Source organism: Citrobacter amalonaticus (genome assembly GCF_001559075.2).
Classification (GTDB): domain Bacteria; phylum Pseudomonadota; class Gammaproteobacteria; order Enterobacterales; family Enterobacteriaceae; genus Citrobacter_A; species Citrobacter_A amalonaticus_F.
The window spans coordinates 2529897-2587567 of sequence record NZ_CP014015.2 but is presented as its reverse complement, the minus strand read 5'-3'; the positions used below and the strand labels follow the sequence as shown (position 1 = coordinate 2587567).

56 protein-coding genes, 1 tRNA gene and 1 riboswitch (2 of these 58 cut by a window edge) are annotated in these 57671 nt (G+C 55.1%); of the genes, 28 read left to right on the top strand and 29 right to left on the bottom strand.

All coding sequences use genetic code 11. The annotated features are described in order from the left end of the window. From AL479_RS12570 to AL479_RS12550, 5 genes are all read right to left on the bottom strand, one after another. On the bottom strand, positions 1-1346 hold the 5' portion of the coding sequence (locus tag AL479_RS12570) for a YgiQ family radical SAM protein (RefSeq protein ID WP_061076287.1). Its footprint begins 826 nt before the window's first position; only the first 1346 of its 2172 coding nucleotides appear in the window; it begins with the start codon at positions 1344-1346; the stop codon falls past the left edge of the window. Positions 1347-1455: 109 nt separating this feature from the next. Continuing rightward, positions 1456-2868, bottom strand: a complete 1413-nt coding sequence (gene ftsP / locus AL479_RS12565) for a cell division protein FtsP (protein ID WP_061076286.1) — start codon at positions 2866-2868, stop codon at positions 1456-1458. A 123-nt stretch (positions 2869-2991) separates the two neighbouring features. Beyond that, positions 2992-3729: a 1-acylglycerol-3-phosphate O-acyltransferase gene (gene plsC, locus AL479_RS12560; protein WP_042998159.1), complete on the bottom strand. Its 738-nt coding sequence runs from the start codon at positions 3727-3729 to the stop codon at positions 2992-2994. A gap of 276 nt (positions 3730-4005) precedes the next feature. Further along, positions 4006-6264 (bottom strand): DNA topoisomerase IV subunit A, encoded by a 2259-nt coding sequence (gene parC / locus AL479_RS12555; protein ID WP_061076285.1) that lies wholly within the window; start codon positions 6262-6264, stop codon positions 4006-4008. A gap of 130 nt (positions 6265-6394) precedes the next feature. Beyond that, positions 6395-6787, bottom strand: a complete 393-nt coding sequence (locus AL479_RS12550) for a YgiW/YdeI family stress tolerance OB fold protein (RefSeq protein WP_061077973.1) — start codon at positions 6785-6787, stop codon at positions 6395-6397. 152 nt (positions 6788-6939) lie between these two features. On the opposite strand from AL479_RS12550, the gene qseB reads away from it, so the two are divergent. From qseB to AL479_RS12530, 4 genes are all read left to right on the top strand, one after another. Continuing rightward, positions 6940-7605 (top strand): quorum sensing response regulator transcription factor QseB, encoded by a 666-nt coding sequence (gene qseB, locus AL479_RS12545; protein WP_061076284.1) that lies wholly within the window; start codon positions 6940-6942, stop codon positions 7603-7605. Next, positions 7596-8945, top strand: a complete 1350-nt coding sequence (gene qseC, locus AL479_RS12540) for a quorum sensing histidine kinase QseC (protein WP_061076283.1) — start codon at positions 7596-7598, stop codon at positions 8943-8945. Before qseB ends, qseC begins: the two co-directional genes overlap by 10 nt. 108 nt (positions 8946-9053) lie before the next feature. Further along, positions 9054-9635 (top strand): NAD(P)H-dependent oxidoreductase, encoded by a 582-nt coding sequence (locus AL479_RS12535; RefSeq protein ID WP_061076282.1) that lies wholly within the window; start codon positions 9054-9056, stop codon positions 9633-9635. 30 nt (positions 9636-9665) lie between these two features. Continuing rightward, positions 9666-9980 (top strand): putative quinol monooxygenase, encoded by a 315-nt coding sequence (locus tag AL479_RS12530; protein ID WP_042998164.1) that lies wholly within the window; start codon positions 9666-9668, stop codon positions 9978-9980. Positions 9981-10034: 54 nt separating this feature from the next. Here AL479_RS12530 and AL479_RS12525 read toward each other — a convergent pair whose 3' ends face one another. From AL479_RS12525 to AL479_RS12510, 4 genes are all read right to left on the bottom strand, one after another. Then, entirely contained in the window at positions 10035-11219 is a 1185-nt protein-coding gene (locus AL479_RS12525; protein ID WP_061076281.1) for a PLP-dependent aminotransferase family protein, read from the bottom strand. Positions 11220-11395: 176 nt separating this feature from the next. Beyond that, positions 11396-12586, bottom strand: a complete 1191-nt coding sequence (locus AL479_RS12520) for a glycoside hydrolase family 88 protein (protein WP_061076280.1) — start codon at positions 12584-12586, stop codon at positions 11396-11398. A gap of 23 nt (positions 12587-12609) precedes the next feature. Further along, positions 12610-13878 (bottom strand): oligosaccharide MFS transporter, encoded by a 1269-nt coding sequence (locus AL479_RS12515; RefSeq protein ID WP_061076279.1) that lies wholly within the window; start codon positions 13876-13878, stop codon positions 12610-12612. Between the two features lie 10 nt (positions 13879-13888). After that, entirely contained in the window at positions 13889-15709 is a 1821-nt protein-coding gene (locus tag AL479_RS12510) for a DUF2264 domain-containing protein (RefSeq protein ID WP_105291751.1), read from the bottom strand. A gap of 165 nt (positions 15710-15874) precedes the next feature. On the opposite strand from AL479_RS12510, the gene AL479_RS12505 reads away from it, so the two are divergent. After that, a complete protein-coding gene (locus AL479_RS12505; RefSeq protein ID WP_061076278.1) occupies positions 15875-16723 on the top strand; it encodes a helix-turn-helix transcriptional regulator in 849 nt (282 codons plus the stop codon). A 47-nt stretch (positions 16724-16770) separates the two neighbouring features. On the opposite strand, the gene parE is transcribed toward AL479_RS12505, so the two are convergent. The 5 genes from parE to nudF are packed head-to-tail and all read right to left on the bottom strand — an operon-like array spanning position 16771 to position 21175. Continuing rightward, entirely contained in the window at positions 16771-18663 is a 1893-nt protein-coding gene (gene parE, locus AL479_RS12500) for a DNA topoisomerase IV subunit B (RefSeq protein ID WP_042324253.1), read from the bottom strand. A gap of 27 nt (positions 18664-18690) precedes the next feature. Further along, positions 18691-19272, bottom strand: a complete 582-nt coding sequence (yqiA, locus tag AL479_RS12495; RefSeq protein WP_061076277.1) for an esterase YqiA — start codon at positions 19270-19272, stop codon at positions 18691-18693. Further along, a complete protein-coding gene (gene cpdA / locus AL479_RS12490) occupies positions 19272-20099 on the bottom strand; it encodes a 3',5'-cyclic-AMP phosphodiesterase (protein WP_061076276.1) in 828 nt (275 codons plus the stop codon). Before cpdA ends, yqiA begins: the two co-directional genes overlap by 1 nt. Positions 20100-20123: 24 nt before the next feature. Beyond that, a complete protein-coding gene (locus AL479_RS12485) occupies positions 20124-20546 on the bottom strand; it encodes a DUF1249 family protein (RefSeq protein ID WP_042998169.1) in 423 nt (140 codons plus the stop codon). After that, the gene (gene nudF, locus AL479_RS12480; RefSeq protein WP_061076275.1) at positions 20543-21175 is read right to left on the bottom strand and encodes an ADP-ribose diphosphatase; all 633 of its coding nucleotides are present in this window, start codon (positions 21173-21175) and stop codon (positions 20543-20545) included. Before nudF ends, AL479_RS12485 begins: the two co-directional genes overlap by 4 nt. Before the next feature lie 204 nt (positions 21176-21379). Between nudF and tolC the strand changes: the two genes are divergently transcribed. The 3 genes from tolC (at position 21380) to AL479_RS12460 (ending at position 24842) form a co-directional block, all read left to right on the top strand. Continuing rightward, on the top strand, positions 21380-22861 hold the full coding sequence (tolC, locus tag AL479_RS12475; protein WP_061076274.1) for an outer membrane channel protein TolC: 1482 nt from the start codon (positions 21380-21382) through the stop codon (positions 22859-22861). A 149-nt stretch (positions 22862-23010) separates the two neighbouring features. After that, positions 23011-23676 (top strand): DUF1190 family protein, encoded by a 666-nt coding sequence (locus AL479_RS12465; protein ID WP_061076273.1) that lies wholly within the window; start codon positions 23011-23013, stop codon positions 23674-23676. A gap of 5 nt (positions 23677-23681) precedes the next feature. Further along, positions 23682-24842 (top strand): glutathionylspermidine synthase family protein, encoded by a 1161-nt coding sequence (locus tag AL479_RS12460; protein ID WP_061076272.1) that lies wholly within the window; start codon positions 23682-23684, stop codon positions 24840-24842. An 88-nt stretch (positions 24843-24930) separates the two neighbouring features. On the opposite strand, the gene ygiD is transcribed toward AL479_RS12460, so the two are convergent. Continuing rightward, positions 24931-25719 carry a 4,5-DOPA dioxygenase extradiol gene (gene ygiD, locus AL479_RS12455; protein ID WP_061076271.1) on the bottom strand — a complete coding sequence of 263 codons (789 nt, stop codon included), beginning with the start codon at positions 25717-25719 and terminating at the stop codon, positions 24931-24933. 132 nt (positions 25720-25851) lie between these two features. Between ygiD and zupT the strand changes: the two genes are divergently transcribed. Continuing rightward, the gene (gene zupT / locus AL479_RS12450) at positions 25852-26625 is read left to right on the top strand and encodes a zinc transporter ZupT (protein ID WP_061076270.1); all 774 of its coding nucleotides are present in this window, start codon (positions 25852-25854) and stop codon (positions 26623-26625) included. Positions 26626-26644: 19 nt separating this feature from the next. On the opposite strand, the gene AL479_RS23955 is transcribed toward zupT, so the two are convergent. After that, positions 26645-26821, bottom strand: coding sequence for a hypothetical protein (locus tag AL479_RS23955; RefSeq protein WP_061076269.1), 177 nt, complete (start codon positions 26819-26821; stop codon positions 26645-26647). 212 nt (positions 26822-27033) lie between these two features. Further along, complete coding sequence (ribB, locus tag AL479_RS12440; RefSeq protein ID WP_061076268.1) at positions 27034-27687, bottom strand: 3,4-dihydroxy-2-butanone-4-phosphate synthase; 654 nt, start codon at positions 27685-27687, stop codon at positions 27034-27036. A 105-nt stretch (positions 27688-27792) separates the two neighbouring features. Continuing rightward, positions 27793-27942, bottom strand: a riboswitch (FMN riboswitch). Between the two features lie 132 nt (positions 27943-28074). On the opposite strand from ribB, the gene ubiK reads away from it, so the two are divergent. Then, complete coding sequence (gene ubiK, locus AL479_RS12435) at positions 28075-28371, top strand: ubiquinone biosynthesis accessory factor UbiK (RefSeq protein WP_042324283.1); 297 nt, start codon at positions 28075-28077, stop codon at positions 28369-28371. Between the two features lie 33 nt (positions 28372-28404). Here ubiK and glgS read toward each other — a convergent pair whose 3' ends face one another. The 4 genes from glgS to AL479_RS12415 form a co-directional block, all read right to left on the bottom strand. Continuing rightward, entirely contained in the window at positions 28405-28611 is a 207-nt protein-coding gene (glgS, locus tag AL479_RS12430) for a cell surface composition regulator GlgS (RefSeq protein WP_081093726.1), read from the bottom strand. Positions 28612-28775: 164 nt separating this feature from the next. Further along, complete coding sequence (gene hldE, locus AL479_RS12425) at positions 28776-30209, bottom strand: bifunctional D-glycero-beta-D-manno-heptose-7-phosphate kinase/D-glycero-beta-D-manno-heptose 1-phosphate adenylyltransferase HldE (RefSeq protein ID WP_061076266.1); 1434 nt, start codon at positions 30207-30209, stop codon at positions 28776-28778. Between the two features lie 50 nt (positions 30210-30259). Continuing rightward, on the bottom strand, positions 30260-33085 hold the full coding sequence (gene glnE, locus AL479_RS12420) for a bifunctional [glutamate--ammonia ligase]-adenylyl-L-tyrosine phosphorylase/[glutamate--ammonia-ligase] adenylyltransferase (RefSeq protein WP_061076265.1): 2826 nt from the start codon (positions 33083-33085) through the stop codon (positions 30260-30262). 108 nt (positions 33086-33193) lie between these two features. Continuing rightward, positions 33194-34483, bottom strand: coding sequence for an inorganic triphosphatase (locus AL479_RS12415; RefSeq protein WP_061076264.1), 1290 nt, complete (start codon positions 34481-34483; stop codon positions 33194-33196). A gap of 241 nt (positions 34484-34724) precedes the next feature. On the opposite strand from AL479_RS12415, the gene AL479_RS12405 reads away from it, so the two are divergent. Next, positions 34725-35345 (top strand): TIGR04211 family SH3 domain-containing protein, encoded by a 621-nt coding sequence (locus AL479_RS12405; RefSeq protein ID WP_042998183.1) that lies wholly within the window; start codon positions 34725-34727, stop codon positions 35343-35345. 65 nt (positions 35346-35410) lie between these two features. Next, complete coding sequence (locus AL479_RS12400; protein WP_061076263.1) at positions 35411-36652, top strand: multifunctional CCA addition/repair protein; 1242 nt, start codon at positions 35411-35413, stop codon at positions 36650-36652. A 104-nt stretch (positions 36653-36756) separates the two neighbouring features. On the opposite strand, the gene bacA is transcribed toward AL479_RS12400, so the two are convergent. Together bacA and folB are read right to left on the bottom strand one after the other, a co-directional pair. Then, a complete protein-coding gene (gene bacA, locus AL479_RS12395) occupies positions 36757-37578 on the bottom strand; it encodes an undecaprenyl-diphosphate phosphatase (RefSeq protein ID WP_061076262.1) in 822 nt (273 codons plus the stop codon). 316 nt (positions 37579-37894) lie between these two features. Next, positions 37895-38260, bottom strand: a complete 366-nt coding sequence (gene folB / locus AL479_RS12390; RefSeq protein ID WP_042998186.1) for a bifunctional dihydroneopterin aldolase/7,8-dihydroneopterin epimerase — start codon at positions 38258-38260, stop codon at positions 37895-37897. Between the two features lie 106 nt (positions 38261-38366). Here folB and plsY point away from each other — a divergent pair, with 106 nt between their 5' ends. Continuing rightward, positions 38367-38984, top strand: a complete 618-nt coding sequence (gene plsY, locus AL479_RS12385; RefSeq protein WP_042998187.1) for a glycerol-3-phosphate 1-O-acyltransferase PlsY — start codon at positions 38367-38369, stop codon at positions 38982-38984. 32 nt (positions 38985-39016) lie between these two features. Here the strand turns inward: plsY and ttdR are convergent, their stop codons facing one another. Continuing rightward, complete coding sequence (gene ttdR, locus AL479_RS12380; protein ID WP_061076261.1) at positions 39017-39949, bottom strand: L-tartrate utilization transcriptional activator TtdR; 933 nt, start codon at positions 39947-39949, stop codon at positions 39017-39019. A gap of 211 nt (positions 39950-40160) precedes the next feature. Between ttdR and ttdA the strand changes: the two genes are divergently transcribed. From ttdA to ureG, 10 genes are all read left to right on the top strand, one after another. Then, positions 40161-41072 carry a L(+)-tartrate dehydratase subunit alpha gene (gene ttdA, locus AL479_RS12375; protein WP_105291750.1) on the top strand — a complete coding sequence of 304 codons (912 nt, stop codon included), beginning with the start codon at positions 40161-40163 and terminating at the stop codon, positions 41070-41072. After that, entirely contained in the window at positions 41069-41674 is a 606-nt protein-coding gene (gene ttdB, locus AL479_RS12370; RefSeq protein ID WP_042324302.1) for a L(+)-tartrate dehydratase subunit beta, read from the top strand. Before ttdA ends, ttdB begins: the two co-directional genes overlap by 4 nt. A gap of 48 nt (positions 41675-41722) precedes the next feature. Next, positions 41723-43186 (top strand): anion permease, encoded by a 1464-nt coding sequence (locus tag AL479_RS12365; protein ID WP_042998189.1) that lies wholly within the window; start codon positions 41723-41725, stop codon positions 43184-43186. Positions 43187-43309: 123 nt separating this feature from the next. Beyond that, positions 43310-44134 carry an urease accessory protein UreD gene (locus AL479_RS12360; protein ID WP_200081918.1) on the top strand — a complete coding sequence of 275 codons (825 nt, stop codon included), beginning with the start codon at positions 43310-43312 and terminating at the stop codon, positions 44132-44134. 9 nt (positions 44135-44143) lie between these two features. Then, complete coding sequence (locus AL479_RS12355) at positions 44144-44446, top strand: urease subunit gamma (RefSeq protein ID WP_061076260.1); 303 nt, start codon at positions 44144-44146, stop codon at positions 44444-44446. 9 nt (positions 44447-44455) lie between these two features. After that, complete coding sequence (locus tag AL479_RS12350; RefSeq protein WP_061076259.1) at positions 44456-44776, top strand: urease subunit beta; 321 nt, start codon at positions 44456-44458, stop codon at positions 44774-44776. Continuing rightward, complete coding sequence (ureC, locus tag AL479_RS12345; protein WP_061076258.1) at positions 44769-46472, top strand: urease subunit alpha; 1704 nt, start codon at positions 44769-44771, stop codon at positions 46470-46472. Before AL479_RS12350 ends, ureC begins: the two co-directional genes overlap by 8 nt. A gap of 9 nt (positions 46473-46481) precedes the next feature. Further along, a complete protein-coding gene (gene ureE / locus AL479_RS12340; protein WP_061076257.1) occupies positions 46482-46940 on the top strand; it encodes an urease accessory protein UreE in 459 nt (152 codons plus the stop codon). Next, positions 46940-47614, top strand: coding sequence for an urease accessory protein UreF (locus tag AL479_RS12335; RefSeq protein WP_061076256.1), 675 nt, complete (start codon positions 46940-46942; stop codon positions 47612-47614). Before ureE ends, AL479_RS12335 begins: the two co-directional genes overlap by 1 nt. Before the next feature lie 9 nt (positions 47615-47623). After that, on the top strand, positions 47624-48241 hold the full coding sequence (ureG, locus tag AL479_RS12330; protein WP_061076255.1) for an urease accessory protein UreG: 618 nt from the start codon (positions 47624-47626) through the stop codon (positions 48239-48241). Positions 48242-48375: 134 nt separating this feature from the next. On the opposite strand, the gene tsaD is transcribed toward ureG, so the two are convergent. Continuing rightward, positions 48376-49389, bottom strand: coding sequence for a tRNA (adenosine(37)-N6)-threonylcarbamoyltransferase complex transferase subunit TsaD (gene tsaD / locus AL479_RS12325; protein WP_061076254.1), 1014 nt, complete (start codon positions 49387-49389; stop codon positions 48376-48378). Between the two features lie 227 nt (positions 49390-49616). On the opposite strand from tsaD, the gene rpsU reads away from it, so the two are divergent. The 3 genes from rpsU to rpoD all read left to right on the top strand — a co-directional run bounded on the left by rpsU (position 49617) and on the right by rpoD (position 53897). Next, a complete protein-coding gene (gene rpsU, locus AL479_RS12320; protein WP_001144069.1) occupies positions 49617-49832 on the top strand; it encodes a 30S ribosomal protein S21 in 216 nt (71 codons plus the stop codon). Between the two features lie 241 nt (positions 49833-50073). Then, the gene (gene dnaG / locus AL479_RS12315; RefSeq protein ID WP_061076253.1) at positions 50074-51819 is read left to right on the top strand and encodes a DNA primase; all 1746 of its coding nucleotides are present in this window, start codon (positions 50074-50076) and stop codon (positions 51817-51819) included. 233 nt (positions 51820-52052) lie between these two features. Next, positions 52053-53897 carry an RNA polymerase sigma factor RpoD gene (gene rpoD, locus AL479_RS12310; RefSeq protein ID WP_061076252.1) on the top strand — a complete coding sequence of 615 codons (1845 nt, stop codon included), beginning with the start codon at positions 52053-52055 and terminating at the stop codon, positions 53895-53897. 47 nt (positions 53898-53944) lie between these two features. On the opposite strand, the gene mug is transcribed toward rpoD, so the two are convergent. Continuing rightward, positions 53945-54451 carry a G/U mismatch-specific DNA glycosylase gene (gene mug / locus AL479_RS12305; protein ID WP_061076251.1) on the bottom strand — a complete coding sequence of 169 codons (507 nt, stop codon included), beginning with the start codon at positions 54449-54451 and terminating at the stop codon, positions 53945-53947. Positions 54452-54577: 126 nt separating this feature from the next. On the opposite strand from mug, the gene AL479_RS12300 reads away from it, so the two are divergent. Beyond that, positions 54578-54653: transfer RNA gene (locus tag AL479_RS12300), tRNA-Ile, on the top strand. 86 nt (positions 54654-54739) lie between these two features. Here the strand turns inward: AL479_RS12300 and AL479_RS12295 are convergent. Further along, positions 54740-55078: a DUF1889 family protein gene (locus AL479_RS12295; protein WP_071887714.1), complete on the bottom strand. Its 339-nt coding sequence runs from the start codon at positions 55076-55078 to the stop codon at positions 54740-54742. Positions 55079-55163: 85 nt separating this feature from the next. After that, positions 55164-55928 (bottom strand): siderophore-interacting protein, encoded by a 765-nt coding sequence (locus tag AL479_RS12290; protein ID WP_105291816.1) that lies wholly within the window; start codon positions 55926-55928, stop codon positions 55164-55166. Positions 55929-56153: 225 nt separating this feature from the next. Here AL479_RS12290 and AL479_RS12285 point away from each other — a divergent pair, with 225 nt between their 5' ends. Then, complete coding sequence (locus AL479_RS12285; protein ID WP_192575260.1) at positions 56154-56714, top strand: PadR family transcriptional regulator; 561 nt, start codon at positions 56154-56156, stop codon at positions 56712-56714. Here the strand turns inward: AL479_RS12285 and AL479_RS12280 are convergent. Next, on the bottom strand, positions 56711-57671 hold the 3' portion of the coding sequence (locus AL479_RS12280; RefSeq protein ID WP_061076247.1) for a methyl-accepting chemotaxis protein. It continues 605 nt past the right edge of the window; the window shows 961 of its 1566 coding nt (coding positions 606-1566); its start codon lies beyond the right edge, outside the window — the gene reads right to left on this strand; it ends in the stop codon at positions 56711-56713. The two genes, AL479_RS12285 and AL479_RS12280, sit on opposite strands and share 4 nt — an antisense overlap.

The window sequence follows — 57671 nt, the reverse complement described above, 5'->3', positions numbered from 1 at the left end:
GCGCGCGGCGATTTGCAGCGCAGCATATACATGTTGGCCGTCGGACCGCCGAGATCGGAAATCACGCCGGTAAAGCCCGGTACGGTATCGCGGATCGCTTCGATCTCATTGATGATTGAATCTTCTGAACGGCTCTGAATAATGCGCCCTTCGTGTTCGGTGATCGAACAGAACGAGCAGCCACCGAAGCAGCCGCGCATGATGTTGATCGAGAAGCGGATCATCTCATAGGCGGGGATACGGCTGTTGCCGTACGCCGGATGCGGCACACGCTTATACGGCAGGGCAAAAACGCTGTCCATCTCTTCCGTTGACAGCGGGATCGCCGGCGGGTTGATCCAGATGTAGCGATCGCCATGTTTTTGCATCAGCGCGCGTGCGCAGCCTGGGTTAGTTTCATGGTGCAGGATCCGCGAAGCGTGCGCATACAGCACTTTATCGCCCTTCACTTTTTCAAAGGACGGCAGCAGAACGTAGGTTTTTTCCCACGGTTTCGGACGCGCGGGCTGCACGGTAATGGCTTTTGCTTCCTGCTTTTTCGGCGCGACCGGTTTGTTGTCGGCACACGGCAAATCTTCGCCATACGGATGCGGGATCGGGTCGATTTTCCCCGGTGTATCCAGACGCGTAGAATCAACGCCGCTCCAGCCAGGCAGCGCTTCTTTCACCATAATCGCCGTGTTACGCACATCGCGGATCTGGTCGATGGTTTCTCCCATCGCCAGACGGTGTGCCACTTCCACCAGCGGACGCTCACCGTTGCCAAACATCAGCATGTCGGCTTTGGAATCCACCAGCACGGAACGGCGCACGGTATCAGACCAGTAATCGTAATGTGCGGTACGACGCAGGCTTGCTTCAATACCGCCGAGGATCACCGGCACATCTTTCCACGCCTCTTTACAGCGCTGGGTATAGACCAGCGTGGCGCGGTCCGGACGCTTGCCCGCCACGTTATCCGGGGTATAGGCATCATCATGGCGCAGGCGGCGATCGGCGGTGTAGCGGTTGATCATCGAGTCCATGTTGCCGGCAGTGACGCCGAAGAACAGGTTCGGTTTGCCCAGACGCATAAAGTCGTCTTTGCTGTTCCAGTCCGGCTGCGCAATGATGCCGACACGGAAGCCCTGTGCCTCCAGCATACGGCCACAAATCGCCATACCGAAACTCGGGTGATCGACATAAGCGTCGCCGGTTACCAGAATAATGTCGCAGCTATCCCAGCCAAGTTGATCCATTTCGTCGCGTGACATCGGCAAAAAAGGAGCAGGGCCAAAACAGGCCGCCCAGTACTGAGGCCAGGAGAAGAGATCTCTGTCTGGCTGGATCAGGGATATTGCGCTCATAATGCTTCCAAAAATGGTAAAAAAATAATCAAAGGCCGGCGATTATATGCCGGAACGAAAGAGAAATCGAAGGATAATCTCTCTCGCCTGTCAGCGAGAGAGAGGAGGATTATGCCGCCGGATTCACCAGAATCTGCCCAATAGAACCACGGTCCGCCATTTCCAGCGTCTGGCTGTGGAAGTAGAACGGGAAATGCGCCCAGGACGGCTGTCCGTAGTAAACCAGCAGCTCTACCTGCCCATCCACCCAGACGGTATCTTTCCAGCCACGATCTTCCGGGAACGGCATCGCACCGTTGACGTTACGCACAAGGAACGACACCCCTTCGATATGGAACGACTGCGGCATATCGGCCCGCACCGTCCAGCGCTCCCAGGAGCCCTGCTGCGCGGTGATATCAATGCGGTTGACGTCCCATAACTGGCCGTTGATACCCGGATCGTCGCCCAGACTGATATCACGACTGCGAATTGGCGTCCCGCTCATGATCTCGGTCGGCAGCAGACGCATCGGCAAGCTGTCGGTCACCAGCGGCAAAAGACCGGTTGGGCGCAACGTTAACACCAGCGTGGACACCAGAATGCTCGACGGTTCGAAGAACCCCCGGATTCGGTCGACAATGCTCGCCGCCTCGCCGCAGGTAATCGACACTTCATCGCCATTGGTCATATCAACCAGAATTTCGCGGCGCTCACCGGGCGCCAGCGACAACTGTTTTACCGACACCGGCGCAGGCAAAAAGCCCTGGTCGCCGGAGATAACATGCAGCGCGCGACCGTCACTCATCTGCAACTGATAACGACGGGAGTTAGAGGCGTTCAGCAGGCGCAGGCGCACCCAACCGCGGGACACTTCCACGTAAGGACTTTGCACCCCGTTGACCAACAGCGTATCGCCGACAAAGCCTCCGCTGCCGGGCTCGCTGTACTCCGGCGTGCCGAAGTTATCCAGCCGCTTGTCCTGAATAATAATCGGGAAGTCATCGACGCCGTAATGGTTGGGGATCGGCAGCGATTTACTGACTTCATCTTCAACCAACCACATCCCGGCCAGGCCGTTATAAACCTGCTGCGCGGTACGGTTCGGCGTATTAGCGTGATACCACAGCGTGGCGGCGTTCTGGCGGATGGGCAACACCGGCGCCCAGTCCGCGTTTGGCGACATCATGCGCGCCGGACCGCCCATCAGCGGACCCGGAACCTGTAAACCGGCGATAGTCATCGAGACGTTTTCCGCCAGACGGTTACTGTAGATCAGCTTAACATCATCCCCTTTCCAGACGCGGATCGTCGGCCCGAGGTAACGCCCGTTAACCCCCCAGACCGGCGCACGCGTGCCCTGGGTAAAGGACCAGTGCGAACGCTGCAGCGTCATAAACAACGGCTGGCCCCGGCGGGACTCCAGTAGCGGCGGAACGGGCAGCGGCTGTTGCTGACCGGCAGCATTGGCCCTCAGCGGAACAGCACCGGCACACAGTGCGATCCCCGATGCCTGAATGAACTGACGCCGACTGAATGACATATAAGCTCCATGTAAAACTGGCTAAATTACGGGCAGGAATTCGTTTCCTGCAAAAAACTCGTCATACTCCAGGCTGCGTAACGTTATGCTCGCAGCGTGAATGAGTAAGCGTTTATCGCTGAATCACACTTTCCCGGCGGCTTCGCGCTCGGCGACTTCTTTATCGAGTTCAGCAATCTTTTGTTCCATCAACGAGCGGCAGTGCGCGGCCAGTTCACGAACCTGATCTTTACCATACTGACTGATATCCACCGGCGGCAGCATTTCCACGATCACCAGACCATTTTTCAGGCGATTCAGGTTAATTTTATTCGAGGTATTGGAAACGCACACCGGAATAATCGGGACACCAGCCGCAATCGCGGCATGAAACGCTCCGGTTTTAAACGGCAGCAGGCCACGACCCCGGCTGCGGGTGCCTTCCGGGAACATCCAGATGGAGATACGACGCTTTTTAAAATGATTCACCACTTCGGCAATCGTGCCGTGCGCTTTTGCGCGGTTATTACGGTCGATCAGCAGGTTTCCTGTCAGCCAGTAAAGCTGACCAAAAAACGGGATCCACAGCAGGCTTTTCTTCCCGACGGTCACGGTGGGCGGCTGCACGATATTCGCAGCGGTCACCATATCGTAGTTATTCTGATGGTTAGCGATATAGATAGCGTTGCCATAGCTTTCCGCATCTGCGGGTTTACGGCACTCTACCTTCAGGCCGAACAGCGGCGCCAGGCGACCAAACATGTGCCCGAAGGTCGCGACGTGTTTTGGGTTACGCGGGCTGAGCAGGCAGTAAAGAGAACCGAAAACACAAACCAGAATGGAATAGATAACGGTAATAATAAGTCGAAAAATAAATAGCATAACAACCTCTGAAGGCCTAAGAGCCCGGGATTCTACGTCACCTGCTATCAGGTTAGGGTATTGTTAATGTGGCTCTCTGGAAACTGTATTGTTAATCGCGACTCACGAATAAACAACGGTTTTACGGGAAATTTTACTGTCATCCGGCCTGGCGGTATCGTTAAAACCGCAGGCCGGATAGGGTATTAACGCCGCCATCCGGCACGATAGTGTTGCCTGATGGCGCCGCGTTGCCTCTTATCAGGCTACTCATGCCTTCAGGCGTTTAACCACGTTTTACTCTTCGCTGTCGCCACTGCTGGCACGACGCGGCGAATCAATGTCGATGCGATCGATGCGTTGCAAACCACGCATCAACGTCCCGCGACGGCCGCGCTCGCCGGTCACTTTCTGCAATTCCTCAGGACGCAGCTTAATTTTGCGTTTCCCGACATGAATAGTCAGCGTACTTTGCGGCGGCAGAACGTAAAGCAGCGCCAGCGCATCGTCACCACGCGCGGCTTCGGCGGACGGAATGTTGATGATCTTATTCCCTTTGCCTTTCGACAACTGCGGCAGATCGCTGACCGGGAACATCAGCATACGTCCGGCCGTTGTTATCGCCAGCAGCATGTCCGTTTCATCTTCAATCACCACCGGCGGCATCACGCGGGCGTTTTCCGGCAGCGTAATGAGCGTCTTACCGGCACGGTTGCGCGCCACCAGATCGTTGAACGTACAGACGAAACCGTAACCCGCATCGGATGCCATCAGCAGTTTCTGCTCATCGCCTTCCATCAGCATATGCTCAACGGTCGCGCCTGGCGGCAGCGTCAGTTTGCCGGTCAACGGTTCGCCCTGACCGCGCGCCGACGGCAGCGTGATCGGATCAATGGCGTAACTGCGTCCGGTGGTATCGATAAACACCACCGGCTGGTTACTCTTCCCTTTCACGGCGGATTTAAAGCTGTCACCCGCTTTGTAGTTCAGTCCCTGTGCGTCGATGTCATGACCTTTGGCGCTACGCACCCAGCCCATCTGCGACAACACGATCGTCACCGGCTCAGACGGCAGCATGTCGTGTTCGCTCATCGCTTTCGCTTCTTCGCGCTCGCGCAGCGGCGAACGACGATCGTCGCCATAGGCGTCGGCGTCGGCCTGCAGCTCTTTCTTCAGCAGGGTATTCATTTTGCGTTCAGACGCGAGGATCGCCTGCAACTGATCGCGCTCTTTCGCCAGTTCATCCTGTTCACCGCGAATCTTCATCTCTTCCAGTTTGGCGAGATGACGCAATTTCAGTTCGAGGATCGCTTCGGCCTGCGTTTCAGTAATACCAAAACGCGACATCAGGGCGGGTTTAGGCTCATCTTCCGTACGGATGATCTCAATGACTTCGTCAATATTGAGAAACGCCACCAGCAAACCTTCCAGGATGTGCAGGCGTTTGAGGACTTTCTCCAGGCGATAGTTCAGGCGGCGGCGCACGGTATCCCGACGGAACGCCAGCCATTCGGTGAGGATCTCCAGCAGGTTTTTCACCGCCGGACGCCCGTCAAGACCGATCATATTGAGGTTAATGCGATAGCTCTTTTCCAGATCGGTGGTCGCAAACAGGTGGTTCATCACCTGTTCCATGTCCACGCGATTGGAACGAGGCACCACCACCAGACGGGTCGGGTTTTCGTGGTCTGACTCATCGCGTAAATCGTCTACCATCGGCAGCTTTTTATTGCGCATCTGGGCCGCGATTTGCTCCAGCACGCGCGCGCCGGAAACCTGGTGCGGCAGCGCGGTAATCACCACCGCGCCGTCTTCTTTCTTCCACACCGCGCGCATGCGCACGGAGCCGCGCCCGTTTTCATAAATTTTACGGATTTCGGCGCGCGGGGTAATGATTTCCGCTTCGGTCGGGTAGTCCGGGCCGTGGACAATATCCAGCAGCTCGTCCAGCGTCGTTTTCGGTTGCTCAATCAGGGTGATCGCGGCTTTTGCCACTTCACGCAGGTTGTGCGGCGGAATATCGGTCGCCATGCCGACCGCGATGCCGGTCGTGCCGTTAAGCAGGATGTTCGGCAGACGCGCAGGCAGCATTTTCGGCTCCTGCATCGTTCCGTCGAAGTTTGGCACCCAGTCAGCGGTTCCCTGACCGAGCTCGCTCAGCAGCAGTTCGGCGTATTTTGACAGGCGGGATTCGGTATAACGCATCGCCGCGAAGGATTTCGGATCGTCCGGTGCCCCCCAGTTCCCCTGGCCATCAACCAGCGGATAACGGTAAGAGAACGGCTGCGCCATCAGCACCATGGCCTCATAGCAGGCGCTGTCGCCGTGCGGGTGATATTTACCCAGCACGTCGCCGACGGTACGGGCGGATTTTTTAAATTTGGCGCTGGCATTCAGCCCCAGCTCTGACATCGCATAGACGATGCGGCGCTGAACGGGTTTCAGACCATCACCAATAAACGGCAACGCCCTGTCCATGATGACGTACATGGAGTAATTCAGATAGGCGTTTTCCGTGAATTCATGCAGCGCAAGGCGCTCTGCCATATCGCTCATTAATCGTGATTCCTCAACTGTAAGCCCGCCAGATACCCGGTATCTTTTCAGGCAATATTGCCGCAGATACTACCTTATCTGACGCGTTGAGTCACAAAGAAAAGGGCCGCGAACGCGGCCCTGACGGGGATTATTTGCTGACTTTACTGATTTGCTTCACGTCAATTTCAACGGAATTCCAGTCTTTGTCCACTTCACCCTGAATTTCAACGGTATCTTGCGGGGTAACCGTCACGCCGTTCCAGCGTTTGTGGTCGATATCGACATTGATAGTGCCAGTCGCATCTTTAAACAGATAGAGGTCATCGGAAATACGTTCAACGATGTTGCCGCGTAGCGTCACCCAGGTGTCATCACGCAGGGATTTCGCACTTTCTACCGTCGTGCTACTGCCGTTTGGTCCCTGGAAGCCGCCGCTCTGCGTTTGCGTCGCGGACGGGCCAGAAAAACCACCCTGCTGCGCCGCCAGAACCGGTGCGGAGCAGAGCGCCATAATGGCAACCATTGCAGCCAGTTTTTTCATGATCATGTCTCCCTTTGATGTCATTTCACATCCATTAAATACGGTAATCCTTAACGAGTTCTTAAGGCAAAAAAAAGTCTCATTTTTGCTGTACATCGCGTGCGACATCGCGGTTTACTTGCCTTTATTACGGCGAGCGCAGGGATGAAACGATGCGAATTTTACTGATTGAAGATGATGCGTTGATTGGCGACGGCATTAAAACCGGGTTGAGTAAAATGGGCTTTAGCGTCGACTGGTTTACCGAAGGTCGTCAGGGAAAAGAAGCGCTCTACAGCGCGCCTTATGATGCGGTGATCCTCGACCTCACGCTGCCGGGAATGGACGGGCGCGATATTTTGCGCGACTGGCGCGAACAGGGAAAGCGCGAGCCGGTACTGATCCTCACCGCGCGCGATGCGCTGGCCGAGCGCGTCGAAGGACTTCGTCTCGGGGCGGATGATTATCTGTGCAAGCCCTTTGCGCTGATAGAAGTCGCCGCCAGACTGGAGGCGTTGATGCGTCGCGCCAGCGGCCAGGCCAGCAGTGAATTGCGCCACGGGCGGGTGACGTTAAGTCCCGGCGATCGGGTCGCGACGCTGGCGGGCGAGCCGTTGATACTCAAGCCAAAAGAGTTCGCACTTCTGGAGTTGCTGATGCGCAATGCCGGGCGCGTGCTGCCGCGCAAGCTCATTGAAGAGAAGCTGTATAACTGGGACGAAGAGGTCACCAGCAATGCCGTTGAAGTGCACGTACACCATCTGCGGCGCAAACTGGGCAGCGATTTCATTCGCACCGTTCACGGCATCGGCTATACGCTTGGCGAGGCATCATCGTGACCCGGCGACTCAGCCTGCGCGTCAGGCTTACCCTCATCTTTCTGATTCTGGCAGCCATTACCTGGGCGGCATCGAGTTTTGTCGCGTGGAAGCAGACCACCGATAACGTTGATGAACTGTTTGACACCCAGTTGATGCTCTTCGCCAAACGACTGATTACGCTCGATATCAATGAACTGCATGCCACTGAACGGATGGCGCATACGCCGAAGAAATTCAAGCACGGTCATGTTGATGATGATGTGCTGACCTTTGCCGTCTACACCACGGACGGCAAGATGGTGCTGCACGACGGCGATAATGGTCAAAACATCCCCTACAGCTACCGCCGGGAAGGCTTTGATGACGGCAAGTTAAATGGCGATGACGATAAATGGCGTTTTATCTGGCTGACTTCCGCCGATGGTAAGTACCGCATCGTGGTCGGCCAGGAATGGGAATACCGTGAAGATATGGCGCTGGCGATTGTCACGGCGCAACTGGTCCCCTGGCTTATCGCCCTGCCGCTGATGCTGCTGCTGTTGATTATGCTGCTGCATCGGGAACTCATGCCGCTGAAAAAGCTGGCACAGGCGTTGCGCCTGCGCGATCCGGAATCCAGCGAGCCACTCAGTTCACACGGCGTCCCGAGTGAAGTGCGCCCGCTGGTCGAATCGCTCAATCAGCTTTTTACCCGTACCCATAAGATGATGGTGCGCGAACGCCGCTTTACCTCAGACGCCGCCCACGAACTGCGTAGTCCGTTAACCGCGCTGAAAGTTCAGACAGAGGTGGCGCAGCTTTCTGATGATGATCCGCAGGCTCGCGAGAAAGCGCTGATGCAACTCCACACGGGCATCGATCGCGCCACCCGTCTGGTTGACCAGTTGCTGACGCTTTCCCGTCTCGACTCGCTGGATAACCTGCAGGACGTCGACACGCTCTCTCTTGAGGACGTGCTTCAGTCCGCAGTAATGGACATCTGGCAACCCGCGCAGCAGGCGCAGATTGATGTACGTTTGCAGATCAACGCCCACAATGTGACGCGCACCGGGCAACCGCTACTGCTCAGTTTGCTGGTACGCAATTTGCTGGATAACGCCATCCGCTACAGCCCAAAAGGCAGCGTGGTTGATGTCACGCTTGACGCCAGGCAGTTTACGGTCAGAGACAACGGCCCCGGCGTCACGGCAGAAGACCTGTCCCACATTGGCGAACGCTTTTATCGCCCGCCCGGGCAGCACGTTACCGGCAGCGGGTTGGGCCTGTCGATTGTCCGCCGCATTGCCGCCCTGCACACAATGACAGTGTCGTTTGGCAATGCGCCAGACGGTGGTTTTATCGCGACAGTGAAGTGGTAATCGTCGATTATTGCGCCAGATGCAAAAGACTTTGCACATTTTGCTAATTTCACCCTGGTGCCTGTTGACGTAAAATTAGCCTCAAACGCATTTCTGAGAGGATTAACAATGAGCAACATCCTGATTATCAACGGCGCGAAAAAATTCGCACACTCCAACGGCCAATTGAACGACACCCTGACGGAAGTCGCTGACGGCACTCTGCGCGACCTCGGGCATAGCGTCAAAATCGTCCGCGCTGACAGCGATTACGACGTAAAAGAAGAAGTGCAGAACTTCGTCTGGGCTGACGTGGTTGTCTGGCAAATGCCAGGCTGGTGGATGGGTGCGCCGTGGACCGTGAAAAAATACATTGATGACGTGTTCACCGAAGGACACGGCACACTGTATGCCAGCGATGGTCGTACTCGCTCAGATGCCTCGAAAAAATACGGTTCCGGCGGCCTGATTCAGGGGAAAAAATACATGCTTTCTCTGACCTGGAACGCACCGATGGAAGCCTTCACCGATAAAGATCAGTTCTTCCATGGCGTGGGCGTTGATGGCGTTTATCTGCCATTCCATAAGGCGAATCAATTCCTTGGAATGGAAGCGCTGCCGACCTTTATTACCAATGACGTCATTAAAATGCCGGATGTACCACGTTCTGTTGCAGAATATCGCGAGCATCTGCAGGCGATTTTTGGTTAACTAGTAACCTGGAATTAGAAGGAGTTAACCATGCTTACAGTTATTGCTGAAATCCGCACTCGTCCGGGACAACACCACCGTCAGGCCGTCCTCGATCAGTTTGCGAAAATTGTTCCAACCGTATTGAAAGAAGAAGGCTGCCACGGCTACGCGCCGATGGTAGATCATGCGGCAAACGTGAGTTTCCAGACCATGGCGCCTGATTCAATCGTGATGATTGAGCAGTGGGAAAGCATCGCGCACCTTGAAGCGCACCTGCAGACCCCGCATATGAAAGCCTACAGCGAAGCCGTTAAAGGCGATGTGCTGGAGATGAATATTCGTATTCTGGAATCCGGTATCTAAACATATCGTGTTGCGCCGGGTCAGCCATCAGTGTCAGACCCGGCAAAAGCGAGCTCAGGGCAACGCTTTTTTCAATCTTCGTACCGCTTCTTCAAGCTCATCCGCAGTCGGCGTCGCAAAAGACATCCGTAGCGTCCGTTTGTCCGGATTATCACAGAAGAAGAACTCTCCCGGCACGAATACCACTTTTTCCTGCAGTGTGCGGGAAAGCCAGGCCGTGGTATCGAAGTCGTAACGGAACGTCCCCCACAGGAACATCCCACCCTGCGGCATATGGAATGAAATATGCTCGCCCAGTTCGCTGCGAATCGCATCCGCCAGCAAATAGCACTTCTCACGGTACGCCTGGCGAATGAGCTGGATTTGATCTTCAAGGCGACCTAACGTCAAATAGCTGGCCGCCATTGCCTGCGAATGCGCGCTGGTATGCAGATCGGTTGCCTGTTTAACGATGGTCGCTTTTTGTCTGATCCATTCCGGCAGTACCACCCAACCCACGCGCAGGCCTGGGGCCAGAATCTTGGAAAAGGTCGAAGTATAAATCACCTGCTCAGGACATCCGCTCTCCCGGGCATGCTGGGACAGCGTTTTATAGGTCTCGTCGGTGAAATTGATTTCACCGTAGGGATCGTCTTCGATGATGGCAAAGTCATGCTGCTTCGCCAGTTGCACCAACTTCTGACGACGAGAATCACTGAGGACCACACCACCGGGGTTACCGAACGTTGGCACGATATAGACAAACTTGATCGTGTTGTTCTGCAGCAATACTTCCAGATCGTCCACAATCATGCCGTCTTTATCGGTGCCAACAGACAGAATATCCGCCTGAGACAGTTGCAGCACCTGCAAAGCGGCAAGATAGGTCGGGCGTTCGACCACCACTTTGTCGCCCGGATTGATCAGCGTTCTCGCCAGAATATCCAGTGACTGCTGTGACCCATTGGTCACCAGGATGGCGTCAGACGCGGCCTGAATGCCTCGCTTCTGGCACAACTGAGCGATCGCTTCCCGCAGAGGCGGAAAACCTTCACTCAGACCGTACTGGAATGCATCCAGAAACTGGTTTTCCATCATGTTGCGCGTGGCCATTTCCAGCCCTGTTTTATCAAACAGTTCCGGGCTGGGAATGCCGCCGCCCAGCGATATCACGCCAGGCATTTTGCTATGTTTGAGTAATTCCCTGATAGCGGAGGGTTTAAGGGCGTCGACGCTCTTAGACAGATGTGTGTTGTTCATCCTGTTTCCTTATTATGTATTCCTGGCGTCCATCCCCGGTCATTGCCATAGCGTAAATCCGCGTTCTCGCCTCGATTGAGCCTAATAGACCTCTCTGGCAAGATCAATCAGATATCATAATGGCAAAAGGGTAAGCTCCCGTGGCTTACCCTTTTGATCAACAGTAAAACTGTCGCTTACCAGTACAGCTTCCAGCACTGGGTAAAACGCATCAGCGCCTCCACGTAGAAGTAATCTCCCCAACTGGCACACTCATCCACCCCTTTGTTGCCTGAAAGGTGATACACCGAGTGTTTCAACAGGCCATTACTCTTTTCCTCTTTCGCCACCAGATAGTGTCTGGTCAGCGACGACATGATCGCCATCGCCCATTGCTGGTAACGTTCGCGATCCGGGTCGGTGACCGGCAGATGTTTAATCAATTCCAGCAGGCCACAAACCGCAATGGCCGCCGAGGAGGAGTCCCGCAACGCATCGGTGCCAACCAGCGCCAGATCCCAATGGCAGACGGCATCTTCCGGCAGACGATTCAGGAAGTAGTTGGCCAGCTTTTTCGACAGCGCCACCATCTCCGGGTCGCCGGTGTAGATATAGCTCAACAGGAAACCATAAATACCCCACGCCTGACCGCGCGACCAGCACGAATCATCCGCATAGCCTTGCTGCGTATTCCCGTAGCGTGGCGCGCCGCTGTGCACATCCATGTAATAGGTATGGAAGGTGGACGCGTCTTCACGAATTAAATACTTTGCCGCCTGCGCAACGTGCGCTTTCGCCGCGTCCGCAAAGCGCAGATCGCCGGTCTGCTCGCTCGCCCAGTACAACAGGGGCAAATTCATGTTGCAGTCGATGATCATCCGTCCGGCCTGTTCCGGGTCAGTCAAATCGCCCCATGCCTGAATGATCTGCGCTTTCTCATGAAAGCGCTCCAGCAGCGCGTCTGCCGCCAGCAGTGAAAACCCGCGCGCCTCGCGATTTCCCGTCAGTCGCCAGGCTGCCACGCAGGAAAGGGTGTACAGGAAGCCCAGGTCATGGGTATTGGTGTCGTGACGTCCGGCAATCCGTAAGCCAAAAGAGCGGACGTGCTTTTCTGCCATGTCGCGGAATGCCGCTTCGCCGCTCATTTCCCACGCCAGCCACAGTTGCCCGGTCCAGAAACTGGTCGTCCACTCGACATTCTCCGTTAACGGGTAATACCCCTTTACACAGGTTTCGGCGGGAAAGTGTTCACCGAATTCCGTTAAATGACGACGAATCAGTTCGAGGACATGCTCACGGGCGCTGCGCATTTCGTCCTGAAATGCTCCTGCATCGATCGGGCGACCAGGAAAAGCGCGTAAGCGTTCCTCAACGATATGATTTAACATATTTCGGTTCCTTATGACGTAAATTATCTTGCTGCGTTATTTTCAGCGATATCAGGGACAGTATTATTTTTCCGTTTACTCTGGCATGCCGATAAGGTAAATGCCGAAATAAACGTAAAGACCAGCGCAATAATCCCCATGATGATGTAGGTTTTCTCAAAACCAATACGGTCATACATTAATCCGGCTGGTGAAGAGACCACCACATTGCCGACATACAGCATTGCCTGATATCCCAGTAAATACATGGTTGCATTGACGCGTTTATCAAAATGTTCCGCGATATATTTAAAGACCGAGACCAACAGTAAACAAATCTCCAGGCCATATAACGGCTTGAGCACAGAAATTAACAGGTGAGAATCACAGAGACCGGAAATCACCAGTCGCGCGCCTACCAACGCACCGACAATCAGCAGTCCACGTTTGGCGCCGATCGCATTAACAAATAAGGGGATCACCATGTACATAACAAATTCCATGCCGGACTGCACGGTGCCCAGATAACCAAAGACCGCATTGCCTTCATGAATGTCAGAGAAAAAGGTCACAAAATAGCGAGAGAACTGTTGCTCGGCGATAAACATCATCCACGCGACGCCCGCCACATACAGGCAGAACGCCCAGAACTTACGGTTTCTCAGCAGCGCGTAAACATCCGCGGGGACGATTTTCTCTTTGGTCAGCACCTCAGCGGCATTGGCGGCATTGACGTTTACCTTCAGGCTCAGCAGAACCACCAGCATCACCACCGACGCCACGCTGCCCATGATGAAGTTATAGGCCGGAGAAAGGTTAAACAGCAGCCCCGAGAACGATGACGCAACCGCCCACCCGAGCGAACCCCACATCCGAATCTGACCAAACTCCATGCCGTTCAGGCGGCTGTAGCGATCGGAATAGGATTCACAGGCCGCTACGCCGGCGTACCAGGCAAAACTCAGGTAAATCGCACCAACGATAATTCCCAATAGGGTATGAGAAAGTAATAATGGCTGGTAAACATAAATAAAGAAGGGGGCCATTAATGCCGACATCCCCACGACAAAATAGAGCAGATATTTACTCATGCCGATTTTATCGAGAATATAACCGTAAATGGGTTTCAGGATAACCGAGAAAATACCATTCACAGCAAAGACCGTTCCTATTACCGTACCGCTAAGCTGTGCTTTCTGTCCCAGCCAGATCGCTAATAAACCAATGCTGGCCGACCAGGTAAAGAAATAGAGAAAGATAAAACTACTGATTTTATAGTATTCCGTTCGGTGACTCGGTGAACGTATATTCATACCACCCTCGCTATAAAAAGAACGACAACTGGCGTGCAGATTCAGGTTCGCGGATAACGACCTGGTGAGTCTTGATTTGTAACTGGGGAATGGCGGTGTAGTCCTTGTGTTGCCCGCAAGCGCGGACCGCGCAACAAAGCCAGCTTTCCCCAGGCGCAATCTCTGTTGAAAGCACGGGGATCGCGGCACATTCGGCAAACATAATGCTGCTGTTTGGCGGAGTGATAATGCTGTCCGGACTGCGTGACATCACCGGAGACAGATCCACAATCGTGCTACTGCCGTTGCTGGCGGCAATCACGCACCCGCGCCCGTGCAACTGATGCTCTGCCTTCATCACCGCAAAGCCCCCTTCCACCGTTTGCAGTACCCGCGCGCTGTTGATGCGGTGTAAACGGATATGCCATTCACCGAACGGCACCAGCCAGGTCTCAATGGTGACGTCATGCCACGGCAGCCAGCGGGAGAAAATCGCATTCTCATCCACGCGAACCTGTTCGCAGTCGCGCCGTCCGCGAAAATAGTTATCGCCGTCCGCTAACAGCAGCATGGAATCACACGCCGCATGCTTGAGGCCATAACGCCCGCGTTCAATGGTGAAACCAAAGCGGCTGGAATAGGCAAACTTCGTGTATTTTGCCTCGGTGTTAACGTAGTTATTCAGCTCCAACTGACCGGAGGTCAGCATCGTGACATGAGCAGAATGCTCGCTGTGCTGAAGAATTTGTCCGGCATGCGGGATTGCACGCGTCTGTGCCAGGGAGGGCAGCGGTTGCTCTTCAGCCAGCCAGAACGGGTGAGTTTCCGGCAGCGCGAGGATCAGAAAGACCTTCAGCGCCCAGTAAGGAGAACCCGGGGAATTGTAGTCCTCGCACATCGCCAGATTCGGGTAAGCGAAGCCTAACGTCAGGATCCCATCACGATCGAAAATGGGTTGCTGTTGCCACCAGCGCAAATGTCGCAGGATCACCCCTTTAATGATGCCCGGCGAGAACACATCCAGCTCAGCAAACGCCGCCGCACTCCAGAACGCGACCATCGCAAATCGATAGGTCAGGCTGCGACCGAACGGCACCGAGGCCCCATCGGCAGCCGACATGTAGATAAAATCTTCCGCAAATTGTCGGGCGCGTTCGCGCAACGTTGCGGCGCGAGCGGTATCTTCCGGATTGAGTGTGGCATACAGCAGGCCATAAAAATGAAAGGCCATTGAGATGTAGTAATCCTGAGGTCGCCCGGGGCCGTCGGAATACCAGCCGTCCCCCAGATAATAGGCTTCCATCAGCGCAAACCGACGATCGATAGCCGACTGGTCGTATGGCAGTCCGGCGCGTTTAAAACCGAGCTGAACGATGATGGCGAAGTAGTTCCAGTTGCTGTCCGGCATCTGCGCGTCGGTTATCTGATTCAGCCAGCGATGCAGATTTTCTTGTTCCGACGGGCTGAACGCCGCCGTTAACCGCGTCGGCAGAAGCGCCAGACCCAGACCATACGCCGCCATCTCCACCAGACGCTGATCGTATGGCCCGGTATCGCCCCAGTAATGCGGACTCTGCGGATCGGTACCCAACTTGATCGCCTGAATGTACTTGTCAGCAAACGGGACCTCAGCGCCTCCCGCCATTAGCGGAAACAGCCCCCACAGCGCTCTCGAAAGCCCTTCCATACAGGCAATGTCCACACTGTAATGCGCACAGGTATCGCCCAGCGAAAACTGGGCCTGCCCTGCGGGAAACTGCTTATCCAGCGCCTCCAGTATCGAATTAACAGCCCGCGTTACGTCTTCGCGGGATGACAATGGATTTGATTTTTCTTCAGTTGCCGACCACATACTCTGCCCCTCTGAATAAAGTGGCTAAAGCATAGTGAATCGCTCATCAGCAGAAATGTTACCTCAATCACACCCGACACATTCTTTTAAAACAGGGATTGAGAAAATTTAAAAATAGAGTTTATAAACGTAATCCGGCGGGTAAAAATTTAAATCTGTTGCACTATGAACACAGCCCTTAATGCAGAACGTCTCGAACTGATTACCTTAAACGATGCTATTGCGTCGTTTAGTCGACTGTTCGCCAATACGGTGCGTTACCACCACTGGCATCAATGTCTGGAAGTACTGTATGTGGAAGAAGGTTTCGGTGTCGTCACGGTCGATCATAAGCAATACACCATGCGGCCGGGGCGGATGTTCTTTTTCCCGCCCTTCACCCTGCACAAAATCATGGTCGATGAGCAGGCGCAGAATCGCTATCGTCGTACCATTATTCATCTCGATCAACATGCGGTGCTGAAGGTGCTGCGTGATTTCCCGCTCAATCAGCAACGCCTGCAAAACCTGACAATTCGCGGTGGTGAAGCCTGGGTGATCGACGCCCATGAGATCCATACACATATCGATTTCCTCTTTAGCCGTTACGAGAAAATGGCGACGCAAAAGCCGCTCAACGCCGAGCACGTTGCCTGCCTGTTATTAAATTTATTCAGCCTGTTACCCGAAGATAAGAGCGGTATGCAGGAAATTGCCACCGGTATCGCCAGCCAGGTGATGTTCTGGCTCGACGAAAATTACACGCGAAAATTCAGCCTGAGCGCGCTGGCAGATGAACTTGGGAAATCAAAAAGTTACGTGTCGCGCCGCTTTCATATTGAGACAGGAGAAAGCATTCTCGACTATCTCAATACATTACGTCTGAGAAAAGCGTGCGAAGCGCTACTTCACAGCGAAGCAAGCGTGCGGGAGATTGCGAACAAGGTAGGATTTTCAGAGGTGACGTACTTTATCAGCGCGTTTGGCAAGGGAATCGGCGAAACGCCATTGCAGTACCGTAAGCGGCATAAATGATCGTGCCGGAAGGCGCGTTAATGACGCCGCCCGGCACAACAACACGATTACCCGTCGATATCCGCAAGGTCGCCTTTTTCCTGCAACCAGTTGCGGCGATCTTCAGAGCGCTTCTTCGCCAGCAGCATATCCATCATGGCGTTAGTGCGCTGATCGTCCTCATCATCAATGATGAGCTGGACCAGACGGCGAGTGTTGGGATCCAGCGTGGTTTCGCGCAACTGCATCGGGTTCATTTCACCCAGCCCTTTAAAGCGCTGTACGTTTGGCTTGCCTTTCTTGCGCTTCAACTGTTCCAGTACGCCCGCCTTCTCTTCTTCCGTCAACGCGTAATAGACCTCTTTGCCGAGATCGATACGGTACAACGGCGGCAGCGCGACATAGACATGCCCGTGTTTCACCAGCGTGCGGAAATGTCGCACAAACAGCGCGCAGAGCAGCGTGGCGATGTGCAGACCATCGGAGTCCGCATCCGCCAGGATACAGATCTTGCCGTAACGTAACTGGCTCAGATCGTCGCTGTCCGGATCGATACCGATCGCGACAGAAATATCGTGGACTTCCTGCGAGGCCAGTACTTCATCAGAAGAGACTTCCCAGGTGTTCAGGATCTTACCCTTAAGCGGCATGATCGCCTGATATTCACGATCGCGCGCCTGCTTGGCGGAGCCGCCCGCCGAGTCCCCTTCCACCAGGAACAGTTCGGTACGATTCAGATCCTGCGCGGTGCAATCCGCCAGTTTCCCCGGCAGCGCCGGACCGCTGGTCAGTTTTTTACGCACTACTTTTTTCGCCGCGCGCAGTCGACGCTGGGCGCTGGAGATCACCATCTCCGCCAGCAGTTCGGCTGACTGAACGTTTTGGTTCAGCCACAGGCTGAAGGCATCTTTCACCACGCCGGAGACAAATGCCGCGCACTGACGTGACGACAGACGTTCTTTGGTCTGTCCGGCAAACTGCGGATCCTGCATTTTCACCGACAGCACGTAGGCGCAGCGATCCCAGATATCTTCCGCCGAGAGCTTCACGCCACGTGGCAGAATGTTGCGGTATTCGCAGAACTCACGCATCGCGTCGAGCAGCCCCTGACGCAGACCGTTCACGTGTGTCCCGCCCTGCATGGTCGGGATCAGGTTCACGTAGCTTTCGGTCAGCAGTTCGCCGCCTTCCGGGAGCCACAGCAGTGCCCAGTCGACCGTTTCCGTATCCCCGGAAAAGTTGCCGATGAACGGTTTTTCCGGCAGCGTCGGCAGGCCGTTTACCGCTTCGCCCAGATAGTCATTAAGACCATCCTGATAGCACCAGCGCTGTTCGCTGTTATTGACTTCATCTTTAAAGGTGATTTCAACGCCAGGGCACAGCACGGCTTTGGCTTTCAGCACGTGCGTTAAGCGCGAGACAGAAAAACGCGGGCTGTCGAAAAAGGTTTCGTCAGGCCAGAAATGGACGCTGGTGCCGGTATTGCGCTTGCCGCAGGTGCCAACAACCTGCAAATCCTGAACCTTGTCGCCGTTCTCAAACGCAATGTTATACACCTGACCATCACGACGCACGTTCACTTCCACACGCTTCGACAGGGCGTTCACCACGGAGATCCCTACGCCGTGCAGGCCGCCGGAGAACTGATAGTTCTTGTTCGAGAACTTGCCGCCCGCGTGCAGCCGACAGAGGATCAGTTCAACCGCCGGAACGCCCTCTTCCGGGTGAATGTCCACGGGCATGCCGCGACCGTCGTCGATAACTTCCAGAGATTGATCGGCATGTAAAATCACATCCACGCGTTTCGCGTGGCCCGCCAGTGCTTCATCGACACTGTTATCAATCACTTCCTGCCCAAGATGGTTGGGTCGGGTCGTGTCGGTATACATCCCTGGGCGACGGCGTACCGGCTCAAGCCCAGTGAGTACCTCAATGGCATCAGCGTTATAAGTTTGCGTCATGGTTTTAATAGCAATTCGAAATGATTGTCAGCAACTGTGCAGTCCAAGGAAATCGACAATCGGGTTGAAATAATCTTCGAAGCCCGTGAATGCATGGTTTCCACCTTCAATAACAGTCTGGCGGCATGAGGCGTAATACGCCACTGCCTGGCGGTAGTCCAGCACTTCATCTCCCGTCTGTTGCAGCAGCCAGATTAAATCCGACGCTTCCAGCGGGTCGATCTGCATGACTTTAAGATCGTAAATATGGCGTGACTCTAGCACATATTGCTGCCCCGTGTAGGGGTTCTCGTTCTGACCGAGGTAGTCGATCAACAGTTCATATGGCCGGACAGCCGGGTTGACAACAACAGCGGGCAGCATAAAGCACTGTGACAGCCAGGTGGCGTAATAACCGCCTAATGATGATCCCACCACGCCCAGCGCCTCGCCGCCGTGCTCAAGGACGATAGACTCCAGCATCTCTGCGGCATCGGCCGGATACGGCGGCAGCTGCGGCACAATCATTTCGACATGAGGATACTGTTCGCGCAGCCAGTTTTTTAGCAGGCAGGCCTTCGCCGAACGCGGTGAGCTATTGAAGCCGTGCAGGTAAAGAAGCGTAGACATCAGTAGCCTTCAGAAGCGGTATCAGGTCGGAACTCCGTCCCTTGCAAACGACAGACGTCCGTTTTCAACGTACCGTCGGCAAACAGCTCCAGCGTACGCCAGCCTGGACCGATGCTATCAAGGGTAAAGTTCGCGCAATGGGGTTTGAACTGAACGCAGGTGGAGGGCGTAGCCAACAGACGGCGGCCATTCCAGTCGAGATCCAGTTCCTGATGAATATGCCCGCAAAGCAGATATTTCACGCGCGGATAATTTACCAGCACGTTGTCCAGTTCCGCCGCGTTACGCAGGCTGTGTTGATCCAGCCAACTGCATCCCGCAGGCATGGGGTGATGATGCAGAAGCAGTAGAGTGTGGCGTTCAGGGACCGCAGCAAGTTTACGCTCCAGCCACTCGAGCTGAAATTCACTCAGTTCACCGTGAGGTACACCGAAGACCTGACTGTCCAGCAGCAGAATTTGCCACTGCTCGCCAACCATGACGCATTTTGCTGGGGAGATCCCCGCCTCTTGTAACGCGCTGTACATCGCAGGCTGGAAATCATGGTTGCCGGGCAACCAAACGCAAGGCGCACGAAAGCTTGCGATACCTTCAGCAAAATGCTGATAGGCCGCAGCGGTTTGATCCTGAGCTAAATCACCTGTCGCCACGATCAGATCGTATTCCTGCCCCTCGGCATGAATGGCATCCAACACGGCCTGGTAGCTTTCCCAGGTGTTTACGCCCAATAGCGTTTCGTGCTTTTCGGCAAACAGGTGAGTATCAGTAATTTGTAAGATCCTGACCCTGGCCTCACCAGCCAGAGAAAGGTTTAACAGGCTTTCCAAATGGTGTCCTTAGGTTTCACGACGCTAGTAAACCGGAATCGCCATCGCTCCATGTGCTAAGCAGTATCGTAGCCAATCGGCCAGAAACTGATTAATTTGATGCTTTTCGTCGCGTTGATGCAACTTTTTATTTGGATAATCATACCGTGCTTTGAAGCGAAAGATCTGCTGACTTGAACACACTTCGGCGACCATCGCGTCATGGTAGAGCCGCACAGTCAGTGACGGCAGGCTCCAGTAGGTGATGGTCGGCGCCGTCTGCTCGATGGTCACCAGCGTTGTGTATCGGGTCGATTCAACGATCGTAATCCGATATTGTGCGTTGCCCACCTGGTAACTCACCGTTTCGCCAGGCGCATCATTGCGCGGCAACAGGCGTCGCAGTTGCGAAAAGTTCGTTTCGCAAAGACGCATCATTTCAGGGAAGTCAGGTGTATAGCGCTTCATTTTTTCCACTCGTTTATTAGCTCTTTATAGTGCAGTTGCAGCCATTGCAGAGCGATGACCGCAGACGCGTTATCAATTTTCCCCTCTTCAACCCAACGGTATGCCTGTTCCCGGCTTACCACATGAACCCGAATGTCTTCGTTTTCATCAGCCAGACCGTGAATCCCGTTTGCGGTCGTGGCGTCCACTTCACCCACCATAATGGACGAGCGCTCACTGGTGCCGCCAGGGCTTGCCAGAAAACTGAGCACCGGTTTCGTCCGTTTTACCTCGATGCCGGCCTCTTCCATCGCTTCACGGCGGGCCACATCCTCAACGCTTTCACCCTCTTCGATCATCCCGGCCACCATTTCCAGTAGCCATGGCGTTTCACTGGTGTCATAGGCCGCGATGCGCACCTGCTCGACTAACACCACTTCATCCCGCTCAGGGTCAAAGGGTAGCAAGACTGCCGCATGACCGCGCTCAAAAATTTCTCTACGCACTTCCTGACTCATTTCACCGTTAAACAAACGGTGGCGAAAGCGATAACGATCCAGCGAAAAAAAACCGCGATATAGCGTTTCTCGTGCAATAATTTCTACATCGTTTTTGGCGAAAGTTACTGGCGAGTTGCCTGATTTGCGCATTGTGCCGTCCTGTACCAATAGTGATTTAAATGTGAATTTAAAGGGCGTTTGACTGCCGTTTCATCGACCTTGTGGTAAATTGGTGCAAATTAACGCCTGATGGCACAGAACGCCAACTTTTTGCGGTGGCGGATTCTGCTAGAATCAGCAATTATTTTTAAAATTTGATCAGCGCTAAATACTGCTTCACAACAAGGAATGCAAATGAAGAAATTGCTCCCCATCCTTATCGGCCTGAGCCTGTCGGGGTTCAGCACACTGAGCCAGGCAGAGAACCTGATGCAAGTTTATCAGCAAGCACGCCTGAGCAACCCGGAATTGCGTAAATCCGCCGCCGATCGCGATGCTGCATTCGAAAAAATCAACGAAGCACGTAGTCCTTTACTGCCTCAACTGGGCTTAGGTGCCGATTACACCTACAGCAACGGCTACCGCGATGCTAACGGCGTGAACTCAAACGCCACCAGCGCGTCCCTGCAATTAACGCAGACCCTTTTCGATATGTCGAAATGGCGTGCACTGACCCTGCAGGAAAAATCTGCGGGTATTCAGGACGTGACCTTCCAGACGGACCAGCAAACGCTGATCCTCAACACCGCGAGCGCCTATTTTAAAGTGCTGAACGCCATTGACGTTCTCTCTTACACGCAGGCGCAGAAAGAGGCGATTTATCGTCAGTTGGATCAAACCACCCAGCGTTTCAACGTGGGCCTGGTCGCCATCACTGACGTACAAAACGCCCGTTCGCAATACGATACGGTGCTGGCGAACGAAGTGACCGCCCGTAACGATCTCGACAACGCGGTTGAAGAACTGCGTCAGGTCACCGGCAACTACTACCCGGAACTGGCGTCGCTGAACGTTGACAGCTTCAAAACCGACAAACCGCAGGCGGTGAACGCCCTGCTGAAAGAAGCCGAAAACCGTAACCTGACGTTGTTGCAGGCGCGTCTGAGCCAGGATCTGGCACGTGAGCAGATTCGCCAGGCGCAGGATGGTCACCTGCCGACGCTGGACTTAACCGCCTCTACCGGCGTATCGGATACCTCGTACAGCGGCTCTAAAACGCGTGGCGCGACAGGCTCTCAGTATGACGACAGCAACATGGGCCAGAACAAAATCGGCCTGAGTTTCTCGCTGCCGATTTATCAGGGCGGGATGGTGAACTCGCAGGTGAAACAGGCGCAATACAACTTTGTTGGCGCCAGTGAGCAACTGGAAAGCGCCCACCGTAGCGTGGTGCAGACCGTACGTTCTTCCTTCAACAATATCAATGCGTCAATCAGCAGCATTAACGCGTACAAACAAGCAGTTGTTTCCGCCCAGAGCTCATTAGACGCGATGGAAGCGGGCTATTCCGTGGGTACACGTACTATCGTTGATGTGTTGGATGCGACCACCACGCTGTACAACGCCAAGCAGCAACTGGCGAATGCGCGTTATAACTACCTGATCAACCAACTGAATATCAAGTCAGCGCTGGGTACGTTGAACGAGCAGGATCTGGTGGCGCTGAACAACACGCTGGGCAAACCGATCTCCACCTCGCCGGAACACGTCGCGCCGGAAACCCCGCAGATGGACGCGAACGCTGACGGCTATGCCACCAACGCAGCAGCGCCCGCCGCACAACCGGCATCAGCACGTTCTTCCAGCAGCAACGGTAACAATCCGTTCCGCAATTAAACGCGATGACGGGGCTTCGGCCCCGTCTGAACGTAAGGCAACGTAAAGATCCCGCCATTGTGCCGCATTCCCGCCTCTTCTCGCTTCATTTTCAACCACTCATCCTCTATCCTGAGCAGTAATAACCACTGGGTCCAGGAAAGACGAAAATGAAACGGACAAAATCCATCCATCACGCCTCGTTCCGCAAAAGCTGGAGCGCGCGTCATCTGACACCTGTCGCATTCGCCGTTACCGCTGTGTTTATGCTGGCGGGTTGTGAGAAAAGCGATGAAACCGTGTCGCTGTATCAAAATGCGGATGACTGCTCGGCAGCCAATCCGGGCAAAAGCGCGGAATGCACCACGGCGTTCAATAACGCGCTGAAAGAAGCGGAACGTACCGCGCCGAAATATGCCACTCGTGAAGATTGCGTCGCCGAGTTCGGTGAAGGCCAGTGCCAGCAAGCCCCTGCTCAGGCAGGCATGGCGCCAGAAGCTCAGGCACAGCAGTCCAGCGGCAGCTTCTGGATGCCGCTGATGGCGGGTTATATGATGGGCCGCATGATGGGCGGCGGCGCGGGCTTTGCGCAGCAACCGCTGTTCAGCTCGAAAAACCCGGCCAGCCCGGCTTACGGTAAATACACCGATGCGGGTGGTAAAAACTACGGCGCAGCACAGCCTGGTCGCACAATGACGGTTCCTAAAACCGCCATGGCGCCGAAACCGGCAACCACCTCTACCGTAACGCGCGGCGGCTTCGGTGAATCTGTTGCCAAACAGAGCACCATGCAGCGTAGCGCAAGCGGCACCTCCACGCGTTCAATGGGTGGCTGATACGCATGGAAAGAGTCAGTATTACCGAGCGCCCGGACTGGCGCGATAAAGCCACGGAATACGGTTTTAATTTTCACACCATGTACGGCGAACCGTACTGGTGTGAAGACGCCTATTACAAGCTAACGCTGGCCCAGGTTGAACAGCTGGAAGATGTGACCGCAGAGCTGCACCAGATGTGTCTCAAGGTGGTTGAGAAAGTGATCGCCAGCGACGAGCTGATGGCCAAATTCCGTATTCCTAAGCACACCTGGGGCTTTGTTCGTCAATCCTGGCAGACGCGCCAGCCGTCGCTCTATTCACGTCTTGATCTGGCGTGGGATGGCACCGGTGAACCGAAGCTGCTGGAGAACAACGCCGATACTCCGACCTCGCTGTACGAAGCGGCGTTTTTCCAGTGGATCTGGTTGGAAGATCAGATCAATGCGGGCAATCTGCCGGAAGGCAGCGACCAGTTTAACAGCCTGCAGGAAAAGCTTATCGAGCGCTTCGCCGAGCTACGTGAGCAGTACGGCTTCCAGCTTCTGCATCTGACCTGCTGTCGCGATACTGTTGAAGATCGCGGCACTATTCAGTACCTGCAGGATTGTGCGGCAGAAGCGGAGATCGCTACCGAATTCCTCTATATCGAAGATATTGGGCTGGGTGAAAAAGGCCAGTTCACGGATCTACAGGATCAGGTGATTGCCAACCTGTTCAAGCTCTATCCGTGGGAGTTTATGCTGCGCGAGATGTTCTCCACCAAGCTGGAAGACGCAGGCGTGCGCTGGCTGGAACCGGCCTGGAAGAGCATTATCTCCAACAAGGCGCTGCTGCCGCTGCTGTGGGAAATGTTCCCGAACCATCCGAACCTGCTTCCCGCCTATTTCGCCGAAGACGACTATCCTCAGATGGATAAATTCGTCGTGAAACCGATCTTCTCGCGTGAAGGCGCGAACGTCTCCATTATCGAGAACGGTAAAACGATCGAAGCGGTGGAAGGACCGTACGGTGAAGAAGGCATGATCGTGCAGCAGTTCCATCAGCTGCCAAAATTTGGCGACAGCTATATGCTGATCGGTAGCTGGTTGATCAACGATCAGCCTGCCGGGATCGGCATTCGCGAAGACAGAGCGCTGATCACTCAGGATCTGTCCCGCTTCTACCCGCATATTTTTGTCGAGTAATATGGCGCTCCTGTGTAGGCCTGATAAGACACTTTGTGTCGCCATCAGGCAATAGAGCCTTGCCGGGTGGCGGCTTCGCCTACCCGGCCTACCCCACCTGTACCGACAGCATACTCAGGCTGCCCATCTCGATACCATCAACCGGAATCGTCACCGGTTCCTTACCATCCCACGCGCCCAGCACGTACAGTAGCGGCAGATAGTGATCCGGTGTCGGGTTCGACAGTGAGCCACCTTCGTGATCGAGATAATTGACCAGCGGATGCTGCTCAACCGCTCCCTGCCAGCTCAGGTTCGCTTTGACAAAATCATTGAACGATGTCGCCCATGGATACGGGTTATTATCGCCGTGCCAGCGCGCCGTACGCAGGTTATGCACCACGTTACCACTGGCCACCAGCATGATGCCTTCATCACGCAGCGCCGCCAGTTTACGCCCGATTTCAAAATGCCAGGCCGCCGGCTTGGTGCTATCGATGCTCAACTGCACCATCGGGATATCAGCATTCGGGTACATCTTGATCAGCACACCCCAGGAGCCGTGGTCAAAGCCCCAGGCTTCTTTATCGAGCGCGACTGGCACCGGCGCAAGCAAATCAACCAGGTGCTGCGCCAGTTCAGGAGAGCCGGGCGCCGGGTAATGCGTGTCGTACAACGCCTGCGGGAAACCGCCAAAATCATGAATGGTCTTTGGCGCTTCCATCGCGGTGACGCCGGTACCTCGGGTGAACCAGTGGGCAGACACCACCACAATCGCTTTTGGACGCGGTAATGTCTCCCCAAGCTGCTGCCAGGCACGGGTATACAGGTTATCTTCCAGAACGTTCATCGGGCTACCGTGTCCCAAAAACAATGCTGGCATACGAATTGAAGACATGATGATATCCTTACTCAGGGAGTCATTTTGATGGTCTTACAATACCCTCTTTCGATGAATGAAGAACTCTGATAACCATGATGATGATCATCAGTTATTTTGAAGGTCAGCGAGATGTATAAGGAGTCATTGATGTCAGTACCTTTAATTCTGACCTTACTGGCGGGCGCCGCCACGTTTATTGGCGCGTTTCTTGGCGTACTGGGGCAAAAGCCCTCCAATCGCCTGCTGGCGTTTTCGCTCGGGTTTGCCGCCGGGATCATGCTGCTGATCTCCTTAATGGAGATGCTGCCCGCCGCGCTGGGTACGAAGGGAATGCCGCCAGTTCTGGGCTACGGCATGTTTATCATCGGCTTGCTGGGTTACTTTGGTCTGGATCGTCTGCTTCCGCACGCCCATCCGCAGGATCTGGTGCAAAAAAGAACGCAGCCGATTCCCGGCTCGATTAAACGTACCGCCATCCTGCTCACGCTGGGGATCAGTCTGCACAACTTCCCGGAAGGGATTGCCACCTACGTCACCGCCAGCAGTAACCTGGAGCTGGGATTCGGCATCGCGCTGGCAGTTGCCCTGCATAATATTCCGGAAGGTCTGGCGGTCGCCGGGCCGGTCTATGCGGCCACCGGTTCTAAACGTACCGCGATTTTCTGGGCGGGCATTTCCGGGATGGCGGAAATATTGGGTGGCGTGCTGGCGTGGCTGATTCTTGGCAGCCTGGTGTCACCTGTCGTCATGGCCGCGATTATGGCCGCTGTCGCCGGCATTATGGTGGCGTTGTCAGTGGATGAGCTGATGCCGCTGGCAAAAGAGATCGATCCCAATAACAACCCCAGCTATGGCGTTCTGTGCGGAATGTCGGTGATGGGGCTGAGTCTGGTCATACTACAGGCGATGGGGATCGGGTAACAGAGAGGGCAGGAAGCGGTTATTCCTGCTCTTTAGTCATGACGCGTTCTTCATCATCACGACGAAGTAATTTATTGCGAATTTCCAGTAGCGCATCACGATCCTGCCGAAACGCCTTACAATAACGTTTCATATGGCAAATATACCCCACGACCATCAGAACAATTAAAACAATCCAGTACCAGGCAATAAACATCCTTTTACCCTTAAAATTTAACATTAACAGATATTTAGCGTTAAAATTTAACATACCTATAAGTAGGTAGGATTATATACTGGCACAGTATGAAATCGAAAAGATGATTTCGATCATAGAGAAAAAGATTGGATGTTTATTAACCGACAGGATGTTTGAAAAAGCGAAATTTGCCGGATAAGGTGCTCGCACCACTATCCGGCAAGGCAGGATTAGCTGGCTTTACGTTCGTGCGCCTGACGGTAAGCCACCAGGTCTTCGATCGTCACTACAGCCATATTGTGTTTGCCTGCAAAGTCGATGCACTCCGGCGCACGCGCCATGCTGCCATCATCATTGGTCAGTTCACACAGGACACCTGCCGGTTTGAAGCCCGCCAGCGTCACCAGATCGATGGTCGCTTCGGTGTGGCCACCGCGGGTCAATACGCCGCCTGGCTGAGCGCGCAGCGGGAAAACGTGTCCCGGACGGTTCAGATCGGAAGGTTTTGCGCCATCGGCGATCGCCGCACGAACGGTGGTCACGCGATCGGCAGCGGAAACGCCGGTCGTGACACCTGTCGCCGCTTCAATGGTCACGGTAAAACCGGTGCCATAAGCGCTGGTGTTATTTTCCACCATCATCGGCAGATCGAGTTGTTTACGACGATCTTCGGTGATGCACAGGCACACAATACCGCTACCGTGACGGATGGTCAGCGCCATCTGCTCAACGGTCATAGTTTCTGCCGGGAAAATCATATCGCCTTCGTTTTCACGATCTTCGTCGTCCAGCACCATCACACCGCGGCCTTCGCGCAGCGCAGACAGAGCGTGTTCGACACGTTCAAAAGGCGTACCAAAAGAGGAAAGTAGCGTCTGATTCATGGTAAAAAAACCTCACTAAAATTATGGTTACCAGAATCAGGGCAGTCTTAGGAGTACCGACAAGCGGCAAAAAAATAACGTGAGCGGGTCCATGCCCGACTGGATCGTTACTCTCTCCCATCCGGACTCTAACCGTCGGCCCCGGAATTACACCGGATCTGCTGACCTTTGGGTTTGCACCCAAAGCGCTCGCGGGCTTTCAACCTGAGTTGATTTACCGCCGGTGGGGAATTTCGCCCCGCCCTGAGAATAAGCGGATTAACTATAACGCTATTGATTACCTTCATCAACGCCTTTACCCGCATTAACATCACACAATTCTGGTTTATGCCTTACGCAGATCGCACTACAATGGGCGTTAACACTTACCAGTTCAGGGAAACCACTATGATTGACCCGAAAAAAATTGAGCAGATCGCTCGCCAGGTTCACGAGTCGATGCCGAAAGGGATCCGGGAGTTCGGGGAAGATGTCGAGAAGAAAATCCGTCAAACGCTGCAATCTCAGCTGACGCGTCTCGATCTGGTGAGCCGCGAAGAGTTTGATGTTCAGACCCAGGTGCTGCTGCGCACCCGTGAAAAGCTGGCGCTGCTGGAGCAACGTTTGAGCGAGCTGGAAGCGCGTCAGGCCACTGAAGAAGTCAAACCTGCGCCCGCCATCCCGCCAGTAGAACCGCAAGCGTAAAAACAGCAACGGGCCGCAAGGCCCGTTGACACATCAATGTTCCACTTCTAACTTTCTGGCGTTCGTTGCCTGCTGGCAGTAGTGCGCGTAGCGTTTGCAAAACCAGCTGCGGTGCTCCTCATCCATATTGCCGGTAACAGCCTGGATATCAACAGGGCGACCTTCAGCCTGCATTCTGGCAAAACTCCGCGCCAGGAAATCGAAATTGTTCATCGAATAAACACTGTTGTTCATTAGCATATCCTCCAGTCGGTGAATCTCTGTTAAGGTCATATGCTTTTTTCTGATACCAGTATTTACCGGGAGGCGTAGCAGGTTTGTACATATTGTGCGCAAATCAGTTGCCTGAGTTCACACTTTGGGAATACGGGTGATGCCCGATTTCCAGGCATCACCGCCAGCGGTTATTTATCGCTGTCTTTCTGGATTTTCTTGATGATATTGGTGGTGGAGCACCCATCTTCAAAGTTGAGCACCAGCACTTCGCCGCCGTTGGCCCATACCTCTTCACTACCGGCAATCTCTTCCGGTTTATAGTCACCGCCTTTCACCAGCAGATCCGGCAATACGCCTGCAATCAGGCGCTGCGGCGTGTCCTCTTCAAAAGAGACCACCCAGTCAACGGATTCCAGCGCACCCAACACGATCATCCGCTGTTCGAGCGGATTCACCGGGCGCGTTTCCCCTTTCAGGCGTTTCGTCGAGGCATCGCTGTTGACCGCGACAATTAAGCGATCGCCCAGCTTACGGGCGTTTGCGAGATAGGAGACGTGACCGGCGTGCAGTATATCAAACACCCCGTTGGTCATGACGACTTTCTCACCACGCTTACGGGCGCTGGCAACGGCCTGCTTCAGCTCGTCTTCGGTCATCACGCCAAAGCCAGTTTCTGCACGACCGCGTACCGCGTTTTCCAGTTCGATAGGCGACACAGTGGAGGTCCCCAGCTTACCGACCACCACGCCCGCCGCCGCATTGGCAAAGAAGCAGGCTTCTTCCAGCGAATTACCGGCTGCCAGCGTCGCCGCCAGCACACCAATGACCGTGTCGCCCGCACCGGTTACGTCATACACTTCCTGCGCCTGCGTCGGCATATGCAGCGGAGCTTTGCCCGGTTGCAGCAGCGTCATCCCCTGCTCGGAGCGGGTGACCAGCAGCGCGGAAAGCTCAAAATCGGCGATCAGCTTCATGCCGCGTTCAACAATCTCTTCTTCGCTTTTGCATTTTCCTGCCACTGCTTCGAACTCAGAGAGGTTCGGCGTCAGCAGCGTCGCGCCGCGATAGCGGGCAAAATCAGTCCCTTTCGGGTCGATCAGCACCGGCACTCCGGCTTTACGCGCCAGCGCGATCATCTGCTGAACGCTGGCCAGCGCGCCTTTCGCATAGTCAGACAGCACCAGCGCCCCAATCGAGCTCAGCGCCTGGTTGATACGCTCATGCAGCGGCTGCGGATCCACGCCTTCAAAGCCTTCTTCGAAGTCGAGACGAATCAGTTGCTGGTTGCGTGAAAGCACGCGCAGTTTGGTGATAGTAGGATGGGTCGGGACAGAAACGAAGTCGCATTTCACGTTCACGTCCGCCAGCGTTTTACTGAGCGCGCGCGCGGCATCGTCGATACCGGTCAGTCCGACCAGGCGCGAATTTGCTCCCAGAGAGGCAATATTCATCGCCACGTTCGCCGCACCGCCTGGACGTTCTTCGATGGTATCGACTTTCACCACCGGTACCGGCGCTTCAGGTGAAATACGGCTGGTGGGCCCGTACCAGTAGCGATCCAGCATCACATCACCGACAACCAAGACTCCTGCACGTTCAAACTCTGGCAGCGTTACTTTCATTCCTGTCTCCTGAGAGATTCAAAATTTGCGCGCGATAATAGCACACTTCATCAGGCAACCAGCCACTTCTGCCAGCTCGCCCGCACCAGCGTACGTTCCGCCTCAAAACACGTTTGCGCCACATGGCCCGGCTGTTCCTGTAACGCCAGGTGATGCAGCTCATCGCGCAGCGTGGTATAGGCATGGGTCAATGCCATCGCCTCCTGCTCGTCCATAATGTCGTTTTGCGCTAACAGTTCCAGAATGCGCACATTATCCGACCAGCGGGTCAGTTTGGGTTTGTCATGGGCATACCGTAGCACCAGATATTGCGTGATAAACTCGATATCCGTAATACCGCCTTCATCGGCTTTAATATCAAAGCGATCGCGATGTTTATTGCCCAGATGCGCGCGCATTTTTTCGCGCATTTCACGCACCTCGTTCTGCAACGTTTTGCCATCGCGAGGCAGCGTCATAATATCGCGGCGTACCGTATCAAACTGCGAGGTCAGTTGCGGGTCGCCGTAAACCACTCGTGCGCGCACCAGCGCCTGATGCTCCCACGTCCAGGCCTCATTTTTCTGATAATCCGCAAAGGACTCAGTGGAGGTCACCAGCATCCCCGCCGCCCCTGACGGACGCAACCGTGCATCCACTTCATACAGAATGCCTGAAGAGGTACGGGTACTGAACAGATGCATAATGCGCTGCGCCAGTCGCAGGTAGAACTGCCGCCCGTCAATTTCCCGCTCGCCGTCGGTCATCACGTCAACGGGGCAGTCATGGAGGAAGATCAAATCGAGATCGGAGCTGTAGCCCAATTCCCAACCGCCCAGCTTGCCGTAGCCCACCACCGCAAAACCGCGCCCTTCCCGCTCGGCAAGATGCGTCGGCTGGCCGTAGCGCGCCACCATTTGCAGCCACGCCTGTTGCACAACGGCATCAATCATCGCCTCCGCCAGCCAGGTCAGGTGGTCACTGACTTTCATCACTGGCAACGTACCGGCGATATCCGCGGCGGCAATGCGCAGCAGTTGCGTTTGTTTGAACTGTCGCAGGGCTTCCAGCTGTTGTTCTTCATCGTCTTCCGGGACGCGCAGCAGATACTGGCGCAACTCATCACGATACGCGTCGGTCGCTGTCGGCTGATAGAGCGTATTCGGATCGAGCAGTTCATCAAGCAGCAGCGGATAGCGCGCCAGCTGACTGGCGACCATCGGCGACGCCGCGCAAAGCGAAATCAGATGCTTCAGTGCGCCGGGGAATTCACTCAACAGCTCCAGATAGGTGGTGCGGGTGACAATCCCCACCAGCAGCGGCGTAATGCGCGACAGCGGGAGAGAAGCGTCCTGCCGCGTGCAGACATCACTCAGCAGGTGCGGCATCAGATGGTCGAGCACCTGGCGCCCACGCGGGCCTATCGTGCGCTTATCCAGCTCTTTACGGAAATCGGCAATCAACGCCAGCACGCGCAGGCGATCGTCATCCGCGAGATGCGACAGCACCGGCGGCGTGTCATCTTCCTGCAAGGCGTCCTGCCACAGCTCGCGCCACTGTTCCGAGAGCGCATCTTCCTGCGTGTCGGTTTCGTCATCGCCGATCAGCTCGTTAAACACGCGCCGGACGTTCGCCATGTGCCCCTCAAGCGTTTCCGTCAGTTGCGACCAGCTATCCGCATTCATTCCCCAGGCCAACCGCGCCCGGTTAAGTTCATCGCCCGGCAACGTCTGGGTTTGTTCATCATTAATGCTTTGCAGCAGGTTTTCCAGACGGCGCAGGAAGAGGTAGGCCTGTCGCAACTGTTCGGCATCGTTTTCCGGCAGCAAATGCAGTGCGGCGATCGCGCTTAACGTCGGCAGCAGAGAACGAGATTGCAGCGACGGCTCACGCCCGCCGCGAATCAACTGAAATACCTGCACAATAAATTCGATTTCGCGAATGCCGCCCGCGCCGAGCTTGATGTTATCTTTCAGCCCCCGGCGACGAACTTCACGCGCAATCATCCCCTTCATATTGCGCAGCGACTGGATCACGCTGAAGTCGATGTAACGACGGAAAACGAACGGGCGCAGCATGGCGCGCAGTTCATCGACATAACGACCGTCGGTGTCGCCCATGATCCGCGCCTTGACCATGGCGTAGCGCTCCCAGTCGCGCCCTTGCTCCTGGTAATAATCTTCCAGCGCCGCAAAACTCAGCACCAGCGGGCCGCTGTCGCCAAACGGACGCAGCCGCATGTCCACCCGATAGACAAAGCCATCCTGGGTAGGCTGATCCAGAACCTTGATCAGCCGCTGTCCCATGCGAGTAAAAAACTGCGCGTTGTCGAGTTCGCGGCGTCCCCCCTGAGTAGAGCCGTGCTCAGGCCAGGCAAAGATCAGATCGATATCCGAGGAAAAATTCAGCTCGCCGCCGCCCAGTTTGCCCATGCCTAAAATCAGTAGCGGTTGTGGGATACCTTCCTGACTGCACGGCGTTCCCCATTCACGACAGCAGGCGTCGTACAGCCAGTCGCGCGCGCTGACGATCAGCGTTTCGGCCAGATGGCTTAACTGTTGCAGAATGTCGGTATCGTCCACCAGCGACAGCGCCTGCGCCCAGGCAATGCGCACCATCACGCGGCGGCGAAACAGACGCAGTTCATGCATCAGCGCCGCTTCATCGTTCACCGTTGCCAGCGCCGCCTGTAACCATTCGCCGTACTGTTGCCATTCATCGGCCTGCGGCGGCGCGCTTTCCAGTTCCGTCAGCCAGTGAGGATGAGCGATGATGCTATCCTGCACAAAATCACTGAATGTAAGTACTGACTTCGCTTGTACGCCAGATACGGATTCAGGTAACTGCTCTGCTATGACTTGCCAGTACTGCTGTAACGGTGACGAAAGCGGCTTCATCAAAAGGTTCCTTATAACGTTGCCGGATGGCGGTACTCCGCCTTATTCCGGCCTACAAAACATGTCGATCCGTAGGCCTGATAAGCACAGCGCCATCAGGCACTCCAGTTATCGTTTTCCGCTGTGCAACCAGAACGGTTCCTGGTTATTCGCCTCATTACGGAAATGTTCAATTTCAATATGTTGGCCGTTGGCGATAGCGTGATACAGCCCTTGCCAGTTCTCCAGCCAGGCCTGAACCACCGCCGCATCGTAATACCCTGCCAGCAGCAAAACGGTGTCGATATCGCGGCGTAAACGCGGCAACTGATCGCCCAACGGTTGTCCAAAAACGCTTTTCAGCTCAGCGGCGGTACGCGAAAGATGGATGTCAGCAAAGCGCTTGAAAGAATCCGCCATTTTGGCCTGCGCTTTTGCGTCCAGAAACGGCTGCCAGGCTTTGGTCACCAGCCACTCGGTCAACGCCAGTTTTGCCATTGCCGTTTGAGTGGTGTAAACCGCTGTCTCCGCAGAAACCGCGGAACCAATGGTTGCTTCCGACTGGGTTAACAGATCGCGTAAGTGAGCGCTCGCTTTACGCGGAACAATACCGCCAAACAACATCAGGGTGTGACGCACCAGGCCCATCGCGGCCAGCACATCCGCCTTTGCTGCCTTGTTGCCGCGAACCCAGAGTTCTTCATGGTACTGCCATTGTGCCAGCGCCAGCTCCAGAGCAGCTTCCAGCCCGTGTTCCACGGTAGCTTTCGCGGGAGCTTTCAGCACCGCTGTCGGTTTGATCTCGCGTGGAGGATTCCCCTGCGCCAGATGATATCCACGCGCCGCTTTACTCAGGCTGCCCTGGCGCAGCCCCGCCTGGTTCACCAACTGATTTGCCAGCTTCAGGACCGCCCGGGTGTCGCCGCTCAGCAGTTCAAGCTCCAGCTCGCAAATCGGCTCCGCCAGTTCACCCGCTTTCACTTCGCCTAAATCGAGGGCGATCTCAATCTGGCTGCCATCCACCGTCAGCAGCCATTTTTCACGTTCAAAATCGGTGCTGAACAGTGGCTGCACGCGGGAGATAAGATCGGCAGGCAGCTCACCGTTTGGCCACACCTCCGGCGGAAATTGTGTTAAATCCAGCGTGGGCTCGTTCAGGGGGACATTGTATTCTGGTCGCTGGTGTAAACCGCCGGTCACTCGCCCGGCAATTTTCATGGTCATCTCATAGCGACCTTTCTCCCCACGAATACGCAGTCCCATGTCGTGACCACGCAACCACTTATCCTCGGTCTCGTAGTAAATATTCAACAACGGGCTGGGCGCATGATGCTCGCCTCCGAGCGTATTCAGATGGTCACGCAGCGCGTTCACGGCGTCGTGATTAACGATAAATTTTAATTCAATTTCCTGAGCCATGGCCTTGTACTTACCGGTTATGTCACATAAGAGAGAATCACGACGAACTTACGGTGATCTTTTTTGTCAGTAGATAGTATTTTGCGCCAAATTGCCATGCAACGAGCAATTTGACGGGCGTAAAAGTTTTGAAGTAGCGGTAAACCGGACACAGATGATTCCGATTGATGTCGAATGCTTTGCGTAGAGACACTGATACCACTACTATCGTTCCACTTTCTATGACAATAACGACAGCCTGATGCCAAAATTACGCCTGATTGGATTTATGTTACTCGCACTTAGCGCTACTGCCGTGTCACACGCCGAAGAAAAGCGCTATGTCTCTGATGAACTGAACACCTGGGTCCGCAGTGGTCCGGGGGATAATTATCGCCTTGTTGGCACGGTCAACGCGGGCGAAGAAGTCACGCTGTTACAAACTGACGCCAACACGAACTACGCGCAGGTTAAAGACAGTACCGGGCGGACGGCCTGGATCCCGATGAAAGAGCTGAACAGCACGCCCAGCCTGCGCACCCGCGTGCCGGATCTGGAAAATCAGGTCAAAACGCTGACCGATAAGCTCAACAATATCGACACCACCTGGAATCAACGCACGGCTGACATGCAGCAGAAAGTGTCGCAGAGCGACAGCGTGATCAACGGGCTGAAAGAAGAGAATCAAAAGCTGAAGAACGAGCTGATTGTGGCGCAGAAGAAGGTCAGCGCCGCAAATTTGCAGCTTGATGATAAGCAACGCACCATCATCATGCAGTGGTTTATGTATGGCGGCGGCGTGCTGGGACTCGGCCTGCTTCTCGGTTTGATCCTGCCGCACATGATCCCAAGCCGGAAACGCAAAGACCGCTGGATGAACTAAATCGCCTTCTCCGCCACACTGTCATATGATTAAGGGATTGTATTTCCCTGGAGAGGTGGTGTGGCGTGAAGATTTATCTGGTCGGTGGTGCGGTTCGGGATACGCTGTTAGGGCTACCGGTTAAAGATAAAGATTGGGTGGTGGTTGGCGCTACACCGCAACAAATGCTCAACGCGGGCTACCAGCAGGTAGGTCGCGATTTTCCTGTTTTTCTCCATCCGCAAACCCACGAAGAGTACGCCCTGGCGCGTACCGAGCGTAAATCCGGCTCGGGGTATACCGGATTCACCTGTTATGCTGCGCCGGACGTCACGCTGGAAGACGATCTCCAGCGCCGTGACCTGACCATTAACGCCCTCGCGCAGGATGATGACGGTGAGATCGTCGATCCCTATCACGGTCGCCGCGATCTGGATCAACGCCTGCTGCGCCATGTTTCGCCGGCCTTTAATGAAGATCCGCTGCGCGTACTGCGCGTGGCGCGCTTTGCCGCTCGCTATGCACATCTGAGCTTCCGCATTGCTGACGAAACCATGGCGCTGATGCGCGAAATGACGCACGCCGGTGAACTGGAACACCTGACGGCAGAGCGCGTGTGGAAAGAGACCGAGAACGCGTTAACCACGCGTAACCCGCAGGTCTATTTCCAGGTCTTACGCGACTGCGGCGCGCTACGCGTGTTGTTCCCGGAGGTCGATGCGCTGTTTGGCGTCCCGGCGCCGGCGAAGTGGCATCCGGAAATCGATACCGGGATTCACACCCTGATGACGCTGTCGATGGCGGCGCTGCTCAGTCCAGAAGTTGACGTGCGTTTTGCCACGTTGTGCCACGATCTCGGCAAAGGCCTGACGCCGCCGGAGCTCTGGCCGCGTCATCACGGGCACGGCCCGGCGGGCGTCAGACTGGTTGAGCAATTGTGCCAGCGCCTGCGCGTACCGAATGACATTCGTGACTTAGCCAAACTGGTGGCGGAGTTTCACGATCTCATCCATACCTTCCCGATACTGCAACCTAAAACCATCGTGAAACTGTTTGATTCGATCGATGCCTGGCGCAAACCGCAGCGCGTGGAGCAGATTGCGCTCACCAGCGAAGCTGACGTACGCGGACGGACGGGGTTTGAAGCCGCGGATTATCCGCAGGGACGTTTACTGCGCGAAGCGTGGGAAGTCGCGCAGTCGGTGCCCACCAAAGACGTTGTCGAGGGCGGATTTAAAGGTATTGAGATTCGCGAGGAGTTAACCCGACGCCGGATTGCGGCGCTTGCCCACTGGAAAGAAACCCGTTTCCCGAAGGCGGTCAGTTAAGGTGTGAATGCCGAATGGCGCTGCGCCTATCCGGCCTACGATATAGTCTCTCAACGCGTAGGCCGGATAAGGCGTTTACGCCATCATCCGGCATGAGAGGTCTGTCAGAAAAACACCACGTAAACCGCCGCGGCGACGATAAAGCGATAGATCGCGAACGGAATGAACGAGATCCGCTTAATCAACTGCAGGAAGGTTTTGATGGCGACCAGTGCAACCACGAAGGCGGTAATAAAACCGACGGCAAACATGGGGATATCGGCGGCTGTCAGGAACGACCAGCTTTTGTAGAGATCCAGTGCAGTGGCGCCCATCATCATCGGTACGGCCAGCAGGAACGAAAATTCAGACGCCGCATAACGGCTCACGCCCATCAGCATCCCGCCGGAAATGGTCGCCCCGGAGCGGGAGAAACCCGGCCACAGCGCCAGACACTGGAAGCAACCAATCATGAACGCCTGACGGTAAGTCATGTCATCCAGACCCGGCGCACGTGGTTCTTTCGGCTTCAGACACTCTGCGGCGATCAGCAGTAAACCGCCTACCACCAGCGCATACATCACATTAACCGGGTTAAACAGCGATTTGATCGTATCGTGGAAGACCAGCCCCAGCACCACCGCCGGGATCATCCCCAACAGAATGTGGATCAGCGTTAAACGGCCTTTACTTTCCCCTTCACGCTGCAACGGACGACCAAAGTGAATGCCGATCAGGCCAAACAGGCGCCGCCAGAACATGACTACCACCGCGAGAATGGACCCTAACTGGATCACCACTTCAAACGTCTTTGCCGTGTCACCCTCAAATCCCAGCAGATGGCCCACAATGATCATGTGCCCGGTGCTGGAAACAGGTAAAAACTCCGTCAATCCTTCGACCACACCCAAAATTGCCGCAATCAGCAGCGAGTGCATATCGCTCATCAATAAACCCCTAAATAGAAAAATCTACAGCACAAAAAGATCCCGATTTTTACCCTAAATAATTCGAGTTGCTGGCCCCGAAGGGGCGAAGCCGAAGGCTGAGTCACGCAGCATGGGAGTGACAAATTCGTCGGGAACGAATTTGACCAGCCGCAGGCTGACTTTCGGTGAGAGACATCCTGTCTCTCATTAATCCCCAGGAGCTTACATCAGTAAGTGACTGGGGTGAACGAGTGCGGCCAACGCACATGCAACCTGAAGTCTGACGGGTATAGGACTCTTTTATATCCGTTTGGTTTAACAAATATGAAGATAATTATTTTTCTTTCAGATTATTGCTACGCTCAATGATTACGCCCACATTGGCCGCGCGCGCCACCGCACCGGGCTTACTGAGTTTGATGCGCACCCACGGCGAGTTAAAGCGTGTGAGCAGCAGTTCGGCCACCTCTTCGGCAACGCGCTCCACCAGCGCAAAACGTCCGCCCTCGACGTGGTTAACGATCGTCTCGGCGATATCCGCGTAGCTCAGGCAGTCGGCGACATCGTCACTTTTTGCTGATTTTCGGTTATCCCATGCCATTTCGATATCGAACACCAGCTTCTGTTCGATCGTCTGTTCCCAGTCGTAAACACCAATAGTGGTGATTACCGAAAGTTGCTCTATAAATACAATATCCATCACGACCTGCCTGCTTTTTGGCTAACCCGGATACCACTTCCGGCGAAATATGCGTATTATCCACAGAAGTAGCGTTTTACACGACATTTTCAAAACGGAACAGCTTATGAGTGCAATCGCGCCTGGAATGATCCTCTTCGCGTACCTCTGCGGCTCCATTTCCAGTGCCATTCTGGTCTGCCGCATTGCTGGCTTGCCCGACCCGCGTAGCAGCGGCTCCGGCAACCCTGGCGCGACCAATGTGTTACGAATCGGTGGCAAGGGAGCAGCCGCAGCGGTCCTGATTTTCGACGTCCTGAAAGGGATGTTGCCCGTCTGGGGCGCGTATGCGCTGGGCGTTAGCCCGTTCTGGCTGGGTCTTATCGCCATCGCCGCCTGTCTGGGGCATATCTGGCCAGTCTTTTTCGGCTTCAAAGGTGGGAAAGGCGTGGCGACAGCCTTTGGCGCTATCGCGCCTATCGGTTGGGATCTCACCGGCGTGATGGCGGGCACCTGGTTGCTCACCGTCCTGTTGAGTGGTTATTCATCGCTGGGGGCGATCGTCAGCGCGCTGATTGCCCCGTTCTATGTCTGGTGGTTCAAACCGCAGTTCACTTTCCCGGTCTCCATGCTGTCGTGCCTGATTTTGCTGCGCCATCATGACAACATCCAGCGCCTGTGGCGCCGCCAGGAGACGAAAATCTGGACCAAACTGCGCAAAAGACGCGAGAAAGATCCCGAGTAACGCTGGCCGGAAATGGCGTTGTCCAGCCCGGCCTACAGCACCTGATAGCCTTCGTCCGGCTTGCCTAAGCGCTGCTGGCACCATGCCGCCAGAAACTCCACGCAGACTCTGAGCTTCACGCTGCGGTACAGTGGTTCCTGATAGACCGCCCAGATGTTGGCGCTCTGCGCATATTCCGGCAACACTCGTACCAGTTTGCCGCTTGCCAGAAACGGCTGCACATCCCACTCTGAACGCAGCATGATGCCTTTGCCTTCCAGCGCCCATTGCAGAACAACTTCGCCACTGTTGGAAGAGAGATGCCCGCTCACTTTGACCGATTTTTTCGTCGTGCCATTTCCCAGTTCCCATATTCCGTGCGTCATATCACGCTCTTTTGTCACCAGACAATCGTGGTGACTTAATTCCTGCAAGGTTTTGGGTTCAGGATATTTTTGTAAATATCCTGGGGAGGCACACAATATTCTTTTATTCTTTGTTAACAAATGCGCAATATAATAATCCGGGATCTCATCGTTAATACGAATATCGAGATCGATATTATCCTGAACCAAATCAATTTGCCGATCGAAGAGTTCAAAATGGACCTGTAACTCAGGATAATTGCGCATCAGTTCGGTAATCGCGGGCGCAATATGACTGCGGCCAAATCCGAAGCTACAACCAATACGAATCATCCCTTCCGGGCGCGTTTTGATTTGCGTCACGTCGTCAATCAGACGCTGATATTGCGTCAGGATCACCAGCGCCTGTTCGTAACAGCGCTGACCACTTTCCGTCAGCGCCACGCCGCGCGCCGAGCGGTTAAGCAGCGTGGTGGCAAGCGTGGTTTCCAGAATCTGGATCCGCTTTGTCACAAAGGCCGGCGTTTGTCCGAGGGCACATGCCGCGGCGCTAAAGCTGCCCGTATGGACGATTTCCACCAGCACCTGAAGGTCTTTGGCTAAGGGCCAGTTTTTGAGCATTTTTCGGGTTATCCATGAAATTGATACCTGAAGTGTAATTCGCAATCTCAGGTTAATCTCTGCCCTTGCTCAATTTTCATCATCTTTCTTCAGCATCATTCACGAACTGTTAATTGCATATACACAGTGGCAAATAATATAAAACCACACATTCAGTGGTAGTTTGTGAGGGAGAATTTATTTCCAGACAAATAAAAGAACTGGAGTTGACATGATGAGCAATCAAAATAATCAAAATGCGGTTAATACGCTGACGGAAATAGTCGCCAATTTTACCGCCATGATTTCCACGCGCATGCCCGACGATGTGGTGGACAAATTAAAACAGCTACGGGATGCCGAAACCTCAAAGATGGGGCAAATCATCTACCACACAATGTTCGACAACATGCAGAAGGCTATCGATCTTAACCGTCCGGCCTGCCAGGACACCGGTGAGATCATGTTCTTCGTGAAGGTAGGTTCCCGTTTCCCGCTGTTGGGTGAGTTGCAAAGCATTCTCAAGCAAGCGGTGGAAGACGCCACGGTGAAAGCGCCGCTGCGTCACAATGCGGTAGAAATTTTTGACGAAGTGAATACCGGTAAAAACACCGGTAGCGGCGTACCGTGGGTGACGTGGGACATCATCCCTGATGGCGAAGACGCGGAAATTGAAGTCTACATGGCCGGTGGCGGCTGCACGTTGCCGGGGCGATCCAAAGTGCTGATGCCTTCCGAAGGCTACGAAGGCGTTGTGAAATTCGTCTTTGAAAACATCTCGACGCTTGCCGTCAACGCTTGCCCGCCGGTGCTGGTCGGCGTAGGGATCGCCACCTCCGTTGAAACCGCCGCCGTGCTGTCGCGTAAAGCAGTGCTGCGTCCGATCGGCACCCGCCACCCGAATCCCAAAGCGGCAGAGCTCGAACTGCGTCTGGAAGAGGGGCTGAACCGGCTGGGCATTGGTCCGCAGGGACTGACTGGCAACAGTTCCGTGATGGGCGTGCATATCGAATCCGCCGCGCGTCACCCGTCAACCATTGGCGTCGCCGTCTCCACCGGCTGCTGGGCGCACCGTCGCGGTACGCTGCTGGTCCATTCTGACCTCTCCTTCGAAAACCTGTCTCACACCCGGAGCGCGTTATGAAAAAGATCCTCACAACCCCGATCAAAGCCGAAGACCTGGAAGACATCCGCGTTGGCGATGTGATCTATCTGACCGGAACGCTGGTGACCTGCCGCGACGTCTGCCACCGCCGCCTGATCGAACTGAAGCGCCCGATCCCCTACGACCTCAACGGCAAAGCGATTTTCCATGCCGGACCGATCGTGCGTAAGAACGGTGAAAAATGGGAGATGGTCTCCGTCGGCCCGACCACCAGCATGCGTATGGAAGCCTTTGAAAAAGAGTTCATTGAGCAAACGGGCGTCAAACTGGTGGTGGGTAAAGGCGGCATGGGGCCGTTAACGGAAGAAGGTTGCCAGAAATTCAAGGCGCTGCACGTGATCTTCCCGGCAGGCTGTGCGGTGCTGGCAGCCACTCAGGTGGAAGAGATCGAAGAAGTGCACTGGATGGAGCTCGGTATGCCGGAATCGCTGTGGGTTTGCCGGGTGAAAGAGTTCGGTCCGCTGATTGTCTCTATCGACACCCACGGCAACAACCTGATTGCCGAAAACAAAAAACAGTTCGCCGAACGTCGCGGTCCCATCGTCGACGAAATCTGCGAACACGTGCATTACATCAAATAACCCTTCCGGAGAGGCCTGTGCCTCTCCCTCTTTCGCAGGGATACGACAATGGCACCTTTATCTGGTTGGTGGCGATATCTGGCTCCGCTGGTGGTCATCGCCATTATTGCTGTTTTGCCCGTCCCCACCGGTCTTGAGAGCCACACCTGGCTCTACTTTGCGGTCTTTACCGGCGTCATCGTGGGACTCATTCTGGAACCGGTACCCGGCGCAGTCGTGGCGATGATTGGGATATCGATTATCGCGGTTCTCTCGCCGTGGTTGCTGTTCAGCCCCGAACAACTCGCCCAGGACGGATTCAAATTTACCTCCAAAGCGCTCTCGTGGGCGGTTTCTGGTTTTTCTAACTCGGTGATCTGGCTGATTTTCGCCGCTTTTATGTTTGGCACCGGCTATGAAAAAACCGGCCTCGGTCGGCGTATCGCGCTGATGCTGGTGAAAAAAATGGGGCACCGCACGCTGTTTCTCGGCTATGCGGTGATGTTCTCCGAGCTGATTCTCGCTCCCGTTACACCATCTAACTCCGCACGCGGCGCAGGGATCATCTACCCAATTATCCGCAATCTACCACCGCTCTATAACTCAAAACCCAACGATCCCAGCGCCCGTTCCATTGGTTCTTACATTATGTGGATGGGGATCACCGCCGACTGCGTGACCAGCGCCATTTTCCTGACGGCAATGGCGCCGAACCTGCTGCTGATTGGCCTGATGAAGACCGCATCCCATACGGCGCTGAGCTGGGGCGACTGGTTCTTAGGCATGCTGCCGCTGAGCATTTTGCTGGTTCTGTTGGTGCCGTGGCTCGCCTATGTGCTGTATCCGCCCGTGCTGAAGTCGGGCGATCAGGTGCCACGCTGGGCGGAATCGGAACTCAAAGAGATGGGACCGCTCTGCTCGCGTGAGAAAAAGATGCTGGTGCTGATGGTAGGCGCCCTGGTGTTGTGGATCTTCGGTGGGGACTACATCGACGCCGCCATGGTCGGTTACAGCGTCGTCGCCCTGATGCTGGTGCTGCGCATCATCTCCTGGGATGACATCGTCAGTAATAAATCGGCGTGGAACGTCTTCTTCTGGCTGGCCTCGCTTATCACCCTCGCAACCGGACTGAACAACACTGGCTTTATCACCTGGTTTGGCAAGCTGCTGGCCAGCGGATTGAGCGGCTACTCACCGGTGATGGTGATGATCGCGCTGATCGTGGTGTTCTGGCTGTTGCGTTACTTTTTTGCCAGCGCAACGGCCTACACTTCCGCGCTGGCACCGATGATGATCGCTGCCGCGCTGGCGATGCCGGAAATTCCATTACCGGTATTCTGCCTGATGGTCGGTGCGGCTATTGGTCTGGGCAGCATTCTCACCCCGTATGCGACCGGACCAAGCCCTATCTACTATGGCAGCGGTTATCTGCCGACCGTCGATTACTGGCGGCTGGGGGCAATTTTCGGCCTGATTTTCCTGGTGCTGCTGCTGGCGACCGGGCTTATCTGGATGCCTCTCGTTTTGCTTTAACCCCGTTGGGGCGGCAGGGCTGTCGCCCCTTTTTTCCATAAGCGTCTCATATGACCGTTTTCCCGCCGCGCTGAGGCATACTTTTTGCTATGCAAACACCCTCACGCTGAGAAGGGAAACGCTCTGGAAACCGTTGCGCACAAGACACCGACACGGGGCTGGCAGGCCGAACTCGACCTGCGGTTTAGCCATACCGCGCACAAAACGGTGCTCACCCGCGCACGCCACGTCGGTCCCCTGACGGTTCAACGGCCGTTTTATCCGCAAGACGATGTTTGCCACCTCTATTTACTCCATCCGCCCGGTGGAATTGTCGGCGGCGATGAGCTTCAAATTTCCGTCACGCTGGACGAAAACAGTCACGTATTAATCACCATGCCCGGCGCGGGTAAGTTTTATCGTAGCGCAGGCCCGCAGGCGCGCCTGCATCAGACGTTCACGCTGGCCCCAAACGCGACGCTGGAATGGCTGCCGCAGGATACGATCCTGTTCCCCGGCGCTAACGCCAGCCTCCGCTCCGTATTTCATCTCACCGCGGAAAGCCGCCTGCTGGGCTGGGATCTGCTCTGCCTCGGGCGACCGGTCATGCAAGAGATGTTCAGCCACGGCACGCTGCATAACCGTCTGGAGATCTGGCGCGAGGGGCAGCCGCTGCTCATTGAACGCCTGACGCTGAGGGATGGGGATCTCTCAGCCATCGCCAGCCAGCCATGGTGCGGCACCCTGCTCTGCTATCCGGCCACGGAACAGATGCTCGACGGTGTGCGGGAACGTCTGGCTCCGCTCGGTGATTACGCCGGGGCAACGCTCGTCGACTCACTGCTGACGGTTCGTTTTCTGGCTGACGACAACCTGATTATTCAGCGCGTCATGCGCGACATCTGGCAGTTTTTACGCCCGCTGTTAACCCAAAAGCCACCGCACCTGCCGCGCATCTGGCAAACCTGAGAGACGCTTATGGAACTGACCCCCAGAGAAAAAGACAAACTGTTGCTCTTTACCGCCGCGCTGGTCGCAGAACGCCGACTGGCGCGTGGCCTGAAACTGAACTATCCGGAATCCGTGGCGCTCATCAGCGCCTTTATCATGGAAGGCGCGCGCGACGGTAAAAGCGTTGCCTCGCTGATGGAAGAGGGCCGCCACGTTCTGAACCGTGAGCAGGTGATGGAAGGCGTTCCGGAAATGATCCCGGACATCCAGGTGGAAGCGACTTTTCCGGACGGTTCGAAGCTGGTCACCGTCCACAGTCCGATCGTCTAAGGAGACCCTATGATTCCAGGTGAGTACCGGATCGCAGCGGGAAACATTGCGATCAATGCAGGGCGCGAAACGCGCACGATCGTGGTGGAAAACCATGGCGATCGCCCCATTCAGGTGGGGTCGCACTACCACTTTTACGAGGTCAACCCGGCGCTCCGCTTTTCCCGCGAATCTGCGCGGGGTTTTCGGCTGAATATTCCGGCGGGCACCGCGGTACGTTTTGAACCGGGCCAAAAGCGAGAAGTCGAACTGGTTCGCGTGGCGGGCGCACAGCGTATTTTTGGCTTTCGCGGCGACGTCATGGGTGCGCTGGAGGTGAAGCATGGCTGAGATTTCCCGGCAGGCTTACGCCGACATGTTCGGCCCGACCACCGGCGATAAAGTGCGTCTGGCGGACACGGATCTGTGGATCGAAGTGGAACACGACTTCACGACCTATGGCGAAGAGGTGAAATTCGGCGGCGGCAAAGTGATCCGCGATGGCATGGGCCAGGGACAGATGCCGTCTCAGGAATGCGTGGATCTGGTAATCACCAACGCGCTGATCGTCGATCACTGGGGGATCGTCAAAGCGGACATCGGCATTAAAGACGGCAGGATCTTCGCCATTGGCAAAGCCGGGAATCCGGATATTCAGCCGGACGTGACGATCCCGATCGGCGTCGCCACCGAAGCGATCGCCGGTGAAGGCAAGATCGTCACTGCTGGCGGCGTGGATACTCATATTCACTGGATCTGTCCGCAACAGGCGGAAGAGGCGCTGGTCTCCGGCGTGACGACAATGATTGGCGGCGGCACCGGACCGGCTGCCGGCACCAACGCTACCACCTGCACGCCGGGACCGTGGTACATCGCCCGGATGCTACAGGCGGCGGATACGCTGCCCGTCAATATCGGCCTGCTGGGTAAAGGCAATGGCTCCCACCCCGATGCCCTGCGCGAACAGGTTGCCGCCGGTGCCATTGGCCTGAAAATCCACGAAGACTGGGGCGCGACGCCTGCGGCTATCGACTGTGCGCTAACCGTGGCCGATGAGATGGACATTCAGGTGGCGCTGCACAGCGATACTCTGAACGAGTCAGGCTTTGTCGAAGATACGCTGGCGGCGATTGGCGATCGAACCATCCACACCTTTCACACCGAAGGGGCTGGCGGCGGACATGCGCCGGATATCATCACCGCCTGTGCACATGCCAATATTCTCCCCTCCTCCACCAACCCGACGCTGCCTTATACCGTCAATACCATTGATGAACATCTCGACATGCTGATGGTCTGCCACCATCTGGACCCGGATATCGCCGAGGATGTCGCCTTTGCCGAATCACGGATCCGTCGGGAGACCATCGCCGCCGAAGATGTGTTACACGATATTGGCGCGTTTTCTCTGACCTCATCGGATTCACAGGCGATGGGGCGCGTGGGGGAAGTGATCCTGCGCACCTGGCAGGTGGCGCACCGGATGAAGGTCCAGCGCGGTCCGTTAGCCGAGGAGGCAGGTGAAAACGATAATCTGCGCGTGAAGCGCTATATCGCCAAGTACACCATTAATCCGGCGCTGACCCACGGTATTGCTCACGAAGTCGGTTCCATTGAAGCCGGAAAGCTGGCGGATCTGGTGCTCTGGTCACCGGCCTTTTTCGGCGTGAAGCCTGCAACGATCGTGAAAGGCGGCATGATCGCCTGCGCGCCGATGGGAGACATTAATGCCTCCATCCCCACGCCGCAACCGGTGCATTACCGCATGATGTTTGGCACGCTCGGCGCAGCGCGTCACCATTCCCGACTGACCTTTCTGTCGCAGGCGGCGATGGAAAACGGCATCGCACAGCAGCTCAATTTGCAAAGCCAAACCGCCGTGGTGAAAGGCTGCCGGACGGTGAAAAAAGCCGACATGATCCACAACAGCCTGCAACCGACTATCACCGTGGATGCCCAGACCTACGAGGTTCGTATCGACGGCGAACTCATTACCAGCGAACCCGCCGATGTTCTGCCGATGGCGCAACGTTACTTTTTATTTTGAGGAGCCGAGATGCTGTTATTGACGCAACGCGTTGACACCCCAGCGCACATCACCGCCACGCTGACGCTGCCGATTGATATCCGCGTGAAGAGCCGGGCGAAAGTACAGCTCAATGACGGGCGCGAGGCGGGGCTGGTGCTGCCCCGTGGTCTGCTGCTGCGCGGCGGTGATTGCCTGAGCACGGAGGATGGCACGGAAGTGGTGGAAATTATCGCCGCCAGCGAAGCGGTATCGGTGGTGCGTTGCGCCGATCCGTTCCTGCTCGCGAAAGCCTGTTACCACCTCGGCAACCGTCACGTCCCGCTGCAAATTTTGCCGGATGAACTGCGCTATCACCACGATCACGTTCTGGACACGATGCTGCGCCAGTTCAGGCTAGAGGTGACGTTTGCCCATCTGCCGTTTGAACCCGAGGCCGGGGCGTATGCCGGTGAATCCCACGGCCATCACCACAGCCATGCGCACTGATGCGTGACGCACAACAGCAGTTGCGTCTGCTGCAACTCGCCAGCAGCAGCCTGCCGGTGGGCTCGTTTACCTGGTCCCAGGGGCTGGAGTGGGCGGTAGAAACCGGCTGGGTGGACAGCGTGGACGCCTTCGAATGCTGGCAAATCCGGCAGATGGAAAATAACGTTTTCACCATCGATCTGCCGCTGTTTGCCCGTCTGTATCACGCCTGTGAACAGGATGATATTGACGCCGCACGCCGCTGGACCGCGTATCTGCTGGCCTGCCGGGAAACCCGCGAGCTGCGGGAAGAAGAGCGTAGCCGGGGTGTAGCGTTCACCCGACTGGTGGTCGACTGGCAGCCAGAGTGCCCGCAGCAATGGCGCGCACGCTTTGCCGACAGTCAGCTCTGCGGTATGGCCTGGCTGGGCGTACAGTGGCGTATTCCGCTGCATGACCTGGCGTTAACGCTCGGCTACAGCTGGATCGAGAGCGCCGTGATGGCCGGAGTTAAGCTGGTGCCGTTTGGTCAACAGGCCGCGCAACGGCTGATTATTTCACTTTGCGCACAGTACGCCAAAGGCATGACGCAAGCGCTGGCGTGTCCGGACGACCGTCTGGGTTCCGCCACGCCGCTGGCAGCCATCGCCTCTGCACGCCATGAAACCCAATATTGCCGTTTATTTCGCTCCTGAGGAGAGACAATGAGTGAGTACAAACATCCCCTGCGCGTTGGCGTAGGCGGCCCGGTCGGTTCCGGTAAAACTGCCCTGCTGGAAGCGTTATGCAAAGCGATGCGCGACCGCTGGCAACTGGCGGTGGTCACCAACGATATCTACACCAAAGAAGATCAGCGGATTCTCACCGAAGCGGGCGCACTGGCGCCGGAACGCATTGTCGGTGTAGAAACCGGCGGCTGTCCGCATACCGCCATCCGCGAAGACGCCTCGATGAATCTGGCGGCGGTGGAAGCATTAAGCGAAAAATTCGGCAATCTGGATCTGATCTTTGTCGAGAGCGGCGGCGACAACCTGAGCGCCACCTTCAGCCCGGAGCTGGCGGATCTGACGATCTATGTGATCGACGTCGCCGAAGGGGAAAAGATCCCGCGTAAAGGCGGACCGGGGATCACCAAATCGGATTTCCTGGTGATCAACAAAACCGATCTCGCTCCCTATGTCGGCGCATCGCTGGAGGTGATGGAGCGCGACACGTTGCGCATGCGCGGCGATCGCCCGTGGACGTTTACTAATTTAAAAGCGGGTGACGGTCTGGCGACGATTATTGCGTTTCTGGAAGACAGAGGAATGTTGCGGATGTAGTGCGGGTATAATGCGGTGTATTGCCGGGTAGCGGCTTCGCCTGACCCGGCCTACGGTCTTGTCGATCCGGTAAACGCAGAGAATAGATTCGTAGGCCCGGTAAGCGCTGCGCCACCGGGCAGGACAAACAACACCTAAGCAGCAGGCAGTTCCGCCAATGGCCAGCGTGGACGCACAGTCACGCCAAGATCCGCCGTAGCGCCCGCTTTAAAGCGCACCATACCGGCATAGGCAATCATCGCCCCGTTATCGGTGCAAAATTCCGGACGGGCATAAAACACTTCACCACGGCGTTTTTGCATCATCTCCGCCAGCTTCGCTCGCAGCGTGCGGTTGGCGCTGACGCCGCCCGCCATCACCAGGCGCTTAAAGCCGGTCTGATCCAGCGCACGTTTACACTTGATCATCAACGTATCCACCACCGCGTCTTCAAACGCCCGGGCGATATCGGCACGGGTTTGATCATCGTCGCCGTTATTGCGGATCGTATTCGCCGCAAAGGTTTTCAGTCCGGAGAAGCTGAAATCCAGCCCCGGACGATCGGTCATGGGCCGCGGGAAAACAAAACGTCCGGCGGTGCCCTGCGACGCCATTTTCGACAGCATCGGACCGCCAGGATAGTCAAGCCCCAGCAGTTTTGCGGTTTTATCGAACGCTTCACCGGCGGCGTCATCAATCGATTCACCCAGCAGTTCATACTGTCCGACGCCAGTCACGCTGATAAGCTGGGTATGCCCCCCCGACACCAACAGCGCCACAAAGGGGAATTCCGGCGGATTATCTTCCAGCATTGGCGCCAGCAGATGTCCTTCCATGTGGTGTACCGGGATCGCGGGCACATTCCACGCAAACGCCAGAGAACGACCGACGGTTGCGCCAACCAGCAGCGCGCCAACCAGACCCGGTCCTGCGGTATACGCCACCGCATCAATCTCTTTTGCACTCAGTCCCGCCTCTTTCAGCGCCGCCTGGATCAACGGCACCGTTTTGCGAACATGATCGCGGGAGGCCAGTTCAGGCACGACTCCGCCGTAGTCAGCATGTAATTTCACCTGACTATACAATTGGTTGGCTAACAGACCTTTTTCGTCGTCGTAAATGGCGATGCCGGTTTCATCGCAGGATGTTTCAATTCCCAGTACACGCATGACTTGTTTCTACCTCACTTTATTACCGCGCAGTGTAGGTCGAATGCGGGTAGATGTATACCCTCACTCCCGATTTCGTGTATACTCTCCCCCCTTATAAAAGTCCCTTTCAAAATCGCATCGGTGCTTTACAAAGCAGCAGCAATTGCAGTAAAATTCCGCACCATTTTGAAATAAGCTGGCGCTGATGCCAGCGGCAAACCGAATTTATTAAAGGTGAGAGTTACATGCCGGTAATTAAAGTACGTGAAAACGAGCCGTTCGACGTAGCACTGCGTCGCTTCAAGCGTTCCTGCGAGAAAGCAGGCGTTCTGGCGGAAGTTCGTCGTCGTGAGTTCTATGAAAAACCGACTACCGAACGTAAGCGCGCTAAAGCTTCTGCTGTGAAACGTCACGCGAAGAAACTGGCTCGCGAAAACGCACGCCGCACTCGTCTGTACTAATCTCTGTCGAGGGCTGAGGCTCTCGATTCAGACCGAGTTGTAGTTGTAAGGCCGTGCTTCCGAAAGGAATGCGCGGCTTATTTTCGTTTATACACGTCGTCATTCAAGCTGCCTCTGCGTTGGCTGCGCTCGCTCACCCCAGTCACGTACTGATGTACGCTCCTGAGGATTCGCTCTCTTGCCGCCTTGATGCAACCTGAATGATTTTGTGTATATGAGTCATAAAAAATAAACGGGGCATATGGCTGGACGAATCCCACGCGTATTTATCAATGACCTGCTGGCACGAACCGACATCGTCGATCTCATCGACGCGCGGGTAAAGCTGAAAAAGCAGGGCAAGAATTATCACGCGTGCTGTCCGTTCCATAACGAAAAAACCCCCTCTTTCACCGTAAACGGTGAAAAACAGTTTTATCACTGCTTCGGATGCGGCGCGCACGGCAACGTCATCGACTTCCTGATGAACTACGACAAGCTCGAGTTCGTGGAAACCGTCGAAGAACTGGCGGCCATGCATAATCTTGACGTCCCGTTTGAAGCAGGCACAGGCCCCAGCCAGATAGAGCGCCATCAACGGCAAAGCCTTTATCAACTAATGGATGGCCTGAACACGTTTTATCAGCAATCTCTGATGCAACCCGCCGCTACCCCTGCGCGCCAGTATCTGGAAAAGCGAGGACTCAGTAGTGAAGTGATCGCGCGTTTTGCTATTGGCTTTGCGCCCCCCGGTTGGGACAACGTCCTGAAACGGTTTGGCGGCAATAGCGAAAATCGCCAGTCGCTGGTGGATGCGGGCATGTTGGTCACCAACGATCAGGGACGCAGTTACGATCGTTTCCGCGAACGGGTGATGTTCCCCATCCGCGACAAGCGTGGCCGGGTGATAGGTTTTGGTGGTCGTGTGCTGGGTGATGCCCTGCCGAAGTACCTTAACTCCCCGGAAACCGATATTTTCCATAAGGGTCGCCAGCTGTATGGCCTTTATGAAGCGCAGCAGGATAACGCCGATCCGCAACGTCTGTTAGTGGTGGAAGGCTATATGGATGTGGTGGCGCTGGCGCAGTATGGCATTAACTATGCCGTGGCTTCGTTGGGCACTTCAACCACCGCCGATCATATTCAGCTTCTGTTCCGCGCCACGAACAACGTCATTTGCTGTTATGACGGTGACCGGGCCGGACGAGACGCCGCCTGGCGCGCACTGGAAACCGCGCTGCCGTATATGACGGATGGTCGTCAGCTACGCTTTATGTTTTTACCTGATGGCGAAGACCCCGATACGCTGGTGCGTAAAGAGGGGAAAGAGGCATTCGAAGCCCGGATGGAGCAGGCCCTGCCGCTCTCCGCGTTTTTGTTTAATAGCCTGCTGCCGCAGGTGGACCTGAGCACCCCGGACGGACGTGCGCAGTTGAGTACGCTGGCGTTGCCGCTCATCACACAGGTACCGGGTGAAACGTTGCGCATTTATCTGCGCCAGGAATTGGGCAACAAGCTTGGCATTCTGGATGACAGCCAACTTGAACGATTAATGCCAAAATTGTCCGAAAGTGGGGCTTCCCGACCCGCTCCGCAGCTAAAACGCACGACCATGCGTATACTGATAGGACTGCTGGTGCAAAATCCGGAACTGGCGCCGATGGTGCCGCCGCTAAGTGGTCTGGATCAGAATAAACTGCCCGGACTTGGCTTATTCGCTGAACTGGTCAACACTTGTTTGTCCCAGCCCGGACTCACTACCGGACAACTTTTAGAACACTATCGTGGCACAAATGATGCGGCCACCCTTGAAAAACTGTCGATGTGGGACGATATAGCAGATAAGGATATTGCTGAAAAAACCTTCACCGACTCACTCAACCATATGTTTGATTCGATGCTTGAGCTGCGCCAGGAAGAGCTAATCGCCCGCGAGCGCACACACGGTTTAAGCAGCGAAGAACGCCGGGAACTCTGGACGTTGAATCAGGAACTGGCGAAGAAATAATTGAAACAGACAAAATCATTCGAGTTGTATCAAGGCAGCAAGAGAACGCCGCTAACACAGAGACAACTTGAAGGATGAAGTATTTAACGGCTTAAGTGCCGAATAGCGATCGGGAAGCCCCCGACAGCCGCACTGAGAGGCAGCGGCACAAATATAAGTACGCCCTCGCTTTAAATGTTGGCAGCAACGGCTTGCTGACGCTAATCAAACGAATTAAGTGTGGATACCGTCTTATGGAGCAAAACCCGCAGTCACAGCTCAAGCTTCTTGTCACCCGTGGTAAGGAGCAAGGCTATCTGACCTATGCCGAGGTCAATGACCATCTGCCGGAAGATATCGTCGATTCAGATCAGATTGAAGATATCATCCAAATGATCAACGACATGGGTATTCAGGTGATGGAAGAAGCACCGGATGCCGATGATCTGCTGCTTGCTGAAAACACCACCAGTACCGACGAAGACGCGGAAGAAGCGGCTGCGCAAGTTCTGTCCAGCGTAGAGTCTGAAATCGGTCGTACCACTGACCCGGTTCGCATGTACATGCGTGAAATGGGTACCGTTGAACTGTTGACCCGCGAAGGCGAAATCGATATTGCGAAACGCATCGAAGACGGGATCAACCAGGTTCAGTGCTCCGTTGCTGAATATCCAGAAGCCATTACCTATCTGCTTGAGCAGTACGATCGCGTTGAGGCTGAAGAAGCCCGTCTGTCCGATCTGATCACCGGTTTTGTCGATCCGAACGCGGAAGAAGATATGGCCCCTACCGCCACTCATGTCGGCTCTGAGTTATCTCAGGAAGACATGGATGACGATGAGGACGAAGACGAAGAAGAAGACGACGACAGCAGCGATGACGACAACAGCATCGACCCTGAGCTGGCGCGCGAGAAGTTCGGTGAACTGCGTACTCAGTATGAAGTTACGCGTGACACCATCAAAGCGAAAGGTCGTAGCCACGCCGATGCTCAGGCTGAAATCCTGAAGCTGTCTGAAGTGTTCAAGCAGTTCCGTCTGGTGCCGAAGCAGTTCGACTACCTGGTAAACAGCATGCGCGTCATGATGGACAGGGTCCGTACCCAGGAACGTCTGATCATGAAGCTCTGCGTTGAGCAGTGCAAAATGCCGAAGAAGAACTTCATCACCCTGTTCACCGGCAACGAGACCAGCGAAACCTGGTTCAACGCGGCTATCGCGATGAACAAACCGTGGTCCGAAAAACTGCACGATGTGGCCGATGACGTTCACCGTGGCCTGCAGAAGCTGCAACAGATCGAAGAAGAGACCGGCCTGACTATCGAACAGGTCAAAGACATCAACCGTCGCATGTCCATCGGCGAAGCGAAAGCGCGTCGTGCGAAGAAAGAGATGGTTGAAGCCAACTTACGTCTGGTTATCTCTATCGCCAAGAAATACACCAACCGTGGTCTGCAGTTCCTGGATCTGATTCAGGAAGGTAACATCGGTCTGATGAAAGCGGTCGATAAGTTCGAATACCGTCGTGGTTACAAGTTCTCCACCTACGCCACCTGGTGGATCCGTCAGGCGATCACCCGCTCTATCGCGGATCAGGCGCGCACCATCCGTATTCCGGTGCATATGATTGAGACGATCAACAAGCTCAACCGTATCTCCCGCCAGATGCTGCAAGAGATGGGTCGCGAGCCGACGCCGGAAGAACTGGCTGAACGCATGCTGATGCCGGAAGACAAGATCCGTAAAGTGCTGAAGATCGCCAAAGAGCCGATCTCCATGGAAACCCCGATCGGTGACGATGAAGATTCGCATCTGGGTGATTTCATCGAGGATACCACCCTCGAGCTGCCGCTGGATTCTGCGACCACCGAAAGCCTGCGTGCGGCAACGCACGACGTGCTGGCCGGTTTGACCGCTCGTGAAGCGAAAGTTCTGCGTATGCGTTTCGGTATCGATATGAACACCGACCACACGCTGGAAGAAGTGGGTAAACAGTTCGACGTTACCCGCGAACGTATCCGTCAGATCGAAGCGAAGGCGCTGCGTAAACTGCGTCACCCGAGCCGTTCTGAAGTACTTCGTAGCTTCCTGGACGATTAATCCCGTCGCATAAACTGCAAACGCCACCTTCCCGGTGGCGTTTTTTTTTACATTCCGCGCACGATCAGCGCCTCATCCAGTTCCCTGAAGGCTTCCACCAGTTTATCCAGGGTAATACGGCTCAATCCGCTGGTATTCGGCAATACCCACACCTGCGTTGCGCCAATCGTTATACTCTGCTTTCCCCACTGTACGCCGCGCTGGCTGAAGCCTTGTTCAAACGCCTGCTTACCCAGAATCGCCAGGGCATGCGGTTGGTACTGCTCAATCTTAGCAATCAGGCTACGTCCACCATCGTGCAACTCCTTACGCGAGACTTCATTAGCCTGCACCGTCGGTCTGTCGACCAGTTTGGTCACGCCACAGCGAAAATCCAGCAGGTGCTCTGCCTCTTCCGGTTTGAGCTGGCGATCGGTAAAACCAGCCTGATGGATCACCTTCCAGAAACGGTTTGCCGGATGCGCAAACGGAAACCCCGTCCCGGCAGAAGAGAGCCCCGGATTGATGCCGCAGAACACGACCCGCAACCCCGGCGCTAAAATGTCCTTAACCATGATGACTCCACTACATAACATCGTAGGGAAAAGTATAACGGATTGAAAATACGTTGTTTAATAAAACAGCATACGTACGGTTATGGCTGGATTGCGCGCAGGAGTTACTTTATAATTCACCGCCACGGCCCCTTAGCTCAGTGGTTAGAGCAGGCGACTCATAATCGCTTGGTCGCTGGTTCAAGTCCAGCAGGGGCCACCAAATTCAATGAGTTACACTCGCGCGGCAATACAGAGAAAGGGATGCTCTTCCCTGACTGGCAAGAGCATCAAGGCAGGTTGTTGAATTCACGCGCGCTCAACTTCGACCAGTTCCTGAAGCTGCTCACGCATATACATTGAAAAATACTCAGGGTCTTTAATCAATACCCGCTCTCCGGACTCAAACTTTTCAGCCCATCCGGCTAATTTCTGCGTAAAACCAGGGTTCCACCCCTCTTGTTCCCCCCGGGCCGTGATGTCTGTTGCGCTGGCCGGGAATCCCAGTTCTTTCAGGTACTTTAAAATCCCTTTTGCCGTGCTCTCATCCATCGGGTGTGGAGATGACGCTGAAGTGTTCATACCGTTAATGAAATCTAATGCTTTATCAATGACTGCAGGCATACTTTTATCCTTAAAATTTACCATGTAAAACACAAGACTACCCTATGACCTTAAACCGATTTCAGCCTCAAAGAAATCATTAAATTTCATTGTCCCGACGGCGCTCACTTTACTTGTTGTGCCAGTACGCCGCTGCCCGGACTAACTGCTGGTCAAACGGTTCCTGCTCAAAGCGCTGACTGAGGTTTTTCACCACTTTCCCTTCCCCGGTGATCCAGATGAAGTAATCTTCTTCCGGTACTTCGATCTGCGCCAGTCGCGCGGCAATCGCCTGCTCATCGTGTCCCAGCCATTCAATGGCAAAATCGTCCAGATGCGCGAGGTAATCCTGATACGCCGGATCGGCGACGCTCACCAGCGCGGTCACCGTCGGTTTTACCGGTAAGCGACTCAGCGCCTCAAGACGACGCCGCAACGCTGGCATACCGGACTCATCACAAACATAGAGCTGATAAGCGTAGTCTTCCGGCACCACCAGCGAACCACGTGGCCCCCCGATCGTTAGCGTATCGCCTTCGCGCGCTTTCATCGCCCAGGAACTTGCCACCCCGCCGTCGTGAATAAAGAAATCCAGCGCCAGCTCATGACGAGCTTCATCGTACAACGGTGTGTAATCGCGAGAAGCCGGACGTACGCCCTCACCCCAGACAATGCCTTCTTCCGTCACGGTTGGCGGAACAAACTGGCTGCCGGGTTGCGGGAAAAACACCTTGCTATGGTCGTCAAAGCCGCGCGAATTAAAGCCTTCCAACGCATCTCCACCGAGGACAATACGCTGAAAACCCGTGCCGATACGTTCTACGCGCAAAACGGTAAGTTCGCGAAAGCGCAGTTCATTGCGCACGCGCTGTGGGTAACGTGAAGTTTTATCCATCATTTTTTGGCCTTCGTGTGATAATCAGATATATCTAAATAGATTTTTCAAATGATAATGATTGTTAATAGCCAGAATTGCAAGTCATTTTTTGATAGCGTCTACAATGTTGCGTCGTTAAATATTTATCATTTAAATTCATATAATTAGTAAAAACTTCAACACTACCCTTGTCAAAATCTTAAATTTAGATATAAATTAGATATATCTAAACAACAGGAGATTATCATGCGACATCATCATGAAGGTTGCTGTAAAGGCGAAGGGCATCATCACGACGGTTGCGAACATCGTCACGGTAGAGGCGGCGGTGGCGGGCGGCGTCAACGCTTTTTTGGTCATGGGGAGTTGCGTCTGGTGATTCTGGATATTCTTTCCCGCGAAGCCAGCCACGGTTATGAGCTAATCAAAGCCATCGAGAATCTGACGCAGGGCAACTATACGCCAAGCCCTGGCGTGATCTACCCAACGCTGGATTTCCTCCAGGATCAGGCCTTTATTACGATCAGCGAAGAGGATGGCGGGCGTAAAAAAATCACCATCACTGACACCGGCGCACAATGGCTGGAAGAGAATCGTGAACATCTCGGTCACATCCAGGAACGCGTCAACGCACGTAATGTCGGCTTTGAACTGCGTAAGAATCCGCAGATGAAGCGAGCGCTGGAAAACTTCAGGGCGGTACTGGATCTGAGGGTGAATCAGGGTGACATCAGCGACGCACAGTTAAAAAAGATCATTGGCGTGATCGACCGCGCGGCGCTGGAAATCACTCAGCTTGATTAAGCAGGCAAGGCGTCGCCGTCGCGAACGCGGAACACTTTCACCATCTCTTTTAAGTGTAACGCCTGCTCATTCAGTGACGCCGCTGCCGCAACGGACTCCTCAACCAGACAGGAGTTCTGCTGGGTGGTGGCGTCAATCAGGCCAATCGCGCTGTTGATCTGCGAAATCCCCTCGGTCTGCTCACGACTGGCCTGGCCGATCTCCCGCAGGATCACATCCATCTCCTCGACGTTGCTGACCATGCCGTTTATCAGGCCGTTAGCCTTCTCGACCAGCAGCATCCCTTCCTGGGTCTGACCGGTGGAATCCTCAATCAGATGGCGGATCTCGCTGGCAGAGGATGCGCTCTTCTGCGCCAACTGGCGTACTTCTCCTGCCACCACGGCAAACCCACGACCATGCTCACCGGCTCGCGCGGCTTCGACGGCCGCATTAAGCGCCAGAATATTGGTCTGGAATGCAATGGAGTCAATCAGGTTGATGATGTCCGACATGCGGTTAGATGTTTCATTAATCACGCGCATTTTTTGCGTCACCTGATTCATCATCTCGCCATTGTTCTTCACAACGGTCGCCGCCCCCGCAGAGAGCTTCGTCGCTTCTCCGGTATGTTCGGCCGTGTTTTTTACCGTGGCGGTGATCTGCTCCATTGACGCTGCGGTCTGCTCGACGGAGCTCGCCTGTTCTTCGGTACGCGCGGCCAGATCCTGGTTCCCGGCGACGATCTGCGCTGCCGCGCTGGAGATATTCTCCGACCCGTTCTGAACTTCCTGGACAATCTCCAGCAGACGAGTTTTCATTACCATCAGCGCGTGCAGCAGTTCGCCGGTCTCATCTTTCTGCGTGGTGAGGATATTGCGGGTCAGATCGCCCTCGGCAATCGCTTCGGCAAACTGCACCGCTTCATTCAGCGGCCGGGTGATGGACCGTACGATATACCAGCCCATCATACAGCCC

What these genes read in the sequence shown, in the direction of transcription:
- ftsP (WP_061076286.1), bottom strand. Translation starts at nt 2,868, where the DNA reads ATGTCATTCAGTCGGCGTCAGTTCATTCAGGCATCGGGGATCGCACTG.
- plsC (WP_042998159.1), bottom strand. Translation starts at nt 3,729, where the DNA reads ATGCTATTTATTTTTCGACTTATTATTACCGTTATCTATTCCATTCTG.
- parC (WP_061076285.1), bottom strand. Translation starts at nt 6,264, where the DNA reads ATGAGCGATATGGCAGAGCGCCTTGCGCTGCATGAATTCACGGAAAAC.
- AL479_RS12550 (WP_061077973.1), bottom strand. Translation starts at nt 6,787, where the DNA reads ATGAAAAAACTGGCTGCAATGGTTGCCATTATGGCGCTCTGCTCCGCA.
- qseB (WP_061076284.1), top strand. Translation starts at nt 6,940, where the DNA reads ATGCGAATTTTACTGATTGAAGATGATGCGTTGATTGGCGACGGCATT.
- AL479_RS12535 (WP_061076282.1), top strand. Translation starts at nt 9,054, where the DNA reads ATGAGCAACATCCTGATTATCAACGGCGCGAAAAAATTCGCACACTCC.
- AL479_RS12530 (WP_042998164.1), top strand. Translation starts at nt 9,666, where the DNA reads ATGCTTACAGTTATTGCTGAAATCCGCACTCGTCCGGGACAACACCAC.
- AL479_RS12525 (WP_061076281.1), bottom strand. Translation starts at nt 11,219, where the DNA reads ATGAACAACACACATCTGTCTAAGAGCGTCGACGCCCTTAAACCCTCC.
- AL479_RS12520 (WP_061076280.1), bottom strand. Translation starts at nt 12,586, where the DNA reads ATGTTAAATCATATCGTTGAGGAACGCTTACGCGCTTTTCCTGGTCGC.
- AL479_RS12515 (WP_061076279.1), bottom strand. Translation starts at nt 13,878, where the DNA reads ATGAATATACGTTCACCGAGTCACCGAACGGAATACTATAAAATCAGT.
- AL479_RS12510 (WP_105291751.1), bottom strand. Translation starts at nt 15,709, where the DNA reads ATGTGGTCGGCAACTGAAGAAAAATCAAATCCATTGTCATCCCGCGAA.
- AL479_RS12505 (WP_061076278.1), top strand. Translation starts at nt 15,875, where the DNA reads ATGAACACAGCCCTTAATGCAGAACGTCTCGAACTGATTACCTTAAAC.
- parE (WP_042324253.1), bottom strand. Translation starts at nt 18,663, where the DNA reads ATGACGCAAACTTATAACGCTGATGCCATTGAGGTACTCACTGGGCTT.
- yqiA (WP_061076277.1), bottom strand. Translation starts at nt 19,272, where the DNA reads ATGTCTACGCTTCTTTACCTGCACGGCTTCAATAGCTCACCGCGTTCG.
- AL479_RS12485 (WP_042998169.1), bottom strand. Translation starts at nt 20,546, where the DNA reads ATGAAGCGCTATACACCTGACTTCCCTGAAATGATGCGTCTTTGCGAA.
- nudF (WP_061076275.1), bottom strand. Translation starts at nt 21,175, where the DNA reads ATGCGCAAATCAGGCAACTCGCCAGTAACTTTCGCCAAAAACGATGTA.
- tolC (WP_061076274.1), top strand. Translation starts at nt 21,380, where the DNA reads ATGAAGAAATTGCTCCCCATCCTTATCGGCCTGAGCCTGTCGGGGTTC.
- AL479_RS12465 (WP_061076273.1), top strand. Translation starts at nt 23,011, where the DNA reads ATGAAACGGACAAAATCCATCCATCACGCCTCGTTCCGCAAAAGCTGG.
- AL479_RS12460 (WP_061076272.1), top strand. Translation starts at nt 23,682, where the DNA reads ATGGAAAGAGTCAGTATTACCGAGCGCCCGGACTGGCGCGATAAAGCC.
- ygiD (WP_061076271.1), bottom strand. Translation starts at nt 25,719, where the DNA reads ATGTCTTCAATTCGTATGCCAGCATTGTTTTTGGGACACGGTAGCCCG.
- zupT (WP_061076270.1), top strand. Translation starts at nt 25,852, where the DNA reads ATGTCAGTACCTTTAATTCTGACCTTACTGGCGGGCGCCGCCACGTTT.
- AL479_RS23955 (WP_061076269.1), bottom strand. Translation starts at nt 26,821, where the DNA reads ATGTTTATTGCCTGGTACTGGATTGTTTTAATTGTTCTGATGGTCGTG.
- ribB (WP_061076268.1), bottom strand. Translation starts at nt 27,687, where the DNA reads ATGAATCAGACGCTACTTTCCTCTTTTGGTACGCCTTTTGAACGTGTC.
- ubiK (WP_042324283.1), top strand. Translation starts at nt 28,075, where the DNA reads ATGATTGACCCGAAAAAAATTGAGCAGATCGCTCGCCAGGTTCACGAG.
- glgS (WP_081093726.1), bottom strand. Translation starts at nt 28,611, where the DNA reads ATGCTAATGAACAACAGTGTTTATTCGATGAACAATTTCGATTTCCTG.
- hldE (WP_061076266.1), bottom strand. Translation starts at nt 30,209, where the DNA reads ATGAAAGTAACGCTGCCAGAGTTTGAACGTGCAGGAGTCTTGGTTGTC.
- glnE (WP_061076265.1), bottom strand. Translation starts at nt 33,085, where the DNA reads ATGAAGCCGCTTTCGTCACCGTTACAGCAGTACTGGCAAGTCATAGCA.
- AL479_RS12415 (WP_061076264.1), bottom strand. Translation starts at nt 34,483, where the DNA reads ATGGCTCAGGAAATTGAATTAAAATTTATCGTTAATCACGACGCCGTG.
- AL479_RS12405 (WP_042998183.1), top strand. Translation starts at nt 34,725, where the DNA reads ATGCCAAAATTACGCCTGATTGGATTTATGTTACTCGCACTTAGCGCT.
- bacA (WP_061076262.1), bottom strand. Translation starts at nt 37,578, where the DNA reads ATGAGCGATATGCACTCGCTGCTGATTGCGGCAATTTTGGGTGTGGTC.
- folB (WP_042998186.1), bottom strand. Translation starts at nt 38,260, where the DNA reads ATGGATATTGTATTTATAGAGCAACTTTCGGTAATCACCACTATTGGT.
- plsY (WP_042998187.1), top strand. Translation starts at nt 38,367, where the DNA reads ATGAGTGCAATCGCGCCTGGAATGATCCTCTTCGCGTACCTCTGCGGC.
- ttdR (WP_061076261.1), bottom strand. Translation starts at nt 39,949, where the DNA reads ATGCTCAAAAACTGGCCCTTAGCCAAAGACCTTCAGGTGCTGGTGGAA.
- ttdA (WP_105291750.1), top strand. Translation starts at nt 40,161, where the DNA reads ATGATGAGCAATCAAAATAATCAAAATGCGGTTAATACGCTGACGGAA.
- ttdB (WP_042324302.1), top strand. Translation starts at nt 41,069, where the DNA reads ATGAAAAAGATCCTCACAACCCCGATCAAAGCCGAAGACCTGGAAGAC.
- AL479_RS12365 (WP_042998189.1), top strand. Translation starts at nt 41,723, where the DNA reads ATGGCACCTTTATCTGGTTGGTGGCGATATCTGGCTCCGCTGGTGGTC.
- AL479_RS12355 (WP_061076260.1), top strand. Translation starts at nt 44,144, where the DNA reads ATGGAACTGACCCCCAGAGAAAAAGACAAACTGTTGCTCTTTACCGCC.
- AL479_RS12350 (WP_061076259.1), top strand. Translation starts at nt 44,456, where the DNA reads ATGATTCCAGGTGAGTACCGGATCGCAGCGGGAAACATTGCGATCAAT.
- ureC (WP_061076258.1), top strand. Translation starts at nt 44,769, where the DNA reads ATGGCTGAGATTTCCCGGCAGGCTTACGCCGACATGTTCGGCCCGACC.
- ureE (WP_061076257.1), top strand. Translation starts at nt 46,482, where the DNA reads ATGCTGTTATTGACGCAACGCGTTGACACCCCAGCGCACATCACCGCC.
- AL479_RS12335 (WP_061076256.1), top strand. Translation starts at nt 46,940, where the DNA reads ATGCGTGACGCACAACAGCAGTTGCGTCTGCTGCAACTCGCCAGCAGC.
- ureG (WP_061076255.1), top strand. Translation starts at nt 47,624, where the DNA reads ATGAGTGAGTACAAACATCCCCTGCGCGTTGGCGTAGGCGGCCCGGTC.
- tsaD (WP_061076254.1), bottom strand. Translation starts at nt 49,389, where the DNA reads ATGCGTGTACTGGGAATTGAAACATCCTGCGATGAAACCGGCATCGCC.
- rpsU (WP_001144069.1), top strand. Translation starts at nt 49,617, where the DNA reads ATGCCGGTAATTAAAGTACGTGAAAACGAGCCGTTCGACGTAGCACTG.
- dnaG (WP_061076253.1), top strand. Translation starts at nt 50,074, where the DNA reads ATGGCTGGACGAATCCCACGCGTATTTATCAATGACCTGCTGGCACGA.
- rpoD (WP_061076252.1), top strand. Translation starts at nt 52,053, where the DNA reads ATGGAGCAAAACCCGCAGTCACAGCTCAAGCTTCTTGTCACCCGTGGT.
- mug (WP_061076251.1), bottom strand. Translation starts at nt 54,451, where the DNA reads ATGGTTAAGGACATTTTAGCGCCGGGGTTGCGGGTCGTGTTCTGCGGC.
- AL479_RS12295 (WP_071887714.1), bottom strand. Translation starts at nt 55,078, where the DNA reads ATGGTAAATTTTAAGGATAAAAGTATGCCTGCAGTCATTGATAAAGCA.
- AL479_RS12290 (WP_105291816.1), bottom strand. Translation starts at nt 55,928, where the DNA reads ATGGATAAAACTTCACGTTACCCACAGCGCGTGCGCAATGAACTGCGC.